General features: G+C 65.7%; 50 protein-coding genes (2 of these 50 running past the window's edge). 27 read left to right on the top strand and 23 right to left on the bottom strand.

Going from position 1 to position 52,053, the window contains the following annotated elements:
• A protein-coding gene (locus tag BSY18_RS16410; RefSeq protein ID WP_069051221.1) for a lipopolysaccharide biosynthesis protein crosses the window boundary here: on the top strand, nt 1-1,321 show its 3' portion. Its footprint begins 194 nt before the window's first position; only the last 1,321 of its 1,515 coding nucleotides appear in the window; the start codon falls outside the window, past its left edge; it ends in the stop codon at nt 1,319-1,321.
• Nucleotides 1,322-1,327: 6 nt separating this feature from the next.
• On the opposite strand, the gene BSY18_RS16405 is transcribed toward BSY18_RS16410, so the two are convergent.
• Nucleotides 1,328-1,804: a low molecular weight protein-tyrosine-phosphatase gene (locus BSY18_RS16405; protein WP_054136527.1), complete on the bottom strand. Its 477-nt coding sequence runs from the start codon at nt 1,802-1,804 to the stop codon at nt 1,328-1,330.
• A gap of 125 nt (nt 1,805-1,929) precedes the next feature.
• Between BSY18_RS16405 and BSY18_RS16400 the strand changes: the two genes are divergently transcribed.
• Entirely contained in the window at nt 1,930-3,561 is a 1,632-nt protein-coding gene (locus BSY18_RS16400) for a spinster family MFS transporter (protein WP_431521402.1), read from the top strand.
• 61 nt (nt 3,562-3,622) lie between these two features.
• Here BSY18_RS16400 and BSY18_RS16395 read toward each other — a convergent pair whose 3' ends face one another.
• The 8 genes from BSY18_RS16395 to BSY18_RS16360 all read right to left on the bottom strand — a co-directional run bounded on the left by BSY18_RS16395 (nt 3,623) and on the right by BSY18_RS16360 (nt 12,609).
• Complete coding sequence (locus BSY18_RS16395; RefSeq protein ID WP_069051983.1) at nt 3,623-5,701, bottom strand: catalase; 2,079 nt, start codon at nt 5,699-5,701, stop codon at nt 3,623-3,625.
• Between the two features lie 152 nt (nt 5,702-5,853).
• A complete protein-coding gene (locus BSY18_RS16390; protein WP_083231527.1) occupies nt 5,854-6,456 on the bottom strand; it encodes a VOC family protein in 603 nt (200 codons plus the stop codon).
• Entirely contained in the window at nt 6,453-7,640 is a 1,188-nt protein-coding gene (locus BSY18_RS16385) for a CaiB/BaiF CoA transferase family protein (protein WP_069051219.1), read from the bottom strand. The genes BSY18_RS16390 and BSY18_RS16385 overlap by 4 nt, the downstream gene beginning before the upstream one ends.
• A complete protein-coding gene (locus BSY18_RS16380; RefSeq protein WP_069051218.1) occupies nt 7,637-8,554 on the bottom strand; it encodes a hydroxymethylglutaryl-CoA lyase in 918 nt (305 codons plus the stop codon). Before BSY18_RS16380 ends, BSY18_RS16385 begins: the two co-directional genes overlap by 4 nt.
• Entirely contained in the window at nt 8,547-9,155 is a 609-nt protein-coding gene (gene leuD, locus BSY18_RS16375; protein ID WP_236823391.1) for a 3-isopropylmalate dehydratase small subunit, read from the bottom strand. Before leuD ends, BSY18_RS16380 begins: the two co-directional genes overlap by 8 nt.
• Entirely contained in the window at nt 9,148-10,524 is a 1,377-nt protein-coding gene (locus tag BSY18_RS16370) for a 3-isopropylmalate dehydratase large subunit (RefSeq protein ID WP_069051216.1), read from the bottom strand. Before BSY18_RS16370 ends, leuD begins: the two co-directional genes overlap by 8 nt.
• A gap of 201 nt (nt 10,525-10,725) precedes the next feature.
• The gene (locus tag BSY18_RS16365) at nt 10,726-11,223 is read right to left on the bottom strand and encodes a hypothetical protein (RefSeq protein ID WP_054136534.1); all 498 of its coding nucleotides are present in this window, start codon (nt 11,221-11,223) and stop codon (nt 10,726-10,728) included.
• A 12-nt stretch (nt 11,224-11,235) separates the two neighbouring features.
• Nucleotides 11,236-12,609 (bottom strand): alpha/beta fold hydrolase, encoded by a 1,374-nt coding sequence (locus tag BSY18_RS16360; RefSeq protein WP_069051215.1) that lies wholly within the window; start codon nt 12,607-12,609, stop codon nt 11,236-11,238.
• Between the two features lie 82 nt (nt 12,610-12,691).
• Here BSY18_RS16360 and BSY18_RS16355 point away from each other — a divergent pair, with 82 nt between their 5' ends.
• The 6 genes from BSY18_RS16355 to BSY18_RS16330 all read left to right on the top strand — a co-directional run bounded on the left by BSY18_RS16355 (nt 12,692) and on the right by BSY18_RS16330 (nt 17,731).
• Nucleotides 12,692-13,372 carry an isochorismatase family protein gene (locus tag BSY18_RS16355; protein ID WP_069051214.1) on the top strand — a complete coding sequence of 227 codons (681 nt, stop codon included), beginning with the start codon at nt 12,692-12,694 and terminating at the stop codon, nt 13,370-13,372.
• On the top strand, nt 13,372-14,265 hold the full coding sequence (locus BSY18_RS16350) for a polysaccharide deacetylase family protein (RefSeq protein WP_069051213.1): 894 nt from the start codon (nt 13,372-13,374) through the stop codon (nt 14,263-14,265). Before BSY18_RS16355 ends, BSY18_RS16350 begins: the two co-directional genes overlap by 1 nt.
• 193 nt (nt 14,266-14,458) lie before the next feature.
• Nucleotides 14,459-15,382 (top strand): polysaccharide deacetylase family protein, encoded by a 924-nt coding sequence (locus tag BSY18_RS16345; protein ID WP_069051212.1) that lies wholly within the window; start codon nt 14,459-14,461, stop codon nt 15,380-15,382.
• The gene (locus BSY18_RS16340) at nt 15,379-16,803 is read left to right on the top strand and encodes an aldehyde dehydrogenase family protein (RefSeq protein ID WP_069051211.1); all 1,425 of its coding nucleotides are present in this window, start codon (nt 15,379-15,381) and stop codon (nt 16,801-16,803) included. Before BSY18_RS16345 ends, BSY18_RS16340 begins: the two co-directional genes overlap by 4 nt.
• Nucleotides 16,800-17,270: a hypothetical protein gene (locus BSY18_RS16335; RefSeq protein WP_069051210.1), complete on the top strand. Its 471-nt coding sequence runs from the start codon at nt 16,800-16,802 to the stop codon at nt 17,268-17,270. The genes BSY18_RS16340 and BSY18_RS16335 overlap by 4 nt, the downstream gene beginning before the upstream one ends.
• Nucleotides 17,267-17,731 (top strand): DUF1330 domain-containing protein, encoded by a 465-nt coding sequence (locus tag BSY18_RS16330; RefSeq protein ID WP_069051209.1) that lies wholly within the window; start codon nt 17,267-17,269, stop codon nt 17,729-17,731. Before BSY18_RS16335 ends, BSY18_RS16330 begins: the two co-directional genes overlap by 4 nt.
• A 2-nt stretch (nt 17,732-17,733) precedes the next feature.
• On the opposite strand, the gene BSY18_RS16325 is transcribed toward BSY18_RS16330, so the two are convergent.
• The 9 genes from BSY18_RS16325 to BSY18_RS16285 form a co-directional block, all read right to left on the bottom strand.
• On the bottom strand, nt 17,734-18,228 hold the full coding sequence (locus tag BSY18_RS16325) for an RES family NAD+ phosphorylase (RefSeq protein WP_069051208.1): 495 nt from the start codon (nt 18,226-18,228) through the stop codon (nt 17,734-17,736).
• Nucleotides 18,229-18,232: 4 nt separating this feature from the next.
• On the bottom strand, nt 18,233-18,583 hold the full coding sequence (locus tag BSY18_RS16320) for an antitoxin Xre/MbcA/ParS toxin-binding domain-containing protein (RefSeq protein WP_054136542.1): 351 nt from the start codon (nt 18,581-18,583) through the stop codon (nt 18,233-18,235).
• Between the two features lie 65 nt (nt 18,584-18,648).
• The gene (locus BSY18_RS16315; RefSeq protein ID WP_069051207.1) at nt 18,649-19,374 is read right to left on the bottom strand and encodes a hypothetical protein; all 726 of its coding nucleotides are present in this window, start codon (nt 19,372-19,374) and stop codon (nt 18,649-18,651) included.
• Nucleotides 19,374-19,733: a hypothetical protein gene (locus BSY18_RS16310; protein ID WP_054136544.1), complete on the bottom strand. Its 360-nt coding sequence runs from the start codon at nt 19,731-19,733 to the stop codon at nt 19,374-19,376. Before BSY18_RS16310 ends, BSY18_RS16315 begins: the two co-directional genes overlap by 1 nt.
• A gap of 129 nt (nt 19,734-19,862) precedes the next feature.
• Entirely contained in the window at nt 19,863-21,074 is a 1,212-nt protein-coding gene (locus BSY18_RS16305) for a class I SAM-dependent methyltransferase (protein ID WP_069051206.1), read from the bottom strand.
• Entirely contained in the window at nt 21,071-22,210 is a 1,140-nt protein-coding gene (locus BSY18_RS16300; protein ID WP_083231526.1) for a nitrilase-related carbon-nitrogen hydrolase, read from the bottom strand. Before BSY18_RS16300 ends, BSY18_RS16305 begins: the two co-directional genes overlap by 4 nt.
• Nucleotides 22,211-22,216: 6 nt before the next feature.
• Nucleotides 22,217-23,779, bottom strand: a complete 1,563-nt coding sequence (locus tag BSY18_RS16295) for an FAD-binding oxidoreductase (RefSeq protein WP_069051205.1) — start codon at nt 23,777-23,779, stop codon at nt 22,217-22,219.
• Nucleotides 23,779-25,101 carry an MFS transporter gene (locus BSY18_RS16290; protein ID WP_069051204.1) on the bottom strand — a complete coding sequence of 441 codons (1,323 nt, stop codon included), beginning with the start codon at nt 25,099-25,101 and terminating at the stop codon, nt 23,779-23,781. The genes BSY18_RS16295 and BSY18_RS16290 overlap by 1 nt, the downstream gene beginning before the upstream one ends.
• Before the next feature lie 119 nt (nt 25,102-25,220).
• Entirely contained in the window at nt 25,221-27,746 is a 2,526-nt protein-coding gene (locus BSY18_RS16285) for a TonB-dependent receptor (protein ID WP_236823390.1), read from the bottom strand.
• A 123-nt stretch (nt 27,747-27,869) separates the two neighbouring features.
• Between BSY18_RS16285 and BSY18_RS16280 the strand changes: the two genes are divergently transcribed.
• Complete coding sequence (locus BSY18_RS16280; RefSeq protein WP_069051203.1) at nt 27,870-28,553, top strand: hypothetical protein; 684 nt, start codon at nt 27,870-27,872, stop codon at nt 28,551-28,553.
• Nucleotides 28,554-28,714: 161 nt separating this feature from the next.
• A complete protein-coding gene (locus BSY18_RS16275) occupies nt 28,715-31,183 on the top strand; it encodes a TonB-dependent receptor (RefSeq protein ID WP_083231524.1) in 2,469 nt (822 codons plus the stop codon).
• A gap of 130 nt (nt 31,184-31,313) precedes the next feature.
• Here the strand turns inward: BSY18_RS16275 and BSY18_RS16270 are convergent, their stop codons facing one another.
• Nucleotides 31,314-32,222 carry a DUF1838 family protein gene (locus BSY18_RS16270; RefSeq protein ID WP_069051201.1) on the bottom strand — a complete coding sequence of 303 codons (909 nt, stop codon included), beginning with the start codon at nt 32,220-32,222 and terminating at the stop codon, nt 31,314-31,316.
• A gap of 110 nt (nt 32,223-32,332) precedes the next feature.
• On the opposite strand from BSY18_RS16270, the gene BSY18_RS16265 reads away from it, so the two are divergent.
• The 5 genes from BSY18_RS16265 to BSY18_RS16245 all read left to right on the top strand — a co-directional run bounded on the left by BSY18_RS16265 (nt 32,333) and on the right by BSY18_RS16245 (nt 37,244).
• A complete protein-coding gene (locus BSY18_RS16265; RefSeq protein ID WP_069051200.1) occupies nt 32,333-33,175 on the top strand; it encodes an HpcH/HpaI aldolase/citrate lyase family protein in 843 nt (280 codons plus the stop codon).
• On the top strand, nt 33,168-33,677 hold the full coding sequence (locus BSY18_RS16260) for a MaoC family dehydratase (protein ID WP_069051199.1): 510 nt from the start codon (nt 33,168-33,170) through the stop codon (nt 33,675-33,677). The genes BSY18_RS16265 and BSY18_RS16260 overlap by 8 nt, the downstream gene beginning before the upstream one ends.
• 77 nt (nt 33,678-33,754) lie before the next feature.
• Nucleotides 33,755-34,933 (top strand): acyl-CoA dehydrogenase family protein, encoded by a 1,179-nt coding sequence (locus BSY18_RS16255; protein ID WP_054136553.1) that lies wholly within the window; start codon nt 33,755-33,757, stop codon nt 34,931-34,933.
• 16 nt (nt 34,934-34,949) lie between these two features.
• Entirely contained in the window at nt 34,950-36,152 is a 1,203-nt protein-coding gene (locus BSY18_RS16250) for a CaiB/BaiF CoA transferase family protein (RefSeq protein WP_069051198.1), read from the top strand.
• Nucleotides 36,153-36,155: 3 nt separating this feature from the next.
• Nucleotides 36,156-37,244 (top strand): CaiB/BaiF CoA transferase family protein, encoded by a 1,089-nt coding sequence (locus BSY18_RS16245; protein WP_069051197.1) that lies wholly within the window; start codon nt 36,156-36,158, stop codon nt 37,242-37,244.
• Nucleotides 37,245-37,252: 8 nt separating this feature from the next.
• On the opposite strand, the gene BSY18_RS16240 is transcribed toward BSY18_RS16245, so the two are convergent.
• Nucleotides 37,253-38,068, bottom strand: coding sequence for a GntR family transcriptional regulator (locus BSY18_RS16240; RefSeq protein WP_069051196.1), 816 nt, complete (start codon nt 38,066-38,068; stop codon nt 37,253-37,255).
• A 110-nt stretch (nt 38,069-38,178) separates the two neighbouring features.
• Here BSY18_RS16240 and BSY18_RS16235 point away from each other — a divergent pair, with 110 nt between their 5' ends.
• The 11 genes from BSY18_RS16235 (at nt 38,179) to BSY18_RS16185 (ending at nt 48,910) form a co-directional block, all read left to right on the top strand.
• On the top strand, nt 38,179-39,357 hold the full coding sequence (locus BSY18_RS16235; protein WP_171900261.1) for an MmgE/PrpD family protein: 1,179 nt from the start codon (nt 38,179-38,181) through the stop codon (nt 39,355-39,357).
• Entirely contained in the window at nt 39,354-40,730 is a 1,377-nt protein-coding gene (locus BSY18_RS16230; protein ID WP_083231521.1) for an MmgE/PrpD family protein, read from the top strand. Before BSY18_RS16235 ends, BSY18_RS16230 begins: the two co-directional genes overlap by 4 nt.
• Nucleotides 40,727-42,106 carry a phenylacetate--CoA ligase family protein gene (locus BSY18_RS16225; RefSeq protein WP_069051194.1) on the top strand — a complete coding sequence of 460 codons (1,380 nt, stop codon included), beginning with the start codon at nt 40,727-40,729 and terminating at the stop codon, nt 42,104-42,106. Before BSY18_RS16230 ends, BSY18_RS16225 begins: the two co-directional genes overlap by 4 nt.
• Nucleotides 42,107-42,227: 121 nt before the next feature.
• Nucleotides 42,228-43,397: an amidase gene (locus tag BSY18_RS16220; protein ID WP_069051193.1), complete on the top strand. Its 1,170-nt coding sequence runs from the start codon at nt 42,228-42,230 to the stop codon at nt 43,395-43,397.
• Complete coding sequence (locus tag BSY18_RS16215) at nt 43,394-43,699, top strand: REDY-like protein HapK (protein WP_069051192.1); 306 nt, start codon at nt 43,394-43,396, stop codon at nt 43,697-43,699. Before BSY18_RS16220 ends, BSY18_RS16215 begins: the two co-directional genes overlap by 4 nt.
• Complete coding sequence (locus BSY18_RS16210; RefSeq protein ID WP_069051191.1) at nt 43,699-44,496, top strand: SDR family NAD(P)-dependent oxidoreductase; 798 nt, start codon at nt 43,699-43,701, stop codon at nt 44,494-44,496. Before BSY18_RS16215 ends, BSY18_RS16210 begins: the two co-directional genes overlap by 1 nt.
• A gap of 191 nt (nt 44,497-44,687) precedes the next feature.
• Complete coding sequence (locus BSY18_RS16205) at nt 44,688-45,554, top strand: polysaccharide deacetylase family protein (protein WP_054135094.1); 867 nt, start codon at nt 44,688-44,690, stop codon at nt 45,552-45,554.
• Nucleotides 45,551-46,312, top strand: a complete 762-nt coding sequence (locus BSY18_RS16200) for an enoyl-CoA hydratase/isomerase family protein (RefSeq protein WP_069051190.1) — start codon at nt 45,551-45,553, stop codon at nt 46,310-46,312. Before BSY18_RS16205 ends, BSY18_RS16200 begins: the two co-directional genes overlap by 4 nt.
• A 13-nt stretch (nt 46,313-46,325) precedes the next feature.
• Nucleotides 46,326-47,204, top strand: a complete 879-nt coding sequence (locus BSY18_RS16195; RefSeq protein WP_171900260.1) for an alpha/beta fold hydrolase — start codon at nt 46,326-46,328, stop codon at nt 47,202-47,204.
• A 15-nt stretch (nt 47,205-47,219) separates the two neighbouring features.
• Entirely contained in the window at nt 47,220-48,128 is a 909-nt protein-coding gene (locus BSY18_RS16190; RefSeq protein ID WP_069051188.1) for a hypothetical protein, read from the top strand.
• Complete coding sequence (locus tag BSY18_RS16185) at nt 48,125-48,910, top strand: aspartate/glutamate racemase family protein (protein WP_069051187.1); 786 nt, start codon at nt 48,125-48,127, stop codon at nt 48,908-48,910. The genes BSY18_RS16190 and BSY18_RS16185 overlap by 4 nt, the downstream gene beginning before the upstream one ends.
• A 116-nt stretch (nt 48,911-49,026) precedes the next feature.
• Here BSY18_RS16185 and BSY18_RS16180 read toward each other — a convergent pair whose 3' ends face one another.
• Together BSY18_RS16180 and BSY18_RS16175 are read right to left on the bottom strand one after the other, a co-directional pair.
• Nucleotides 49,027-50,007, bottom strand: a complete 981-nt coding sequence (locus tag BSY18_RS16180; RefSeq protein WP_150126311.1) for a quinone oxidoreductase family protein — start codon at nt 50,005-50,007, stop codon at nt 49,027-49,029.
• A complete protein-coding gene (locus tag BSY18_RS16175) occupies nt 50,004-50,756 on the bottom strand; it encodes a hypothetical protein (RefSeq protein WP_069051186.1) in 753 nt (250 codons plus the stop codon). Before BSY18_RS16175 ends, BSY18_RS16180 begins: the two co-directional genes overlap by 4 nt.
• Before the next feature lie 109 nt (nt 50,757-50,865).
• On the opposite strand from BSY18_RS16175, the gene BSY18_RS16170 reads away from it, so the two are divergent.
• Nucleotides 50,866-51,624, top strand: a complete 759-nt coding sequence (locus BSY18_RS16170; RefSeq protein ID WP_150126310.1) for a hypothetical protein — start codon at nt 50,866-50,868, stop codon at nt 51,622-51,624.
• A gap of 22 nt (nt 51,625-51,646) precedes the next feature.
• Here BSY18_RS16170 and BSY18_RS16165 read toward each other — a convergent pair whose 3' ends face one another.
• Nucleotides 51,647-52,053: the 3' portion of a hypothetical protein gene (locus BSY18_RS16165; protein WP_069051184.1), read on the bottom strand. It continues 634 nt past the right edge of the window; only the last 407 of its 1,041 coding nucleotides appear in the window; its start codon lies beyond the right edge, outside the window; the stop codon is at nt 51,647-51,649.

Raw genomic sequence — 52,053 nt, 5'->3', positions numbered from 1 at the left:
CACCTTCCTCAACGGATACGGCTTTGCCAGCTCGCTGATCCAGCAGGAGCGAATCGATCGCTTCCGCGTGCGCCAGGCCTTCGGGCTGCTGCTGATTCTCAACTTCGGCATCGCCGCGATCCAGTTCACCGCCGCACCGGCCATTGCGGCCTATTACAACCAGCCGATGGTGACCGACCTGCTGCGCTGGCAGACCATCATGTATATCGCCACGCCCTTCATGGCCGTGCCCGAGGTGCTGATGAGCCGCGCGCTCGATTTTCGCAGGCTGGCGATCGTCAATCTGGTCTCGGCCTTTGTGTGCGCGACCACCTCCATCGTCTGTGCGCTGTCGGGATGGGGTGTGTGGACATTGGTCGCCGCGCCCGCATCGATGGTGTGGACCCGCGCGATCGGGCTGTGCATCGCGCAGCGGTTCATCGTCTGGCCAAGCTTCAACTTCAAGGGCACCGGCGCGATGATCGGCTTTGGCGGGGCAATGCTGACCAGCCACCTTTTGTGGAGCATCCAGACCCAGGCCGACGTGCTGATCGCCGGCCGTGCGCTCGATCCGCACGCGCTGGGGCTCTATGCCGAGGCGCTGTTCCTGGCGCAGATGTTCTCCGCCAAGGTGATTCCCCCGCTCAACGAGGTTGCCTTCCCCGCTTATGCCCGGCTGCAGGCGGAACCTGCGCGGCTGCAGGCGGCGTTCCTCAAGGCGATTGCGCTGATCATGCTGATCAGTTGCCCGGTCTATGCCGGGCTGGCGGTCACCGCGCCCGAGGCGGTCTACACATTGTTCGGCGCAAAATGGCTGGAGATGGTGCCGCTGGTCCAGCTGTTCGCGATCGCGATGCCGTTCATGACGCTGCACGTGCTGATGGCGCCCGCAGTCAATGCGCTGGGCCACCCGCGGATCACGGTGCGCTGCTCGGCCTTTGGCGCGGTGGTGATGCCGCTGATGTTCCTGATCGGCGTGCAGTTCGGCGTGAACGGGCTGGCGATGGGCTGGGTGATCGGCATGCCGCTCGTGCTCGCCTTTACATTGTGGCAGTCCTGCCCGGTGATCGGGGTGCGGGTGCGCGATGTGCTGATCGCGTGTGCGCCCGGGGTCGGCGCCGCGGCGGCGATGGCGGCCCTGGTGTGGACGATGCGGGTGGGCCTGGCAGGCGCGCTCGACAGCAATCTGGGCGAGGTGATGGCGCGGCTGGCGCTGCTCGCTGGGCTTGGTGCGCTCAGCTATGTGCTGCTGCTGCGGATGCTGGCCCCGCAGATGCTGCGCGATGCCATCGGCCTGCTGCGCCGCCAGCCCCCGCCGCTGGAAGAGCCGGTCGCCGCCTGACGCGGATCAGCCTGCCGCACCGAAATGCCGCAGCACCGCGTGAGCGATCGCCTGCGCGTCGGCCCAGGTCGCATCGAACCCGCGCGCATCGCCATAATAGGGGTCGGCCACCGCCTGCCCCGTCCGTCCCTCGACCAGATCGAGCGCCAGCCGCACATCGGCGCGGTGCGCGCGCGGAGCAATGGCGTGCAGCCCGGCCAGATTGTCGTGATCCATCGCCAGGATCAGGTCGAACCGGGTGAAATCATCCACCCGCACCTGCCGCGCGCGCAATCCGGCAATATCGACGCCATGCCGCGCGGCCACCGCGATCGCGCGCTTGTCGGGCGCATCGCCGGCGTGCCAGCCGCCGGTCCCTGCCGAATCGACCGTCCAGCCAAGTCCGCGCCGCGCGACCTCGTGGCGCAGCGCGCCGTCTGCCAGCGGCGACCGGCAGATGTTGCCCAGGCACACGAAAACGATCGCGGGCAGTCGTTCAGCCATGGCACGGTCTCTTTCCTCAAGGCGCAGCGGCGCTCCGTCGCACGCGCCCGATAGGCGCTTGCACGAACCCGTCGCTCTGCTAGCCAAGGTGCGGGACAAGAACAAGCAATGGGAGATGCGGCCACGTGACGGGAACAATCGGTACTCTGGACACCCCCAACCCGGATCATCCGGCAGCCCCGGCGGATGTGCCCCCGTCCGCCGCAACCCACGCATCGCCTTATGCCTGGTATGGCCTTGGCATCCTGTTTCTCGTCTATGTGCTCAACTTCATCGACCGGCAGATCATCACCATTCTGGCCCCCGACATCAAGGCGGACCTGGGCCTGGACGATGCCGATATCGGCTTCCTCTATGGCACCGCCTTTGCGGTGTTCTACGCCCTGTTCGGCATTCCGCTCGGGCGACTGGCGGACAGCTGGCACCGGGTGCGGTTGCTGACCCTGGGGCTGGCGGTGTGGTCGGCGATGACCGCGCTATCGGGCTTTGCCAAGAACGGCACGATGCTGGGTCTGGCGCGGATGGGCGTGGGCGTGGGCGAGGCGACCGCCAGCCCGTCTGCCTATTCGCTGATCTCGGACATGTTCCCCAAGCGCATGCGCGGCACCGCGCTCGCAATCTATTCGGCGGGGCTGTATTTCGGCGGCGGCATCTCGCTGATGATCGGCGGCTTCATCGTCGCAGGCTGGAACAACGCCTATCCCGGCGGCGGCCCGATGGGGCTGGTCGGATGGCAGGCGGCGTTCCTTGCGGTGGGCGTCCCCGGGCTGCTCCTCGCGGCCTGGGTCGCGACATTGCGCGAGCCGGTGCGCGGTCTGGTCGATGGCCTGCCTACCCCTCCGGCAGCAGATCCGTTCCGCGGCTTTCTGCAGGAGCTGTTCGCGGTGATCCCGCCGTTCACGCTGATTTCCGCAGCACAGCGCGGCGCTGCAGCGCTGGCCACCAACGTGGCGGCCATCGCCATCATCGCGCTCGCCGCCACCGGGCTGATCTGGCTGACCGGAGCGACGCTGCAATGGATCTGCATCGGCGTCGGCTATTATGCCGTCTTCTCCTGGGCGTCCTCGCTCAGGCGCCGCGATTCGGCCACCTTTGCGCTGATCTGGGGATCGCCCGCATTTCTCTACACCATCCTGGGCTATGGCTGCGTCGCCTTCCTGTCTTATGCCTCGACCGCATTCGGCCCCAGCTATGCGGCGCAGGTGCTCGGCGAATCGACCGCGCGGATCGGCTTCTGGCTCGGCGGTGGCGGCGCGGCGGGCGGCTTCCTGGGGGTGATCATGGGCGGACGGATGTCGGACTGGCTGCGCGCGCGGCATGAATCCGGCCGGATCATGGTCATCGCCTTCGGCCTGCTCACGCCGGTCATTCCGATCTATCTAGCCTTCACCACGGCTTCCGATCCTGCATCGGATATGGATTTCGTGCGCTTTGCCATCTTCGCATCGCTCGCCAACATGTTCGCAAGCTCGGCACTGGGGGCAGCGGCTGCAACCACGCAGGATCTGGTGATGCCGCGGATGCGCGGCACCGCGACCGCGACCTTCTTCCTCGCAACCACCCTGTTCGGGCTGGCGCTCGGGCCCTATCTTGCCGGGCAGATGTCGGTGGTCACCGGCAGCCTGTCGACGGGCGTGCTGTCGATCCTGGTGATCGTGCCTGCGGGGATCGCGCTGCTGCTTGCCGCCTATCGCAGCGTGCCGCTGGCCGAACGCACCGTGGTCGAACGCGCGCGCGCGGCTGGCGAGGATGTCTGATAAAAAATCCGGGCGATGCCGCTGGCACCGCCCGGATCGGGATAAGTCAGGTTAAGGTGAATCAGGCGAGCATGCGCACGCCAGGTTCGCGGTCGTAAAAGCGCGTTGCTGCGGCCTTGATGAAATCGTCGCCGGTGCCGGTGACGCCCGCATCGGGTTCGACGCCTGCCTTGTCGAGCAACGGCTTGGCCGCCTTGGAATGCCCGATCGCCTTGAGGTGGCCAAAGGCATCCATCGCGAACTGCACAGCAGCGCCTTCCTTGAGCAGCATCTTGGTGCCGTCGTCCGAGAGCACGATCGCCACCGCATCAAACAGCTGGCTGGGGCTTCCGGCGAGCTGGCCGTCGGCCTTGCGCAGCTTGCCGTCGGAAAGCTTCGCCCCGCCCACCTTGGGCGCGACGACGAACACGGTGGCTCCGGCGTTTTCGATGGCCTTGGTCAGCGTGTCGAGTTCGCCGGCATCGGTACCGTCGGCGATCAGCACGCCAACCTTGCGGCCCTTGAGCGTCGCTTTCATGTTCTTGTGGATCGACAGCTTGTCCGAAGGCTTCATGTCGACCGGCTTGCGCGCAGCTTCCGCCTTGGCAGGAAGCTCGATGTTCAGGCCATCGGCGACACGCTTGGCGAGATCTTCATCCACGTTGCGCAGATTGGCGACCATGCGCGCGGGCACCTGATCGAGATCGGCGACCTTCGACAGCTCGAACACGAACGACGAGGCGATATGCGCCTGTTCATTCTCGGTCTGTGAGCGATAGAACAGCCGTGCCTGGCTGTAATGATCGGCAAACAGCTCGGCGCGTATGCGCAGCTTGTCGCCCTGCTCGTCCGGCCCGCTGGCGAGATTGGTGGTGGCAAAGCCCTTGGCGGCGCTTTCGCGCGGCCCTGCTTCCTCGCCATGCTCGGCAAGCGAGTTGGGCTCGTAATTGGCGCGGCCCTTGGGGACCATCGTCTGCATCATGCCATCGCGTTGGAAATTGCCGAACGGGCAGCGCGGGGCGTTGACAGGGATCTGGTGGAAGTTGGTCGTGCCCAGACGCGACTTCTGCGTATCGAGATAGCTGAACAGACGGCCCTGCAGCAGCGGATCGTTCGAGAAATCGATTCCCGGAACGATGTTGGTCGGCAGGAAGGCAACCTGCTCCGTCTCGGCGAAGAAATTGTCGACGTTGCGGTTGAGCGTCATCGTGCCGATGATCCGCACCGGCACATCCTCTTCGGGGATGAGCTTGGTGGCATCGAGAACGTCAAAGGGCTGCGCATCGGCGAATTCCTGGTCGAACACCTGGATGCCGAGCTCCCATTCGGGAAAGTCGCCCCCATCGATGGCTTCGAACAGATCGCGGCGGTGATAGTCGTTGTCTGCCGCCTGCAGCTTCAGCGCCTCGTCCCAGATCGTCGACTGGATGCCGAGCTTGGGCTTCCAGTGGAACTTGACGAAGCTCGCCTTGCCAGCGGCATTGACCATCTTGAAGGTGTGGACGCCGAAGCCTTCGATCATGCGAAGCGAGCGCGGCAGGGTGCGGTCGGACATCGCCCACATCAGCATATGGGTCGATTCGGGCATCAGCGACGCCCAGTCCCAGAAGGTGTCGTGCGCGCTGCCCGCCTGCGGATAGCCGCGATCGGCCTCCATCTTCACTGCATGCACCAGATCGGGGAACTTGATCGCGTCCTGGATGAAGAACACCGGGATGTTGTTGCCGACGAGATCCCAGTTGCCCTCACGGGTGTAGAACTTGACCGCAAAGCCGCGGACGTCGCGCGGGGTATCGACCGATCCGGCGCCGCCCGCCACGGTGGAAAAGCGCACGAACACCTCGGTCTTCTCGCCCTTGGTGAAGACGGCCGCGCGGGTCAGGTCGGAAATGTCGTCGGTTGCCTCGAACACGCCGTGCGCGCCGGTGCCGCGTGCATGGACGATGCGCTCGGGGATACGCTCGTGGTCGAAATGGAAGATCTTTTCGCGCAGCACGAAATCCTCGAGCAGCGTGGGGCCGCGCGCGCCGGACTTCAGACTGTTCTGGTTGTCGGAGATCGGCATGCCATGGTTGGTGGTGAGCACGGGGGTGTCGCCGCTCGCCTGCTGATGGGTTTCGCCGCCCTGGCCGGTGGTCGTTTCGTGCGCGGATTTTGTCATGCGTAGCTCCTGCTGATCATCGATCAACGCACGGATTACAGGGCCATGGGGGCCTTTCAGGTCGCGCGCCAACCAGGCGCACTCGCGCCGTTGCGCCACCTACGCGCCGGTGCGGCAATGCGATGCATGGGGCAGAAGAGAATCTGGCTCGGTTATTTGAGGATCTGGTTCATCTCGATCAGCGTGCCATCGGGGTCGAAGAAGTTGCACCCGCGCACCCGGATCACCGGACCGCCATTGCGCCCCGGATATTCCTGCATCCTGGGCGGCGCGGTCATGGTGACGCCCGGGATTTTGGCAGCGGCGGCGCAGCGGCCATCGACATCATCGGTGTTCATCACGATCACCGTGCCGCCCGGCCCCATGCGTTTGGGATAAGGCCCCGGATCGGGCAGCGGCGGACTGACCCACTGCATCAGCCCGATCCAGCCGATGAACGGATCGTTCGAATTGAGCAGCACCAGCCGCGCCTTGGCCCCCGGCTCGCCTGCGGGCAGCGCAACGCCGCTGGTCTCGACGACGGTATCGTAATTGACCTGCAGGCCGACGACATCGCGGTACAGCCTCAGCGAGGTTTCCATGTCGCGCACGATCAGCGTGACACGGCGGATATCGGTGGGCAGCCGCTGCGCGGGCGCTTCGACTCCTGGAGACCTGGGGGGCGAGGCGGTCCCGGGCTTGTCCTGCGCGTGGGCGGTGCAGGCGCAGAGGGCCATCGGCACCATCACGATCCACAGATTGTTGTAGCCCATCATCCCTCTCCTTCCACCGCGCCGCTCGCCAGCAGCGCCTCGATCCTCGCCTCGTCATAACCCAGCCCCGCCAGCACGCTCTTCGTATCCGCGCCCGCCTCCGGTAGCGCCGCATGCGCATGGGGGCGCGCGCCGTTCATCTCGATCGGCAGCGTCGGCAGCATCGTGGTCGTCCCGTCGCTCAAGGTCACCGGCTCGAGCCCGCCGCTGGCGAGCAGGTGCGGATCGTCGAACATGTCCTCGGGCCGTCCGATCGGCGCGAACGGCAGGCCGGTGCCTTCGAGCCTGGCGATCAGATCGTCGCGCTTCCACGTCTGCACGAGCGCGCGGATTTGCGGCATGATCCGGTCGCGCGCCAGCACCCGCGCGGTGTTTTCGCGGATGCTCTCATCCGCCCACAGATCGTCGAGCCCGAACAGCGCGCAGAACTTCTCCCACAAGGCGTCGGTGACCACGCCGATGAAGATCGGCTTGTCGTCGGCGGTCTCGAACACGTCGTAGATAGCCCAGGCGCTGATCCGCGCGGGCATCGGCGCCGCAGGTTTGCCGGTCACCGCAAGCTGCGCCATGTGCTGGCCTATCAGGTAGATGGTGGTCTCGAACAGCGAGCTTTGCACCTTCTGCCCCCGTCCCGTGCGATGGCGCTCCTCGACCGCGGCGAGGATCGCGATCACCCCGAACATGCCGCCAGTGACATCGATGACGCTCGACCCCGCGCGCAAGGGGCGTCCGGGCGGTCCGGTCATATAGGCAAGGCCCCCCATCATCTGCGCGACCTCGTCGAGCGCGGTGCGCTCCTCATAGGGTCCGGGGAGAAAGCCCTTCTCGCTGCAAAAGATCAGCCGCGGATTGCTGGCAGCGAGCGCCTCATAGCCCAGCCCCAGCCGGTCCATTGCCCCGGGGCGGTAGTTTTCGATCAGGATATCGGCACCAGCGGCCAGATCGCGCGCCACCGCCAGCCCGTCGGGCGACTTGAGGTCGAGGCAGATGCTCGCCTTGTGGCGGTTGTACATCGGGAAATAGCCCGCGCCCGATCCGATCAGCTTGCGTGTACGGTCGCCACCGATCGGCTCGACCCGCACCACCTCGGCACCCAGCGAGGCGAGGATCGCGCCCACAGCCGGGCCCATCACCATATGCGTGAACTCGACGACCTTGAGGTTCTTGAGCGGTTGCGGACCGGTCATGCGGTTTGCCTTTCAAAACCCAGCGGCAGCCCCGCATCAGGGGTGAAGCCGTAGAGCGGTTCGCCCGGCAGTGCCTCGGCGAGGATGGCGCGCACCGCGAGCAGCGCGTCGAGATTGATGCCGGTATCCACCCCCATCGCCTCGAGCATGAACACCAGGTCTTCGGTGACGATATTGCCCGAAGCGCCGGGCGCGAAAGGACAGCCACCCAGCCCGCCGAGAGAGGAATCGAGCGTGGTGATTCCCTCGTCGAGCCCGGCAAGCGCATTGGCAAGCCCCAGCCCGCGCGTGTTATGCAGATGCAGCGTGGTCATCCGCTCCGCGCCGACCTCTGCCCTGACAGCGCGGACCAGCCGCCTGACCTGCGCCGGGTTGGCATAGCCGGTGGTGTCCGAGAGGCTGAACTCCTGCGCACCGGCCTCGGCCGCCGCGACCGCCAGCCGCACCACGGCGCCCTCGTCGACCGGGCCTTCCATCGTGCAGCCGAACGCGGTGGAAAGGCCGACCGCGAAATGCACGCCCCCTTCGCGCGCCAGCACGGCGATCGCAGCGATCTCCTCGAGCATCTGCGCATGGCTCTTGCGCACATTCTTGAGGCTGTGTGTCTCGGACATCGAGAACGGGATCGAGATCGCATGCGCGCCCGCTTCCACCGCCCGCGCCGCGCCCTTGGCGTTGGGGACCAGCGCCACGACGTTGAGCCCGGGAATGGTCCGCGCATATGCCACGATCTCGGCGCTGTCGGCCATCTGCGGCAAAAGGTTGGGCGGCACGAAGCTGCCCACCTCGATCTCGCGCACGCCTGCGGTGGCTTCAGCCGCAATCCAGCGTTTCTTCGCCTCGGTGGGCATCACGCGATCGATGCTCTGCAGCCCATCCCGCGGGCCGACCTCGCTGATGAGGATATCAGGCATGGTTCTGCTCCAGATAGACCCAGGGGCGCTGCGAACGGTCGCGCGCGTGGAACGCGGCGATCGCCGCGCGGTGTTTGAACGTGAGGTCGATGGCATCGAGCCCTTCGAGCAGCATTGCCTTGGCCTCTCCGTCGATCTCGAAGTGGAAGGTCGCATCCCCGGCGCTGACCGCCTGCGCGGCGAGATCGACATGCACCTGCTGCCCTGCAAGCGGCGCGATGACCTCGGTGGGCAGCACCACCGGGACGATCCCGTTGCGGATGCAGTTGCCGTGGAAGATCGGCGCAAAGCTGGGCGCGATGATGCAGCGGATGCCGTATTCGGCAAGCGCCCAGACGGCGTGCTCGCGGCTCGACCCGCAACCGAAGTTGCGTCCGCCCAGCAGCAGCGCGGCCATGCTGTATTCCGGCTGGTTGAGCACGAAATCGGGGTTGGGGTTTCGCTCCGCATCGAGATAGCGCCAGCCCGCGAACAGCCCGCCCGCCAGCCCCGTCTTGCCGGTGCTCTTCATCTCGCGCGAAGGAATGATCGCGTCGGTATCGACATTGTCGCGCAGCAAAGGCGCGGCAATCGAGGTCAGCGTGGTGAAGGGTTCAGCCATGGGCGAGCTCCCGCGCATCGGCGATGGCACCCGCGACAGCGCTGGCGGCGACGGTTTCGGGGCTGGCGATGTGGGTTTTCACGCACAGCCCCTGGCGGCTCTCGAAATTGCGGTTGGTCGAGGAGATCACGCGCGATCCTTCGGCAAAGCTCTCGCCACCGGCAAAGAAGCACATCGAACAGCCGCTCATCCGCCATTCGAAGCCTGCGTCCACAAACACCCGGTCGAGCCCCTCGGCCTCGGCGGCGCGGCGGACCGCGCTCGAACCGGGCACGCAGATCGCGCGGATGCCGGGGGCGACATGGCGGCCCTTGAGCAAGGCAGCGGCGCGGCGCAGATCCGACAGCCGGGCATTGGTGCAGCTGCCGATGAACGCGGCATCGATTGGTGTGCCGATCAGCGGCGCCCCGGCGGCGAGCGCCATATAATCGAGCATTGCTTGTCCGGCGTCGGCCGGCACATTGCCGCTGACCGCAACGCTCGCCTGCGGGCTGGTGCCCCAGCTGACCATTGGCGCGATCGACGCTGCGTCGAGCGTGATTTCCGCATCGAACGCGGCATCATCGGCGCTGCGCAGCGTCTGCCATTGCGCCAATGCCGCATCCCAATCCGCACCCTGCGGCGCATAACGGCGGCCCTTCAACCACGCGAAGGTGACGCTGTCGGGCGCGATCAGCCCGGCAAAGGCCGAGAACTCGGTCGCCATGTTGCACAATGTCATCCGCGCTTCCATGTCGAGCGCGGTGACCGCAGGCCCGGCAAATTCGACGACATGCCCCGCCCCGCCGCCTGCGCCATGCGCCGCGATCAGCGACAGCATCATGTCCTTGGCCGTGACCCCGGGCGCCGGCGCGCCAGTGAAGGTGACGCGCATCGCCCTGGGGCGGGTCAGCCGCAGGGTGCCGGTCGCCATCGCATGCTCGGCCTCGGACGATCCGATCCCCCAAGCCAGCGCCCCCAGCGCGCCCTGCGTGCAGGTGTGGCTGTCGGGCGCGATCAGCGTGAGGCCGGGGAGCACGATGCCGAGCTCTGGGCTGACCACGTGCATGATTCCCTGGTCGGGATCGCCCACATCGAACAGCCTGATTCCCGCTGCCCGCGCCGCCGCGCGCGTTTCGGTGATGAACGCCTGACCGCCAGGCATCAGCGTGCGGTCGGTGCGCCCGGGAAGCGTATCGACGATATGGTCCATCATCGCGAACACGCGGCCCGGATCGGCAACAGTCCGCCCGGCATCGCGCAAGGCGTTGAGCGCCGCTGCACCGGTGCGCTCGTGCAGCAGCACCCGGTCGATCGCGACGAGCGCCGCGCCGCCCGGCAGGCATGCCACGACGTGCGCGTCCCAGATGCGGTCGAACAGGGTGGTCACCGATTTCCCTCCCCCTTGATGGGGGAGGGTTGCGCAGACTTGGCGAGCACAGCGAGCCTAGTCGAAGCTGGGTGAGGGTGAATGCGCCGCGCCAGCGTTGCCGCGACGCCGCTCACCCTCATCCAACTGCGCCTAGTCGGCAAAGCCGACAAGGCTGCGTATCCTTCTCCCATCGAGGGAGAAGGTTTGGTCAGATGCCCCTCACGCACCCGCCGCCATCTCCGCTTCGACCGCGCGCCAGTCATGGCTGACGCGAGTTTCCTGGATCGCGGTGCGGGTCTCGAGCAGGCCGTTGCGGATCCAGTGCCAGGTGCGGCAACGCGAGTTGCCGTCGTCGGAGATCTGGATCATCTCGTACAGATAGAGCGAGGGGTCGCCCTGACGCTGCCAGTAGAGCATCACGGTGCGGTTGTATTCGTCGAGCCCGACCTCGGCGGCCCAGCCGACGATCAGATCATTGTCCCACCACACCCGCTTGTCGCGATAGTCTGCGGGGAATTCGCGGATTTCGGTGCGGCCGTCGGGCCAGGTGTAATGGTTGGTCTGGTGATAGGGGAAAGGCCCGTCATCGGGGAAACGGCAGAACAAGCGGCTCTGGTGCTCGTCGATCTTCTCGCCGGCGGCGTTGTAATAGGTATACACCCCGTCCCACACGCCTTCGTGGCGCGCCAGTATCGGCATGTCTTCGCGTATTCCCATGATCCTTGCTCCTTATCGGGTGTTGAGGGCTTCGCACAATGCACGCGCCGCTGTCGCGCGCAGCAGTGCGCGGTGTTCGCGTGCCAGATAGTCCGGGGTGATGTGCACAGGGTCGAACGCGATCGCCTGGGCGGCGCCGACGGCATGATGCGGCACGAAAAAGTGCCGCGCGCGCACGATCTGCCATGCGCGGATCAGGTGCGTGCCATAACGGTCGGGCGAAAGATCGGGAAACAGCAGCGCGGGATCCCCCTTCGGCGTGTCGGGAAGCCGGATATCGCCGATGCCGAAATGCCCGGCGACCGCATCGATCACCTTTTGCCAGGGCGCCCAGAGTGTCGGCGCCGCGCCCGCCCAGCCGTCGGACAGGCCATGGCCGGGCAGATCGATCGCCAGCGCGCCCGGCGGCACAGCGGCAAGCTCTTCCCCCGGCGCATGAAGACGCAGCACGCCCGCGCCAGGGTCGCCCCGCCAGTGGATCAGGCCGCAAAAATCGCCGGTGTCGATACCGACAAAGCCCGCATCGGCGGTTTGCGCGGGGGTCACCACTGCGGCCTGCAGCAACGCGCGCAGGAAATCGAGGCTGAGCGCCTGATGATCGGCTGGGGTGGCGCATTTCTGCGCACGCCAGAGCGCAGGCATATCGCCCAGCCGGTCGATATGCGTCTGCAGCGGATCGCCATCATAGGCGCTGATCAGCACCGGCGGCGTTGCCGCATCGGGCGGCGGAATGTCGCGGGCTGCGCGCAGCACCGCGCCATAGCCTGCGCGATAGGCATCGCCCGCATCGAGCATCTCGCGGACCGCCATATCGACTCGCGCGACATCGGCATGCGCGCCGGGAAGCCGTGCGGCATCGCGAACATCGAACCAGGGGAAGAACCAGCTCTGCTCGAGGATCCGGTTCCACAGCCACACCAGATGCTCGCCATAGGCCGATGGCTGGAACGGTGGCAGATAGGATTGCCCGAAGACCGCCATCTCCTGCGGAGTCCAGATGGCATAGCCGCCGATGGCAAGCCCGGTGAACCGCTCGGGATAGCGCTTGAGCGCGGTCACCAGGATGATCCCGCCCGAATGGAAGCCATAAGCCGGGCACGCCGGCAGCCCCAGCGCGTCCATCAGATCCACCAGCGCATCGGCAAAATCATTGATGTCGGCAATGTCCGGCAACGGGTCGGACTGGCCGAAACCCGGCGTATCGGGCGCGATGCAGGTGAAATGGTCGGCCCAGCGCTCCATCAACGGGGCATATTCGCCGCTGTTGCGCGGGCTCTGATGGATCATCAGCAAGGGCGGCCCACTGCCCGCCATGCGGTAATGCACGCGACGACGCTGGCCATCGGGCAGCGGCACATCGACATAGTGGCGGGTGATCCGAGTCATGCCCCAATTTGTCCGGACAAATTCATCTCGACAAGCCCTTTTTTGTTATTATGCTCTCGAATCGGAAATAAGTGGAGGAACCATGGAGATTGTCGGCACCCGGATGATCCGCGAGGACAAGACCGCAAGGCAGTTGTTCGAAGCGGTGATGGCCAATCCGGCGCGCAAAAAGTTCGGTTTTGGACAAAAGCTCGCGATCATCAATGTCGACGTGCAGCAGGCCTATACCCGGATCGACATGTTCAAGACCGCCTACGAGACCGACCCCCGCCAGATCGAACACATCAACACCATCTCGCGGCTGGCACGCGAGAAGGACATGCCGGTGATCTGGAGCCGCGTCGCCTACAAGGACGATGCCGCCGATGCAGGCGTCTGGGGCACACGCACCGACACCCCCGACAGCCTGCAGAACATCCGCTATGACAGCGAGCGCCACGCCTATGATCCGCGCTGCGAGTTCGGACCACACGACCTCCACTACACCAAGCGCATGCCCAGCGCGTTCTTCGAGACCCCGCTGGCGAGCTATCTCCAATTCCACCGCGTCGACACCGTCGTCGTCACCGGCGGCAGCACATCGGGCTGCGTCCGCGCGACTGCGGTCGATGCCTTGAGCCACGGCTATCGCACCATCGTGCCCATCGAAACCTGCGCCGACAAGCACGAGAGCTATCACTTCGCCAACCTTACCGACCTGCAGCTGAAATACGCCGATGTCGAGCCGGTGCAGACGGTGATCGACTGGCTGGAGGCGCGGTGATGGAGGCGGTGCACGGCGACCCGCAACTCTACGACTTTGCTCCCTGGCGCGGGCGCCCGAAGGTGCGCTGGCCCGGCGGCAAGAGCTGCGCCGTCTGGGTCGCGCCCAACCTTGAATATTACGAGATCGATCCGCCCGCCAATCCGCACCGCAAGAGCTGGACCAAGCCGCACCCCGATGTCGTCGGCTATGCGCACCGCGACCACGCCAACCGTGTCGGCCACTGGCGGATGGCCGAGGTGATGACCCGGCACGGCTTTCCCGGATCGGTCAGCCTGTCGGTGGCGCTATGCGATCATATTCCCGAAGTGGTCGAGGACGCCCGCCAGCGCGGGTGGGAGTTCTTCAGCCACGGCATCTACAACACCCGCTACAGCTATGGCATGGACGAGGCGCAGGAGCGCAGCATCATCGAGGACAGCATCGCGACGGTTCAGCGCGCCACCGGTCAACGGATTCGCGGCTGGCTGGCGCCTGCGCTCACCCACACACAGCGCACGCTCGATCTGATCGCCGAATATGGCCTCGATTACACCTGCGACCTCTATCACGACGATCAGCCGACCGATGTGAAGACTGCATCCGGGCGGCTGACGGCCATCCCCTACAGCCTCGAGGTCAACGACCATTATGGCTTCTTCATCTATAATATGAGCCCGCGCGATTATGCCGACACGCTGATCCGCCAGTTCGAGCGACTGGCGAAGGAAGGCGAGGCGCAAGACGGCCCCGGCGGCACGGTGATGTGCATCCCGCTGCACAGCTATCTGATCGGCCAGCCGCACCGCATCGGCCCGTTCGAGGAGGTGCTGCGGCATATTGCAGCGGACGGCCGCGCGTGGATCGCGACTGCGGGCGAGATCGTCGATGCCTGGCGGGAGCAGCAGGCATGAGGGCTATGCTGATGCAAACATTCTCTCCCTCGACGGGAGAGAATAGGCAGGCTTGGCGGCTTGCCCGCCTAGCCGAACTTAGAGAGGGTGGAGCGGTTGCACTCACCCTCTCCCGGCTGCGACTAATTCGCTTCGCTCATAAGTCTCCGCTGCCCTCTCCCGTCAAGGGAGAGGGGTTTGAAGGAGCTGTCGCATGACGCTCGACCCCAGCTATCTCGAATACCCCCACCGCCGCGTCGGGATGGACCATGATCTGTACCCCTACAGCAACCTGTTCACCCGCCCGCCTGTCGTCTGGCCCGAGGGCAAGATCGTCGCGATCTGGCCGGTGATCAGCCTCGAGTGGTTCCCGATGGTGCCCAGCGACACCCCGTTCCGCGCACCCGGGCATATGCAGACCGCATACCCCGACTATCGCCACTATACTGCGCGCGAATATGGCACGCGGATCGGGCTGTTCCGGCTGCTCGATGCCTTCGAGGCGGTGGGGGCGAAGGTTTCGGTCGCCTGCAACGCCGCGATCGCGACGCGCTACCCAGCGATCATCGAGGCGCTGCAGCAGGGCGGGCACGAGATCATCGCGCATTCGACCGACATGAACGGCACGATCGCCTCGGGCCTTTCCGAGGATGACGAACGCGCGCTGATCGCCGAGTCGCTGGACACGCTCGAACAGGCGAGCGGCACGCGCCCGCGTGGCTGGCTCTCTATCGCGCGATCTCAGTCGTTCGCCACGCCCCGGCTGCTGGCAGAGGCGGGTGTAGACTGCATGTGCGACTGGGTGAACGATGAGCTGCCCTATCGGATGACCACCGAGGCGGGCGGGATCGTCAATTTGCCGCTCAACCACGAACTGTCCGACCGCCAGATCATCAACGTCCAGCAGCAGTCGGTCGACAGCTATGCGCAGCAGATGCGCGATGCCTATGGCTGGCTGGCGACCGAAGCGGCGACGCACGGCGGGCGGATGCTGCCGCTGCACCTGACGCCTTACATCATGGGGCTTCCGTACCGCATCGATGCGTTCGAGGCATTGGTGCGCTGGCTCAGCGAGCAGCCGGGCGCGTGGTTTGCCACCGGAAGCCAACTGCTCGACCACTGGAGCGCGCAGGCATGAAGGTCATCAACCCGCGCACCGGCGAGGCGGATTACCAAATCGCGCCGCTGGATGCTGCCGCCGTGCAGGCCGAGGCAACACGGCTGCGCGCAGCACAACCGGCCTGGGCGGCGCTGGCCCCCGAAGAGCGATCGGCGATCCTGCATCTTTGGGCCGAGGCGGTGGTGGCGCACCGCCAACCTTTGCTCGAAGCGCTGACGCTCGACACCGGGCGGCGTCGGATTTCGGAGATCGAGGTCGATGGCCTTCCCGGCACGATCCGCCGATGGGCTGACCTCGCGCCCCACCTGATCGCGCAGCACAGCCGCGACAATCAGCCCAGCGCGCACCCCACCGTGCGCAACAGCACGCGGCTCGTCCCCTATCCGCTGTTCGGGGCGATCGCGCCGTGGAACTTCCCGATCGTGCTCTCGACCATCGATGCGATCCCCGCGCTCGCCGCCGGGTGCGCCGCGCTGGTGAAACCGTCCGAGGTCACCCCGCGCTTCATCGCGCCGCTGATGGAAACGGTCGCCAAGGTGCCCGAACTCGCCGCGGTGCTGAGCTTCGTCGAGGGCGATGCCGCCACCGGCCAGGCTTTGGTCGATGCGGTCGATTATGTCTGCTTCACCGGATCGGTCGCAACCGGCCGCAAGGTGGGGGAAGCTGCAGCGCGCGCCTTCATACCCGCCAATCTGGAACTGGGCGGCAAGGATCCGATGATCGTTCTCGCCAGCGCGGATCCGGTGCAGGCGGCCAACCTCGCCCTGCGCGCCAGCATCGTTGCGACCGGACAGGCGTGCCAGTCGATCGAGCGGATCTATGTCGCACGCACGATCTACCAGCCGTTCCTCGATGCACTGGTCGAGGCGGCACAGAAGGTGCGGCTCAATTATCCTGATATCGCGATGGGCGACATTGGCCCGTTCATCTTCGGTCCTCAGGGGGCGAAGGTGCAGGCGCAGATCGACGAGGCGGTGGCGATGGGGGCGAAGGTGCTCACCGGTGGCAGCGTCGAGACCCTGGGCGGCGGCCGGTATTTGAGGCCAACGGTCATCGCCGATGCGACATCGGACATGGGCGTCGTGCGCGACGAGACCTTCGGCCCGGTGCTGCCCGTGATCGCGTTCGATGACGTCGAGGATGCGATTCAACAGGCCAATGACAGCGTCTACGGCCTGTCCGCCGCTGTTATCGCTGCCACCGCCGAGGAGGCGGAAAGCGTCGCCGTGCGGCTGGAAGCGGGCGCGGTGTCGATCAACGACGGATCGATGACATCGATGGTCTGGGATGCGGAGAACAGCTCGTTCAAGCTTTCCGGCATGGGTCCTTCGCGCATGGGGGAGAGCGGGCTGCTGCGCTTCTTCCGGCTACAGGCGCTGATCCGCCAGACCGGCGCGCCGCTGCCGCTCGCCGCTTATGCAGAGGACGCCCCGCGATGAGAGATACGCTCGCCAAGGCCATGCCCGCCCTGTTCGCGCACGAAGGGCTGTGGGACGGGGTGTACCGCCATCTCGATGCCGATAGCCAGTTGATCGACCAGCACCGCATGCGCACCCGCTGCGAATTTCCCGCAAGTGGCGAGTTCGCTTATGTCCAGCACAACCACCTGATCTGGCCCGACGGCCGCGAGAACCGGCTGAGCTTCGGCGGCATCTTGCGCAATGGCCGATTGTGGTGGGACACCGACCGCTTCCATGGCCATGGCTGGGAAACGCTCGACAACGTGCTGATGCTGACGCTGCACCGCAAGGACGAACCCGGTATGCGCTTCACCGAGATGATCCAGATTTCCGATGATGGCGAATCGCGCGCGCGCACCTGGCAATGGTTTCGCGATGGCACGCCGTTCAGGCGGACCTTGTGTGACGAACGGCGCGTTTCGCGCGATCCGGAGGCTGTTCTATGATTACCCCCCTGATGATGATGGCTGCCGCCACCGATGGCACCTCGACCACCGCACCGCCGTGTGATTCTCCGGTGGTGATGGTGATCGCCGGGCCCACGCACGACCGCGAGCGCATGGCCGCTTATGGCAAGGCGATCGCCGACAGCAAATTGTACGAGAAACTGGGCGGCTATTACATCAACATCCCCCGTCCGCTCGCGACCTTCGAGGGCACGCCGCCTGCGGGCTACACCGTGCTGATGGTGCGTTTCCCCTGCCTTGCCAACGCGCAGGCGTTCTGGAACTCGAAGGAGTATCAGGACAAGATCAAGCCGCTGCGACTCGATCCATCGGCGGGGGATTACACCGTCACCGTCTATCCCGAAGCCCCGCTGCGCGCGGATCTGGTCGGCAAGGTCGGCGACAATGGTTATACCGCCGGTTTCGATCGATCAGGAATAGAACAGTCGAACGGCAAATAACGTCAGCGGTTGCGCAGACCCAGCCGGTCGTCGTCATCCACGAGCGTGAGCCGTCCATCCCAATCCCACAGAATGAGGTTGAGCGCGTCCACCGGGGCACCACGCGCATAGCTCGGGACGATGATCCCGGCATGGCCTTTCGCAACTGCGGCGTCTGCCAGATCCTGCGTCGGGACCGGCTTGCCCGCCAGCATCCGGTCACGCCAGGCGGGGTCGGAAAGATCTGCTGGTGTCATGCCGAACGGATTGAGGGCACTCTCGTCGCGGCCATCGAGCAGTGGCCCGATATCGGCTTGATAGGCGACCAGGGTTACGGGCTGAAGCGTGCCGACCTGATTGGCCTCGCGCAACGCGGTCTCCGGAGCAAGCGAGGTGTAGAGCGCGGGCCGACCGATCCGGTTGAAGCGTCCACCAAAGCGCGCGGCCCCCTCCCCCGATAGCGGCGCGCGCGACCAGACGGGATTGTGGGCGCGGTAGAGCAGCCCGGCAAAATGCATGGGATCAGGCGTGGATGCCGGCGTCGACGGCATCGATATAGGTCAGCACGTCGTCTGCCCGGTTGCCCTGCACCAGTTGCATCGCCGTCTGTCCCGAAAAGCCGGGGAGCGGCTCCGAGCGATACCAGGCATAGGCGAGCAGCGCCGAGCCGAACCGCGGCTCCACCTTGTTGAGCACCTCGACCATCTGGCGAATGCGGCGCTGGGTGCGATCAGAGGCGATCCGGTCCTTGCGCTGGATCGCATCCTTGCCCAGCCCGAGCGACCGCGCGAGCTCGTCGCTGGTGGTGCGCAAAGCCTCGACGATCTTGCGCGGGGCGAACGCGCCATGTTCGGCATAGTTCTGGATTGCCATACGACTACTCCACAAATCCTGACGCAATATAGCGTCAAAATCTGCGGCAATCAAGTCACGGCTGGTTACCGCTCCAGTTCGACCAGCTCGTACCGCGCCAGCATGCCACCGTCGATGGCACCATAGACGAATACCGAATCGGCATCCGCGGTGACCCACATGTCGTAGGTCGGGTGGGTGTTGCCGCCCATGCCCGGGCCAAGATCGTCGATATAGCGGTAGTGGCGGCAGGCGAAGGTGCCGGCTTCCACCGTCTTTTCCTCCTCGCCGACATATTCGAGGCCGATCAGCACCTCGGCGATCAGCGGCGGGGTGGCGCCGCGATGGTCGGGCGAGGGCAGGAAGCAGCGGACATTGCGCCGGTGCGGGCCCTTGCTCACATCCATCACCCGGGTCATGAAGCCATCGCCTGCGATCGGGTGCGTGCCGAAGCCATCGAAATGACCGCCCACCGCGACCCGCTGTGACACCCGCCCGATCGACGGCCCGAAGCTTTCGCACTCGATCACGCCAGCGGCGGCATCGTGGCGCATCCAGCCCGACCCCATGAACGCATCGCCCACAGTCAGGTGGACGTGCAGATGTTCAGGCACCATGTCGGGACCGATGCCATAGACGATATCGCGCAGCACCTTGGGATCGGGCTCCTCGATCTCACAGCGCGCGCGCATGATCGTGCGGCCATCGGAGTGGTGGGTGAAGCTGAACCATTCGCGTCCGCGCTCCTGGTCCATGATGTGCGGTTTCTTGCTGGTGTAGCGGATCTTGCCGCTGACGGTGCGGTGCTGCATCACAGGTCCTTCAGTTCGCGGCTCAGCTCTTCGACCGGCTTGTCGTCGGCCTGCATCGCCTCCATCATCTGCTGCGGCCCACGCATGACCCGCGCGATATATTCGCGGATCATAGCGGCGCGCTCATAACCGGCCTCACGATCGGGCCTGTAGCCTTCGATATCGGCGCGGCTGATCGTGCCCCTGGCGTCGAGCAGGCGCTCGATCGTGTCCATCCGCTCGCGCATCACCGACACCTCGCCGATCACCGCCATCAGCATCGAAAGCATCTTTTCCTTGTCGGGATCACCCAGAAAATCGGGGCGCTTGCCCTTGGCGCGCGCATTGGCGCGGGTCATCCAGTCAACGGGTTCGGTCATTCTAACCTCCGAAGGGTCCGGTCCCCTGCGAAGGCAGGGGCCCATCTCCCGAGCTTGCGTATCGATGCACCGGTGCGTCAGCGGCACCGGAAGGAGATGGGCCCCCGCCTCTACGGGGGACCGGGAAACTTATTCCGGCCGTCCGCCCTTCCACGCGCCGTAAGCGTGCCAGACCGCGGCGCGGCCGTGATCCTCTTCCTTCTCGTCGCCCGCCGAAGGGAAGATTTCGGTATCGACCACCGCGCGCACGCCGGTGACGAACAGGTCGCTTTCGGCAAAGCCCGACTGCTGCATGATCGTCTTGAGGTCGAGCGCATGCATCGCCGACCAGAACGGCTCGTTGTTGTTGAACGCATCCCAGTCGCGGATGAACTGCTCGTAGAGCGGCATTGCGTCCGAATATTGCGGCTGTTCCAGATGCAGCATCAGCCCGCCGGGTTTGAGCACGCGAAAGCCCTCGCGGATGATGCGCGGCAGCGCGGTGCCGCTGGTCTCGTGCAGGAACATCGTCGTCTGCACCCAGTCGAAGCTCTCGTCCGACCAGCGCGACAGATCCTCGGCATTGGCCTGGACGAAACGGATGTTGGTCGCGCCCAAGGACTGCGCGCGGGCATGCGCATACCGCAGCGAGGGCGCGGCGGTATCGATCGCGATGATCTCGCTTGTCGGAAAGGCGAGCGCCAGGGGCACGATGTTGTGCCCGACGGTGCAACCGATATCGAGGATGCGCTGCGGCTGCCAGCCGGGGCGTTGCTCGCGCGCCCATTTGACCAGAGCCTGGCCGCCGCCATCCGAAAGCGCGCCCAGACCGCCTGCGGTGGTCGCGAAGATGCCGCAGTCGTAATTCGCGCCGGCGGAAACATCGCCGGGGATTTCCTCGCCATGATAGCTGCCGGGCATGCAATGGATGTCGATCGCGCTCTGGTAGCGCGGGACGGCGACCGTGGGATCGAGCTCGAGCGTGTCGCGCCCCTCGTTATACTGGCGCGCCTTAGCGTTCAGCTCGTCAAGCTGGCGCAGGACCATTGCGCGGCCGTTCTGCTGGCGCATCTCCATGCTGTTGCGCTTGAGCGCCGACCAGAAGCGGTGGTGCGGATCGCGATTCATCGCATGGCGGATCTCGAACCGGTCCTTGGGCTCGCGGCCGTGCTCGGCGACAAAGCCGGGCAGCACGCGGGTGTCGTACGCCTGCTTGTTGCCGGGGCCCAGAGTGCCCGAAAGGTACTTGTTGAGGTTGGCGAGAAAGTCGAACCGCGCCGCCTCGTCGTGGCTGGGCTGCGGCGACACGCCGTGCAGCGCCACTGCGGTATAGGGCGGTGCGACATCGAATTGGTGCGTCATATCAGTCCCTCTTTGATCATCCGCTCGATCACCTGCTCCTGCACGCGCTTGAAATAGTCGCGGTCGGGCACTTTCACCGCACCGCCCTCGAGCATGCCATCGGCCGGATGACGCACGGTGCCATAGGCCGCCGCGAACAGCTCGAGCCGCTGGCGCGCGAGATAGTTGGTCATGCCCGGGGTGCGCCGCGCGGTGCGCAGCGCATTAAGATCGATATCGGCAAAGGCGGTGAAGGTCTCGCCGCTGTTCGATTCGGCGACCACCCGGCCCTTCCAGTCGACGATCTGGCTGTTGCCGTCGGCGCTCGCGAGCGGGAGGCCGGTGCCTTCGATGCCTGCGGTGTTGGCCGAGACGACATAAGCGAGGTTCTCGAACGCGCGCGCGCGCTTGGCGATCGCCTTGTTGGTATCGATCGGCGATCCGATCTCGGACGAGGAGTGCAGGAAGATCTCGGCGCCGCGCAGCGCGTGCGCGCGGGCGATCTCGGGATAGAGAATTTCTTCGGACGCGATCGCGGCCATGTTGCCGATCTCGGTGCGCGCCACCGGGAACACCCCGTCGATGCCATAGACGTCGAGATACTTCGCCCACACATCGTGCGGGGTCGGCGCAAACATCGAGTTCAATCGCCGGTAACGCAGCACGACATCGCCCGAAGGCGCAATCAGGAAGCTCGCCTGGAAATAGAGCCCCGGAAAATTGGGATCGACCTCATAGGCATTGCCCGCGAGGAACAGCTTGAGGTTCTGCGCGACCTTGCCCAGCGCCTCGTATTCCTCACCCTGCATCTCGAACGCGGCGAGCGCGGCGAAATCGGGGATCGAGATGCGGCCGGGATAGCTGGTAAAGAGATATTCGGGAAGCACCGCGAGCTTCACCGGATGCCCGCCATATTGCTCGATGAAGATGCGTGCGGATCGGATCTTGGTCTCGACCTCGCCGATCATGCCAAGGATCTGCGATCGCGCCGCACCGCGATCGGGCGCGCGCTCGACCGAGCGGGCGGCAAGCTGCATCGCGACCGCGGCATAAGGCGCATCAACCGTCATGGACGGTGCCTCCTTGGCCAGCGCAGGGTCGAACGGCAGCGCGCCTGCGATCATCGCGGCCAGAACCATGCGGCGTTCGAGTTCCATCGGCGTTCATTCCAGTCCCAGGCTCCCCGGGTTCATCAACCCCTTGGGGTCCACCGCCCGCTTCAGGGCGCTGAGAATATCCCATGCGGCAGGATCAAGCGAGGCCTTCAGCGGATAGGTGCGCGCGATCTGCAGATGCGTGGCCTCGAGCGAGCGGAAGATCGCGATGATCCCTGCACGCAGCTCCGCCACCAGCGCGCGCGCCTCGGGGCCTTCGGGAAAGCCCTTGAGCTTTTTGAGGTGATCGGGCTCGACCGCCGCGCGGTGCAGCGGGTTCATCGCATCGGGCCAGAAGAACACCGGCTCGATCAGGCAGGCCGAGCGGCTGACCGCGGCCAGCATCGCGCCCGCATTGACATCGAGCCGGGTCATGGCATCGGCGTTTTCGGCATACAGCGCCTCGATCCGCTCCCAGGCCTCGACCAGCCGCGAGTGCGGCAGGAAGCCGTGCACCGGAACCCAGCGCTCGCCATCGGGGCCGAGCATCGAATTGGGCGGCGGGAACGGGTTGGCGCGCAGGATCTTGGGGATCGAGTTCTCGATTGCCGTGCCGCCATAAGCGGCGACGATCTTCCCGATCTCGGTCATCTCGGCATCGACCGCTTGGCTGTGGCGCCCCTCGGCGATGGTGTGCAGCGAGAAGGGCACGTCCTTCAGGAACGAGCGCCCGGCGGTGACAACCTTGGCGCCTTCCTTGAGCGCTTTCCAGGCAGAGCCCTGCGACTTCATCATGTTGAGCAGCGACTTGGCGTCCTTGGCCAGACTGTCGCGCTTCATCCGCTGCGATTGCAGATAGGGATCGAAGGCGAAGCTTTCCGCAGCCAGCCCCTCGCGCGCGATCTCGCTCATGGATCCCAGCAGGCCTGCGTGATCGGGCAGCGAGAACGAGCCATAGGCAAAGGCGGTCGCCTCGCGCACCAGCCGCAGCGTCACCCGCGCCTTGACCCCGAACGCGCCGGTGTCGGCGGCAAACAGCCCGGTGATATCCGGACCGAAGGGGCGGAAGAAATCGCTGCCGGTGCTGACGATACGGCCATCGGCGAGCACGACGTCGAAGCTCAAGGCGCTGTCGACCACCGATCCGTTGCGTGCGCCCCAGAAGGTGCCGTTCTGGCTCATCCCCCCGCCGACCGCCGCGCGCAGACCCGAAAGCGTCCCCCAGCTCGGGCAGCGCAGGCCCATGGGTTTGAGCGTATCGTGCAGCTTGGCCCAGGTGCAGCCCGCCTCCACCGTCACGGTCATGTCGACAGGGTTGATGGCGATGATGGCATCAAGCGCGGAGGTATCGACCAGCACGAAATCGCCATCCGAATAGATATAGCCGCCGGTATAGCTCATCCCGCCGCCGCGCGGGACGATGGCAAGGCCCTGGCCCGTCGCCGCCGCCACGCCGCGCGCCAGCTGCTCGACCGTCGCTGGGCGCAGCACCGCAAGCGGCTGCCGCCCGGTGGAATAGACATCGTGCGCAAAGAAATCGCGCGTCGCCGCGTCGGTCAGCACTGCGTCTGCGCCGGCGGCAGCCACCAACGCATCGACCGCACCTGAGCCGGTTTCAACCATGGTTGCCATCACGCAGTCTCCGTCTCAGGGGTGGCTTTCGGCGCAATCCCCGCCGGGGCCTCGCTCAGCACCGGATAGCGACCCAGCAGCATCAGCAGCGCGCCGCCGATGATGTATCCGAAGATCGCGATAAACAGGATCTGGTCATAGCTGCCGGTCGAATCGCGCACCGAGGAATAGATGATCGGCGAGATCGCCGAGAACACGCCGAACGGCATGTAGAGCATGCCGTAGATCTTGCCGTAATGCGCCATGCCGAAATAGCGGCCGGTGAGGTACGCGATCAGATCGCTCTCGGCGCCTGCGGCAAAGCCCAGCAGGAAACCTGCCAGCGCCGCCAGCGTGAAGCCGGGCGCGGGGTCGAGCAGGATCCAGCTCGACAGCGCGGGCAGGCACAGCAGCGGAAACGCCACGAACCCCGCCCAGAAGCGGTCGAGCAGCAGCCCGGTGATGATCCGCCCGCTCAATATGCCCAGCCCCAGGATCCCCATCACCGAGGCCGCGCCCTGCGCCGGGATGCCCCGGTCGGCGAGCATCGCGGGCATGTTGATGAATGCGCCGCCGAAGGTCAGCGCGATGAACAGGATCGATGCCCAGATCAGCCAGAAGCGATAGTCGCGCAGCGCCTCGCCCAGCGTCACGCCAGTCAGGCCGCCGCTGGCCGACTTGATTCCCTGCGGCTGCTCCTCCGGCCGGGGCTCGCGGAACAGCCAGATGCACACCGGCAGCGCGACAAGCAAAGGCAGCATGCCCACTATGCCAAACATCGCGCGCCAGCCATGCGCCTCGATTGCCCAGACCGCGAGCTTGGGGACTGTGAGCGCTGCAAGGCTGGTGCCCAGCAGCAACAGCCCCAGCGCCAGCCCGCGGCTCTTGTAGAACCACATGTTGATCGCGCGGCTCCACGTCACCGGGGTCGACCCGATGCCGACCAGCCCGACCAGCAACCACAAAAGATAATAGGCCCACAAGACCGGCGGGGTCAGCGCCAGCGCGGCAAAGGTGACGCCGAAGCCGAACAGCGACCACAAGGCGATCCGCCGCACGCCATAGGTATCGGCCAGCCAGCCGAACACCGGCGCGAGCAGCGCTGCGACGACACCGAAGATGGTGATCGGGGTGAGGATCTGGGTGGTGGTCCAGCCGAATTCCTGGGCCAGCGGCGCGATGGTGAAGCCGATGACGTTGAACGGGATAGGCGAGGCGCCGCAGGCGACCCCGATGACGCCTGCAAACAGCACCTTCCAGCCCAGCGCGAATTCGCCGCGCGCAGCAGGAGCGCCGGAATGCGGGGCGCCGCCTGTCGCCAGATCGTCTGCCTTAGTTGCCAACGCCGTGCTCCCGTCCGTCGCTTTGCCCGAAGGCTATCATGGAATTCGAGCCTAGGCGAACGGCGAGCATCGCGTGCGGACACGCGATGCTCCATCCGCCAGACGGCCAAAACGAGGGCCTAGAAATTGTAGCGCGCACGCACCGTCCACATCATCGGCTGGTTGAGATAGCTGTAGTTCGACAGCGAGGACTGGATGAACTCCTCGTTGAAGCAGTTGGTGCACTCCACCGCGAGCTGCCAGCGATCCTCGGGCCCGTTGAGCGCGAGCCCCGCATTGATCAGCCAGGCCGCCGGGCTTTCCGATCCGGTGATGAACGCGCCATCGCCGAACGGGTTGGCAGGCGTGGTGCGGCCACCGCGGGTGACCGCCTGGTTGTAAATCGACAGGTTGGCGATCGCGACTTCCTGGCGCGAACGATAGCTGGCGTTGACCGAGGGGACCAAGGTCAGCCCGCTGTCGCCCAGCGGCGCCTTGTAGCTGCCGCCCAGCGCCAGCGACCAGTCGGGCGTGCGCACCGGGGTTGCGATGGTGCCGTTGGCGGTGACGATCCCGGCGGCGCAGGCAGGCGCGTTGTTGACCGGGGTTCCGGCCGGCGCAGAGTTGGCGCTGGCGGGAATCTGCCCTGCCGCCAGCTGCGCCCGGCACGCCGCAAGCTGCGCCTGGACGTTCTGGATGCCGAACGCATCGTTTCCGGCGGGGGCGTTGGGAACGCGGTAATTATCGTCCTGATAGCCGACATTTGCATAGAGCGTCAGCCCGGTGACCGGGGCTACGGTCAGCTCGGCCTCGATGCCCTTGTTGCGGTAATCGGCAAAGTTGCGGGTGAGGAAGGTGATCGCCCCGGTGGCCGGATTGAGCAGACCGGCGAGAATCTGCAGGTCGCTGACATCCATCCAGAACGCGGTGACGTTGGCGCGCACCTTGTTGTCGAAGAACTCGCTCTTGAAGCCGGCTTCATAGCTCCAAACCCGTTCCTCGTCGAAGGGCAGGAACTGGCTGGGCGCGGTGGCACGCGCGTTCCAGCCGCCCGACTTGAAGCCCTTGGTCGCCGAGGCGAACAGCAGGATGTCATCGCTGGGCTTGTAGTTGAGCGCAAAGCGCGGTGTCCAGATCTTGACGTTCTGGCTGCGCGGGATGGCCACGCCATTGGCCGCGCGCAGATTGACATTGGCCATGCACGTCGCCTCGACCGTGCCGTCGTTGCACGAGGCGCGGTTGTCGGCGATCGAGACGTTCTTGGTCTCGTCGGTATAGCGGACGCCTGCGGTCAGCTTGAGCTGATCGGTGATGTTGAAATCGGCCTGGACGTATCCGGCATAGGCCTTGGTGGTGTTGCGGATGATGCGATCGCCCAGCAGCAGCGAGACCGCAGGCGAGATCGAGAACACGTCCCCCAGATCGGTGCGGTTGCGCTCGTCGATGTAGAAAAAGCCCGCGACATAATCGACCAGGCCGTTCCCGAAGCTGCCGTCGAGTTTGATTTCCTGGGTGAACTGCTGGTGCTGGCCATCGTTGAGGATGGTGAAGCCGCCGCGCGCATAACGCTGGATGGTGGGAAACGGCACGCTCGCCGAGGGGCCGCCGCGGCCATCGAAGAAGTCGAGCGCGAACTGCTGGGTCAGGCTGACATAGCCGGTGATCAGGCTGAGCGTGGTGTTGTCGGCGATGTCGAACGCGAGGTTCGAGGTGATGAGGTCGGTCACCGCCTGCTGCCCCAGGCCATAGCCCGACTTGCGTCCCGAAATCGCCAGCGGCGCATAGGGGGTTGCCGATGCGGGAGTCTCGCGCAGCCCGGTGGTGGCGAAACGGCCGCTGCAATCGGCGGGGTTGGCCGGGTTGCAGGTGAAGTTGAGGATGTTCTCGCCCTCCGACACCATATGCGCATAGCTGGCGCGCCAGCGGGCCCAGGGGGCAAGCTCGCCGCGGATGCCCAGCCTGACGCCCCAGCCATCGTCATCGTTCAACCGATCGCCGGTGGAGACGTTTTTCACATAGCCATCGTCATCCTGCCAGTATCCCGACAGCTTGACCGCGAAGCTGTCCGCCAGCGGCAGATCGATCGATCCGCGCACCAGCTTGCGGTCGAACCGGCCATAGCCGACCTCGCCATAGCCGCCGATGGTGTCGCCGGGTTCTGCCATGATGACGTTAATCGCGCCGCCGGTGGTGTTGCGGCCGAACAGCGTGCCCTGCGGCCCGCGCAGCACCTCGACCCGCGCGACATCGAACAGCGCAAGGTTGTTGGCGTTCTGGCGCGAGAGGTAGATGTCGTCGACATAGGTGCCAACCGGCGGATCGAAGGTCGCGATCGTCTCGGTCGAGCCAAGGCCGCGCAGGAAGTAGGCGTTGGCCGAACCGATGCCGGTGTTGTTCTGCGCAACCAGGTTGGGAACATACTGGCCCAACTGCAGCGTGTTGGACACGCCCTGGTCGCGCAGCTGGTCGGCGGTGAACGCGCTGATCGCGATCGGCACGTCCTGCACGCTTTCCTGTCGGCGCTGGGCAGTGACGATGATCTCGCTCAACCCCTGCTGGGTTTCCGATTCGCTCGTCCCTGCCTGATCGGCGTTCTGGGCATAGGCCGGGGATGCAAGTGCGACCGCGATCGCTGAGGCAGCAGTTGCCAAACGTAGATTGATCATCGTGAAACTCCCTGAAAGCCGGTTGGTATCGATCCGCCTGACATTCATTTTTTTCTTGCAAATTGTCCGGACAAATCTGCAATGTCAATCGGCTTTATGGAAGATTCTGGCGGGAGACGCTCATTGGCATGGTCTGAAATTGCGTACCCATCGCTGGTCTATGTGCATCTGTTGCTGTTCGTGTTGTGGCTGGGGGCGGATGTCGGGGTGTTTCTGCTGGGCCAGCATTTCCGCAAACGGCACGATTATTCGCTCGACCAGAGGCTGGCGCTGCTCAAGCTGCTGGTGCTGGTCGACATGACCCCGCGCAGCGCCTGGGCGTTGATGGTGCCGGTATCGCTTTCCGTCCTGAAGATGGGCGGATGGTGGGATCTGCCGTTTGCGCTGCTGGCGGCGGCCTGGGTGATCGGCGGGGTGTGGCTGTGGCTGGTGTGGGATGCACACGCCCACGACCAGACCCCGCGCGCGGGGCGCGACCGGCGCTACGAGAACGCCCTGAAATACGCGCTCACCGCCTTCTATCTGTGGCTTGGCGCCCAGTCGCTGCTCACCGGCGCGCCGCTGGCGCCGGGCTGGCTCGCGTGGAAGGCGCTGTTGTTCGGGGCGATCTTCGTCGCCGCGATCGGCATCGATGTGTCGTTCAAGCCGGTCGGTCCGCAGCTGATGCGGCTGCTTTCCGAAGGGTCGAGCGACGCCACCGAAGTCCCGCTGCGCCGGACGATGGACCGCACCCGGATCTGGGTCATGGCGATCTACATCCTGCTCGTCGTCACCTCGTGGCTGGGGGCGGTCAAGCCCGGCCTCTAGCACGCCGCCCCGGGTGCCGCCCGAGCGCCCGGCGGTGTCGTATTCAAGCAACACAGACCCGCCAATTCGCCTGGCGAACAAAATTTGTCTGGACAACTTGGCGATCTTGAGGTGTTCTGCACCGCCTAAGGGAGACAAAAAACCACTTTAGGGGGATTCACATGACACACAGGTTCAAGGCGTCCTTGCTCGCAGTTTCCGCGCTCACCAGCGTGCCCGCCATGGCCCAGCAGGAAGCCGACCCTGCCAGAGGGGCCAGTGACGATGTGATCATCGTGACCGCGCGCAAGACCGAAGAGACGCTGCAGGAGGCGCCAACCACGGTTTCGGTGGTCACCGCTGCGGCGATCGACCGGCTCGGCCTCGACAACCTCACCGATATTGCCAAGACCGTCCCCGGCCTCGTGTTCGACGACACTTTCGGCCGCGATGCCAACCGCCCGGTAATCCGCGGCCAGGCCAACATTCTGGGCCAGTCGGGCGTCGCCTTCTTCATCGACGGCATCTATTATTCGGGCTCGCTCGCCGATTACGACGTCGACACGGTCGAACGCTTCGAAGTGGTCAAGGGCCCGCAATCGGCCCTGTATGGCCGCAACACCTATTCGGGCGCGATCAACCTCATCTCCAAGGTGCCGGGCGATACCTGGACCGGCCGGGTGCAGGCCGACATCGCCGAGGACGACCGTTATGAGGTGACCGCCAATGTCCGCGGACCGCTGGCGCCAGGCCTGGGCATCGCGCTCGGCGGCCGGGTGCTCGACAATGCCGGCGCCTTCCGCAACGCCTTTGACGGCACCAAGATCGGCAAGCAGCAGAGCTATTCGGGATTCGGGCTGTTGCAGTTCAATAATGGCGGCCCCTTCCGCGCCTCGCTGCGCGCCAACTACAACGTCCTCGACGATGGCCAGCCCGCGATCTTCGCGCAGCCGGCCAACGCCAACAACTGCTTCCCCGACAACAGCGCTTTGTATCGCGGCCAGAGCCGCTATTTCTGCGGCACCATCCAGCCGCAGCAGGTCAACACCGATTACCGCCGCCAGTTCGTCGATCCGGAAAATGTCGGGCTTGAGTCCAAGACGCTCAATGCAGCGTTCCGGATGGATTTCGACTTTACCGACGAGCTGACGCTGACCAGCCTCACCGGCTATAACCGCCGCACCGCCAACACCAAGACCGACGGCGATTATTCGCCCAACAGCTTCAACATGGTGATTTTCGCTTATGGCGCGACCGGTCCTGCGCCTGCCCCCATCGTTCCGCCGCGCACCACCCGGTTCACCGCCTTTGCAACATCGGTGCAGGATTTCACCTTCTCCAACCGCCAGGTGACCGACGACTGGTCGCAGGAACTGCGCCTCGCCTATGAGGGCGAGCGGATCCAGCTGATGCTGGGCGGCTATTATTTCGATCAGAGCGATGTATCGCGCGACACCCGCATAGTGCCGCCGGGGTCGCTGGCGCGGGCGCAGGCCAATTCGGCTGCGGCGACCGCATCCTTGTGCGCGCAGCTGCCAACCTGCGGCATCTTCACGCCGATCAACGTGACCGCCGCCAACCTGCCCGAATCGCGGAACATCAACCAGTTCGATATCGAGAACAAGGCGATCTTCGGCTCGGCCACCTTCGACATCACCGATACCCTCTCGTTCTCGGCAGAGGGCCGCTATGCCGAGGAGCAGATCCGCCAGACCACCTTCACCTTCAACAACGGCCAGGCGCTGCCCGCCCCGCGCGTGGTGCAGGCGACGTTCAAGGAATTCACCCCGCGCTTCACGCTGAGCTGGCAGGCCTCGCGCGACAACCTGTTCTATGCCGTCTATGCCGAGGGCCAGAAGCCCGGCGGCTTCAACAGCAATCAGGCGATCCTGGCGGGCTTTCCGACCTTCGATCCGGAAGACAACAAGACCTATGAAATCGGTACCAAGAACACCTTTTTCGACGGCAAGCTGACCGCGAACCTGGCGCTCTACCACACCGAGGTGAAGGGCTATCAGATCACCCAGAACGTCTCTGTGCCACCCAACCAGGTCTCGCTGACCCGCAACGGCGGCAATGCGCGGGTCAACGGCGCCGAGCTCGAGCTGCTGATCCGGCCGGTGCGCAATTTCACCGTCACCGCCAACTACAGCTATGTGAACGCCAAGTTCACCGCCGGAACCGACGAGAATCTGGGCCTGATCAACGATCTGATCGACGACCGGCTGGCCAACTGCTCGACCGGGGACCAGTTCCCCAACATTGCAGGCTGCCAGTCGCTATTCGGATCGATCCGCGGCAAGCGCGTTCCGCGCGCGCCTGCGCACACCATGTTCGTCGATGTCGATTACCGCAGGCCGGTCAGCAGCGAGTGGGACTTCTTCGTCGGCAGCAACGTCAACATGGTCTCGACCAGCTTCGACCAGGTGCTGAACTTTGCCGAAACCGGCGGATCGGTGGTGGTCGATGCCCGGCTGGGCTTCCAGAGCGACCGCTTCCGCGTGATGGCCTATGCCCGCAACCTGTTCGACGAGGATTCGGTGGCGCAGATCATCCGCTATGCCGATGCCAATGCCGACCTGCGCCGCAACTTCATCGCAGGGCTTCGCCCGCCGCGGCGCATCGGCATCATCCTGACCGCCAGCTTCTGATCTTCCGCAACGCCTGCGCCCTCCCGTTCAACCGGGAGGGCCACAATTAACCCCCGGAACCGCAAGGCTCCGGGGGTCTTTTTTGGTCAGTCAAGCCGCTCCCCCGGACGGGGAGGGGCTTTGACTTGCCTCAGTGCGATGCCGCAGGCTTGGTGCCGTCCTTCGCCCGCTTGGCGTCGATCTTCTTCTTGAACACCGTCCATGTCGTCTCATTGGGGCGGGCATCATCGACCGGCGGGGCGGCGGTGTATTCGGGATAATAGGTCGCGATTTCCTGCTTCATCACCTCAGGCAGCTCGTCGAAGCTCTTGAGCTTCACCCCCATTGCATTGAACACCATCTGGCCCTGGCGGCCTTCCATCATCATCCAGGGCATCCAGTCGGAAATGCGCACCCAGGCGACCGTGGGGTTGACCGAGGCGACCTTGGTGTCGAGCGTCGATGCGGGCATCGAGAAATCGAAGATCTCCATCGCGTGGTACTTGTTGCCGACATAGTCCTGATAGTCGCCCGCCAGCGGGTTGACGTAATAGAGTGGCGCCTCGAAGCCCATCAGCAGCATGTCGCCCATGCGGGTGAGCGCGATCGAATAGGGCTTGCCGTCGGCGCCGATCGGGAAGCTGGGGCGCGAGTTCACCGGATCGTTGGCGATGTGCATCACCTCGACGGTCTTGCCGGTATAGGGGTTCTGCCATTGGCGCAGCACCTCGCCGGTCTTGGGGTCGAGATACAAGGTGATCTCGCGGCTGACCATGCGATAGCCGGTGCCGCGCTGGGCATCGGTCACCGTCACGCACTGGCGGATGTTCATCCCTTCCATGTTGAACAGGTGCTTGTCGGGCTCGCCATCGCGGCGGCTGAAAATCTTGCCGGCCCAGCGATATACCGCGGGCACGTTGTCCTTTACGCCGCACTGGGTGCGCTTCATGATCTCCAGCGCGTCTTCGGGTTTGGCAGGGTCGAGCGTGCGGGCTTCAGCCGGGGCGCTCAAGGGAATTGCCGCCAGCAGGGCAGCCAGAGTGTGTGTGCCGATACGCATAATGTCCAAGTCCCTCCATGTTTATTGCCATTTGTTCTTGACTTTAGATTTGTCCGGACAAATTGTGAAGGGGTAAATCGCATTCTGGCAAAGGGGTTCCGGGAAAAATCATGTTCGCTGCCAACAGTATCCTGTTCGTGCCTGGCTCGCGACCCGAGCGCATTGCCAAGGCGCTGGGCAGCGCCGCCGATTGCGTGTGCATCGACCTTGAAGATGCGGTTGCGCCTGCAGACAAGGACAGCGCGCGCGACTCGGTTCTCGCAGCATTGCCGCAACTCGACCGCCACCGCGTCGCGGTGCGGATCAACGGCACGATGACGCGCGCGGGCCTCAAGGACATCATCGCGCTCGCCGAATCGGGCCACGCCCCCGCTCTGCTGCTGGTGCCGATGGTCGAGCATGAAAGCGAGATCGTGCAGCTTGCGCGCGTGCTCGACAATCCTGCCACGCAGCTGGTGCCGCTGGTCGAGACCGTGGCCGGCCTGCGCCGCGCGCACCGGATCGCGGCGCAGCCGGGGGTAGCCGCGATGATGTTCGGCGGCGGCGACTTTTCCGCGCAGCTGGGGGTCGAGCTGGCCTATGATCCGCTGCTCGTCGCGCGCGGCCAGTTCATCATGGCTTGCTCCGATGCCGGCGTGCCCGCGATCGACGTTCCCTTCATCCGCCTCGACGATGCGGCAGGGCTCGCCGAAGAATGCCGCAAGGTGCGCAGCCTCGGCTTTGCCGCCAAGGCCGCGATCCACCCGGCGCAGGTCGATGCGATCAACACCGCGTTCGGCGCGGATGCCGCAGCCCTTGCCGAGGCGCGCGAGGCGATCGCGGCCTATGAGGCCGCCGGCGGCATGGCAATTCGCCACAACGGAAAGATGCTGGAGGCCCCCATCGTGGCGCGGATGCGCGCGATGGTGGCCCGTGAAGCCCAAAAGAACGAAAAGGAGACAATCGATGCGTGATGGAGCCATGGAAGTAGCACCGGGCCGCTTTCGCGAGACCTTCGGCCGCGCGTACGAGGATTTCGTGGTCGGGCATATCTATGAGCACCGACCCGGGCGCACCATCACCGATGCCGACAATGTGTGGTTCACGCTGCTGACGATGAACACCCATCCGGCGCATTTCGATTACGAATATGCCAAGAAGACCGAGTTCGGCAAACCTCTGGTCTGCTCGCCGCTCACCGTCGCATTGATGGTGGGGATGAGCGTTTCGGATGTCAGCCAGAAGGCGGTGGCGAACCTGGGCTGGGACAATATCCGCCTGACGAACCCTTTGTTTCCCGGCGACACGCTCTACGCCGAGAGCGAAGTACTCGACAAGCGCGAGTCCTCCTCGCGCCCGGAACAGGGGATCGTCACGGTCAAGACCGTCGGCAGGAACCAGCATGGCGATGTGGTATGCACTTTCAGCCGCACCATGCTGATCTGGAAGCGCGGATTCGGCCCTTCGGACGATTGACGCGCAGGGCACAGGGATGATGATCCTCGCGGCCATATGGTTGGCGGCGAGCAGGGGTAGCGGACGGAGTATTGAACATGGCAAGCCTGCCAAAAGAAGAGATGCGCACGATCGACGCGGATGAGGAGGCGGCCTTTCTCGACGCCATCGACCGCTGGATCGAACGCGAAGTCAAGCCCGTGGTCATGCACCACGACCACAACGACATCTGGCCCGAGGAGCTGGTCGCGCAGATGGTCGAAATGGGGCTGTTCGGCGCCACCATCGGCCAGGAATATGGCGGCCTGGGCCTGCCTGCGACGACCTATGCCAAGATCGTCGCGCGGATCTCGTCGTACTGGATGGCCATCACCGGCATCTTCAACTCGCACCTGATCATGGCGTGCGCGGTCGAGCGTTTCGGCACCCCGGTGCAGAAGGCCAAATGGCTGCCCAAGTTCGCCAGCGGCGAGATTCGCGGTGGGCTTGCGCTGACCGAGCCCAATGCCGGCACCGACCTGCAGGCGATCCGCACGACGGCGGTCCGCGATGGCGATCACTATGTCATCAACGGCACCAAGACCTGGATTTCGAATGCCATCAAGGGCAGCTGCTTTGCGCTGCTGGTCAAGACCGACGCCAAGGCGGACCCGCGCTACAAGGGGATGAGCCTGTTCATCGCCCCCAAGCAGGAAGGCTTCACCGTCGGCAAGAAGTTCGACAAGCTGGGCTACAAGGCGATCGACAGCGCCGAGCTGATCTTCGACAACTATCGTCTGCCTGCCGAGAACCTGATCGGCGGGGTCGAGGGCCAGGGCTTCTTCCAGGCCACTGGCGGTCTCGAGCTGGGCCGCATCAACGTCGCCGCGCGCGGTGTCGGGCTCGCCGACGGGTCGCTGCGCCTTGCCACAGAATATGCGCAATTGCGCCAGACCATGGGCAAGCCGATCGCCGACCATCAGGCGATCCAGCTCAAGATCGGCGAGATGGTGACGCGCGCCCGCGCCGCCCGGCTGCTGACGCTCGATGCTGCCGAAGCCTATGACCGCGGTGAACGCTGCGACATGGAAGCCGGCATGGCGAAATACTTCGCCTCCGAAGCCGCGGTCCGCAATTCGGAAGAGGCAATGCGCATCCATGGCGGCTATGCCTATTCCAAGGAATACGAGATCGAACGCTATTACCGCGATGCGCTGCTGATGTGCATCGGCGAGGGCACCAACGAGATGCAGCGGATGATCATTTCCAAGCAATGGGTGAAGCGGAACCCGGTTTGAGCGAGGAGCAACTGGCATGAGGCTGCCGCTGACCGGCTATCGCATCTTGTCCGCCGAGCAATATGGCGCCGGACCCTATGGCACGATGTTCCTGGCGCAGATGGGCGCGGAGGTCATCAAGATCGAGCCGCCCAACAAGCCGGGACAGCCGGGCGGCGACACCGCGCGCGCGGTGGGGCCGCATTTTCTGCGCGAGAACGAAAGCCTTTATTTTCAGACCTTCAACCTCAACAAGAAGTCGCTGACGCTCGATCTGCAGAGCGAGCGCGGGCGGGCGATCCTGCGCGATCTTGCCGCGACATCGCACGCGATGGTCAACAATCTGCGCGGCGACCTGCCAGCAAGGCTGGGGCTCGATTACGCCGCGCTGGGGCCCATCAACCCTTCGATCGTGTGCGCGCATCTGTCTGCTTATGGCCGCGACAACCCGCGCGCCAAATGGCCGGGCTATGACTACCTCATGCAGGCCGAGGCCGGGTTCCTGTCCCTGACCGGCGAGCCCGATGGCCCGCCAGTGCGCTTTGGCCTGTCGATCGTCGATTTCATGACCGGGACGCAGATGACGGTCGGCCTGCTCGCCGCGATGCTCGATGCGCAGCGTTCAGGCACAGGCTGCGACATCGATGTCGACCTGCTCTCCACCGCCGCGCACCAGATGAGCTATCCCGCCGTGTGGTACATGAACGAGGCCGATGTCACACCGCGCGCCCCGCGGTCTGCGCACCCGTCGGTCACGCCGAGCCAGATGTTCCGCTCCGCCGATGGCTGGATGTTCGTGATGGCGCAGTTGCCCAAATTCTGGACGATCCTGGTCGATACAATCGGCCGCAGCGATCTGAAGGATGATCCGCGCTTCCGCAAGCCCTCCGACCGGCTGGCCAATCGCGATGTGTTGACGGAGGTGCTCGATGCGGTGTTCGGCACGCAGCCGACCCAGCATTGGGTCGACCTGCTCTCGGGCAAGGTGCCGGTGGCGCCGGTGCATGATCTTGCCAGCGCGATGGACAATCCGTTCCTGCAGGAGACCGGCATGATGCAGCAGGTCGAGCACCCCGACCGCCCCGAACTGCGCGTGCTCGCCAGCCCGATCCGGGTCGATGGCCAGCGGCTGCCCGCGCGCGCCGGGCCGCTGCTGGGCGCGGACAATGACGACGTGCTCGCCAGCATCGGCCTGTCGGCGGACGACATCGCCGCGCTCAAACGCGACGGCATCGTCTGACCCATGGGCAAGCTTTCCGGCATCACCGTGATCGACCTGTCGCAGTTCCTGCCGGGGCCGATGCTGACGGTGATGATGGCCGATCAGGGCGCGGACGTGATCAAGATCGAGCCTATGGCGGGCGACCCCGCGCGCCAGATGGCGCCGTTCGAGCAGGACCAGTCGGTGTGGTTTCGCAACCTCAACCGCGGCAAGCGCAGCGAGGTCATCGACCTAAAGAGCGACGCGGGCCGCGCCAGGCTGACAGAACTCATCAAGACCGCCGATGTCTTCGTCGAGGGCTTCCGCCCCGGGGTGATGCAGCGGCTGGGGTTCGATTATCCCGCGGTCAGCGCGATCAACCCGGCTATCGTCTATTGCTCGGTCTCCGCTTTCGGCCAGGCTGGGCCGCTCGCGCATCATCCCGCGCACGATCTGGCGGTGCAGGCGCTGTCGGGCTTTCTTGCGGTCAATGACGGAGCCGATGGCACTCCCGTCGTCCCCGGCGTCCCGTCCGCCGACATGGCCGCTGGCCTCACCGGGCTGTCGGCGGTGCTGATGGCGCTGATCGGGCGGCAGCGCACCGGCAGGGGCGACTATGTCGACATCGCGATGTTCGACAGCCTGCTGCCGTGGTGCGCGCATATCGCTGGCAGCGCGATCGCAGGCGGACCTTCGCCGCGCTCGGCCACCCAGCGCTCGCTGGGCGGCGCAGGCTTCTATCAGGTTTATGCCACACACGATGGCCGCCACATTGCGCTGGGCGGGCGCGAGATGAAATTCGTGCAGGTGCTGCTCACCGCGCTGGACAGGCAAGACCTGATCCCGCTGGGCGAGGCCGATGCCGGACCTGCGCAGGCGCCGCTGATCGCCTTTCTGCGTGCAACCTTTGCCAGCCGCAGCCGCGACGAATGGGTCGCATGGTTCGAGGACAAGGACGTCGCCTTCTCCCCCGTGCTCGATTTTGCCGAGGCGCTGGCCAGCGATCATGTGACCACCCGCGGCCTGCTGGTCGAAGCGGGCGGCGCGCACCAGATCGCGCCCGCGATCCGCTTTGCGGGCGAGCCCGACTGGCAACCGGAGGAAGCGCCGGGGCTCGGGACCACGCAATGAGCGCAGCGTTACCCCTCGACGTCGATGTGCATCGAATAGGCGAAGCGGTCGCCGGGATGGTGGCTGACCGACATTTCGAACATCCGCCCGTCCTGGTCGTGATAGCAGCGCAGGATGCGCAGGCATGCGCTGCGCCGCGGAATATCGAGCGCGGCGGCGACTTCGGCGCTGGCGGGCACGGCCTGGATATCCTGCGTCACCCGCGACATCGACAGACCCGCCGCGTTGCTGATGAACTGGAACAGCGTGTTGCTGCCCGGGTTGATGGTCTGGTCGGCGGCATCGGGCGCGGGCAGGATTTCCTCGACCGCACGCTTGAGGTCAGCGATGACATAGGCCTCGGTCAGCGCGATCGGCTGGCCATCGGCAATCTGGCGGCGCACCCCGCGGAAGCGGAACCACTTGTCGCTGACCGGCATCGCGATCTGCACCGCGATCGCCTTGGGCAAGGATTGCAGCCCGAGATGGTCATAGGCGATGCGGGTATCGCGCGCATATTGCAGGATTTCGCCCACGTTCGACAGCGGCTGGTGCAGCGCGCCGCCGCGCGCGGCCGCCGGTTGCACCACGGTGCCCGAACCCCGCCTGCGCGCGATCAGGCCCTCGTTCTGCAGCCGCCGCAGCGCCTCGCGCACGGTGAAGCGGCTGACGCCATATTCGGCACACAGCGCGCTTTCGGTGGGAAAGCCGCTGCTGCCTGCGAGCTTGCCCGACAGGATCAGCGCGCGAAGTTCATCGGCAAGCTGCTGATAGCGGGGCTTGTCGCCCCCTTTCTCAGGCACCTTTTCCATCAGGGTGTCGGGCGCCTCAACGGGGCTGTTCAACGCGTGCTCCTGCTCCAGTGGCGGGCTCGGGAATTGGGCACATGACCGCCGCGAGCCTCACCCAGCGGCTTAGCGCACATTTGGCCCGTTCGCCAAATGAAAGCGACCGCATGCGCGCCCGGTTGCACCTGCTCGACTGGCTGGCGTGCGTCGCAGGAGCGCGGGCCACGCCGGTCGCCGCTGTGGCACGGACCGCCGAGCCCGACATCCTCACCCGCGCCGCCTTGCTCGGCAATGTGCTCGAGATGGACGATGTCCACCGCGCAGCCCTGCTCCACCCCGGCCCTGTGATCTGGCCCTCTGCGCTGTCTGCCGCGCGGCAGGAAAAGTGCGGCATGGACGGCCTGCTCGATGGCGCAGTGCGCGGCTACGAAGCGATGATCGCGGTGGGTGCGACCTTCGATGCGCACCATTATGCACATTTCCACCCGACATCGACCGCGGGCGGTTTTGGCGGCGCGGCAGCGGCAGCCTCGATCTTCGCGCTCGACACCGAAGCGACGGGATGGGCGCTGGGCAATGCGGCATCGGTGACCGGGGGCCTGTGGCGGATGCGCCACGAGGACGTGATGACCAAGGCGATGCATGCCGCGCGCGCTGCGCTCGAAGGCCTCTGGCTGGCGCGGCTGGCCCGCGCGGGCCTGACCGGGCCGGTGCAGGCGCTGGAGGGCGAACAGGGGCTGTATGCCGCGATGGTCGAGCATCCCAAGGCGATGGACCTGGGGCCGGACTGGCTGATCCACGCGGTCAGCTTCAAGCCCTGGGCGGCGTGCCGCCATGCGCATGCGGCGATCGATTGCGCGATCGAACTGCAGGCGGCGGGCAAGCTGAACCTTCCGGTCGCCGTCGAGACCTATGCCGATGCGATCCGCTTTTGCGACCGGCCGCACCCGGTGACCGAGCTCGACGCCAAATTCTCGATCCAGCACGCCGTGGCCGTCATCGCCGATGGCCGCAAGGCGGGTCCCGAGGACTTCACCGCGCAGGCTATCGTGGCCCTGGCCGACAAGCGCGCACAGGTGAGCGTGCGCGAGGCCGAAGAGTTCACGCGCGTCTACCCCGCACAATTCGGCGCGCGGGTGATCAGCGGCACTGCCCAGATGACACTCGCGGACACGCGCGGCGACCCCGAGCGCCCGGCGAGCCCCGAGATGCTCGGCGCGAAGCTGCGCTCGCTGGTGCAATGGGGCGGGCTGAAGCCGGTCGAGGCGGATCGGGCGCACGAAATCGCGCTGCACGGCACCAGTATCGGCCCGCTGCTCGCCTTGCTCGAGGACTGGCTGGCATGAGTGCAACCTGCGACCTGCTGGCGTTCGTCCGTGCCGATCATGCGCTGCCGGAGCATGTGCGCGCCGCCGCGCTGCACCTGCTGGGCGATACGCTGGCGGTGGGCGCCGCCGGATCCACCGCTCCGGGGGCCGAGGGCGTGCTGCAGGCCGCTCGGGGCTGGGGTGTGGGCGACGACGCGCGGCTGATCGGATCGGACGAGCGCCTGCCCGCAGCATCCGCCGCCTTCGTCAACGGCTTTGCCATCCACTGCCTCGAATGGGATGCAGTGCACGAGCCTGCCGTGGTGCATGCGCTGTCAGTGGTGACCGCCGCGCTGGGTGCGAGCATCAACCGGATGGGCGGGTGCGATCCCGACGACGCGCTGACCGCACTCGCAGTCGGCGTCGATGTTGCGTCGGGGCTGGGGCTGGCGGCGACCAGTCCCTTGAGCTTCTTCCGCCCCGCCACCGCAGGCTGCATCGGCGCGGCGCTGGCGGTGGCACGGATCGAGAAGGTGGAGCGCCTCGAGGACGTGCTGGGCCTCGCCTATTCCTCACTCGCCGGAACGATGCAGGCGCATGTTGAAGGCTCGATCGCGCTGCCGCTGCAGATCGCCAACGCCGCGCGCGCCGCAATCGCCGCGGTCGATCTGGTCAAGGCCGGGCTGACCGGCCCACACGATGCGATCGAAGGTCCGTTCGGCTATTTCCGGCTGTTCGATTCGGGCGACCTTGCCACATACACGCGCAATCTCGGCCGGATATGGCGGATCGCCGAGATCAGCGTGAAGCCCTATCCTTCGGGCCGCGCCAGCCATGCCGTGCTGGGCACGCTTAGCGATCTGGCGCTCGACCCTGCTGCCGTGGAGTCGATCGAGGCCTATGTCCCGCCGCTGATCGCGCGGCTGGTGGGGCGTCCTGTCATCGCCGACATGACGCCAGCCTATGCGCGGCTGTGCCTGCCGATGCTCGCCGCGCTGCTGATCACCGATGGCCGCATCGACCCGCGCCGGTTCGTGCCCGAAACGCTGGCGGACCCCGCGCTGCAGGCGCTCGCGTGCAAGCTCACCATCACCGTCGACGGCAATCCCGATCCCAATGCGCTGTTCCCGCAAGCTCTGGTGGTGCGCCTCGCCGATGGCAGCACCATCGAGCGCGCGATCCCGCACACTTTGGGCAGTCCCGATGCGCCTTTGTCCGCGGCAGGCACCGCCGCCAAGCGTGCGCTCGCCCGCGAGCTGGCAGGCGATGTCCCCGATGCGCGGCTGTTCGACGATCCGCTTGTCTACTTCACAAACCCCACCTGTTTGTCCCGAGCGCAGTCGAGGGACGTGGCGCCAAGTCCCTCGACTGCGCTCGGGACAAACGGAAAAGGAGCAACAGTCCTCCCATGACATTCCCCAGCTATTTCGAAGCCTTTGACGCGAAACAGATGCTTGCCGATTACCCGGTCGGGGATGCGTTCACGCAGCGCTATACCGGCATGAGCCGCGACGAGCTTTTCGCCATCCAGGACCGCCAGTTCCGCCGCCTGATGCAGCGCGGCTGGCAGATCCCGTTCTACCAGCGGCTGTGGGGCAATGCGGGGATCGAGCCGGGGGATATCCAGGGGCTGGCCGACATCACCAAACTGCCGGTGTACGACAAATCGGACCTGATGGCCTCGATCGCCGACCACCCGCCGTTCGGCGATTTCGCCGGGATCGACAGCAGAGATCCAGGCCGCGCGCCTGCCATCTTCCACACCACATCGGGCACCACCGGACGCCCGCAGGCCTTGCTGTTCGGCCCCAAGGGGCGCGAGATCACCAATCTGCTGGTGGGCCGCATGTACCGCTGGCAGGGCCTCCAACCCTCCGACGTCATCCAGTCGGTCTATGGCCATGGCATGATCAATGGCGGGCATTACATCCGCGAGGCCGTCACCCATTTCACCAACTCGCTGTTCCTCTCGGCAGGCACCGGTATCGAGACGCGCTCGCTCAATCAGGTGGGTCTGATGGCCGATTTCGGGGTTACCGTGCTGGTCGGCTTTGTCGATTACATCCGCAAGCTCGCCGAAACTGCTGCTGCCGAAAAGCTGATGGAGCAGATCAACATCCGCATGATCTGCGGGCATCTGGGCACCGAGGACCGCGCCTCGGTCGAGGCGGCCTGGGGCGGGGCCAAGGCGTTCGACTGGTATGGCGTGGGCGATACAGGGTCGATCGCGGGCGAGGGGCCCGAGCGCGACGGGCTGTATGTGTGGGAGGACGCGCAGTATCTCGAATTGCTCGATATCGATACCGGCCATCCGGTCGCCCCCGGCGAGACCGGCGACATGGTGGTCACCTGCCTGTTCAAGGACGATGTCGCCCCCTGCATCCGCTTCAACACGCATGACATCACGCACGAGCTCACCGGCGCCAATGCCACCGGCATGGCGTTCAAGCGCATCGCGGGCTTCAAGGGCCGCAGCGACAACATGGTCAAGCTGCGCGGCATCAACGTCTTCCCGCACGCGATCGGCGCGCTGATCGAGAACCGCGCCGACCTCACCGGCGAGTTCGTATGCCGCCTGGTGCGCGATCCTTCAACGCAGCGCGACGATATGACGGTGACCCTCGAAAGCCGCGGCGGCACTGACTCCAGCGCGCTCGCCGAACTGCTGCGCCGCGGGCTCGGGGTCGAGGTCAGCGTCGACCTGGTCGCGCCCGGAGGCACCGCCCCGCTGACGCAGATCGAGGTGCGGCAAAAGCCGATCCGGCTGATCGACGAGCGGGGGGTATGAGCGCGGCCAACCTTGCTCCCCTCCCTGGACAGGGAGGGGCTGGGGGTGGGTGGATGCGAGCACCACTGTCGGCTCCATCTCGCCTACCCACCCCTAACCCCTCCCTGAAAGGGAGGGGAAGGTGACCCTCGACCCCTACAACGCCTTTGTCGAACACGCCCCCGACGCTCCCACATCGTCCGGCTCCCTCACCGGCATCACCATCGGCGTGAAGGCCAACATCGCCGTCGAGGACCTGCACTGGACCGCAGGCATGGCGCTGTTCCGTGACCGGATCGCACCACAAGACGCCGAAGTCGTGGCCCGCCTGCGCGCTGCCGGGGCGTCGATCACCGGCATCCTCAACATGGAGGAAGCAGCGCTCGGCGCCAAGACCGACAACCCATGGTTCGGCACCACCCACAACCCGCACCGGATGGGCCATACCCCCGGAGGCTCCTCGGGCGGCAGCGGCGCGGCGGTCGCGGCGGGGCTGTGCGATGCAGCGCTGGGAACCGACACCATGGGATCGATCCGCATCCCGGCGGCCTATTGCGGCGTCTATGGCTTCAAGCCCGCGCCGGGCAGCGTCAGCCAGACCGGGCTGGAACTCGCCGAGCCCGGCTTCGATGCAATCGGCCCGCTGGCGCGCTCGCTCGATCTGCTCGAAAAGGTCGCGCGCGTCATCTCCGAGTTCGGCGAAGCGCCTGCCGCGCCCGGATGTGCGACTCTGGCCGATCTTGGCGCCGTCGAATGCGAGCCGGCGGTGCTGCAGGGTTTCGGGGCGGCAAGGTCCATGTGCGGCGAGATCGCGCACGTCACCCTGCCCCACCCGCTCTCGCGGGCGCGCTATGCCGGGTTCATCCGGACCGTGCGCTTCATGGCCACGCACTTCGCCGACGCCGACCCGGCGCTGCTCTCCGATCACCTCCGGCGGCTGATCGCCTATGGCCCGCGCCGGGCGGAGGCGGACTGGGCCGAGGACCAGCGCGTACTGGCCGAAACCAAGGACGCGGTGCGCGCGATCGTCGCCGACCATGGCGCCTTGCTGCTGCCCACCGCGCCGCAGACCGCGTTTGCGCATTCCGCCACAGCCCCAGCCAACCAGGCCGATTTCACCTGCCTCGCCAATGTCGCAGGCCTGCCCGCGCTCGCTCTGCCCGCAGGGTTCAGCGCCGATGGCCTGCCCGTCGGCGTGCAACTGATCGGCGCGACGGGGAGCGAGGTTGCCCTGTTCGCCCGCGCGCGCGCGCTCGATGCCGCGCTCGCCGCCTATCGCCCGCCCACTCTAGCCAAGGAGCCCGTCCCATGAAGATCATCGTGCTGTTCAATCTCAAGCCCGGCGTATCGGTCAGCGACTATGAAGACTGGGCGCGCACCCGCGACATCCCCGGCGTCAAAGCGCTGTCGTCGGTCAGCAGCTTTACCGTGCACCGCGCGACCGGGCTGTTCGGATCGGACGCCGCCTCGCCCTACGCCTATATCGAGATCATCGACATTGCGGCGATGGACCCGTTCATCGCCGACATCAGCACGCCCGAATTCCAGGCGATGGCCGCGCCCTTCCAGGATTATGCCGACAACCCGCAGTTCATCCTCACCGAGGATCTGTGATGCGCCGGTTCGAGGGGAAGACGATCGTCGTCACCGGCTCGGGCAAGCACAAGGGGCTGGGCCAGGCGATCCTGCAGCGTTTTGCCGATGAAGGCGCGAACTGCGTGCTTTCGGACCTCGTCATCGATGCCGAGGCGCAAGAGGTCGCCGGCGAACTGCGCGGGCGCGGGGCCAAGGTTGCGGCGATCGCGTGCAACGTCGCCAAAGCGGACGAATGCCGCGCGCTGGTCGATGGCGCGATCGCCGCGTTCGGGTCGCTCGATGTCTTCGTCAACAATGCTGGGATCGGCTTCATGATGAAGCCTTTGCTCGATGTGGATCCGGCGGACTGGGACCAGGTGCTCGCCGTCAACCTGTCGGGCGCGTTCTACTGCACCCAGGCTGCGGCCAGGGCGATGATCGCAGGTGCGCGCGGCGGGCAGATCATCAACATCGCCAGCCAGGCCGCCAAGACCGGCTTTCCGCACCTGCCCGCCTATGTCAGCTCGAAGCACGGCATGGTCGGGCTGACGCGCGCGAGCGCGGTGGAGCTGGGCGCGCACGGCATCACCGTCAACGCAGTCTGCCCCAACCATGTCACCACCGGGCTTGGCGCGCAGCAGAACGAGTATTTCTCGAAGCTCTTGGGCTTTGCCAGCGTCGAGGCGTATCTTGCCAACATGAAGGCCAAGAACCCGATGGGCCGCCCGGGCCTGGCTAGCGACACCGCGTCCGCCTGCGCTTGGCTGGCGAGCGACGATGCGGTGTACGTCACCGGCGAGGCGCTCAACGTCTCGGGCGGCGAGGAGATGCACTGACGCAAACCTCCTCTCCCCTTGCGGGAGAGGATACGAAGCCTTGCGAGCTTGCTCGCCAGGCGCAGTTGGAGAGGGGGGCGCAAGATCGCCACCGCAGCCTCACCCTCTCCCAGCTTCGACTAGGACCTTGCCAGGTCCAAGTCTGCGCAACCCTCTCCGTCAAGGGAGAGGCATTTTGGAGACGAAGTGAAATGATCGAAGAACGGATCGACTGGCCAAACGGCGCCAAGCTCGCGCTGAGCGTCGTGGTCAATGTCGAGGAAGGCAGCGAGATGACCATCGCGCGCGGCGACCGGGGGATGGAGCCGGTCGACGAGCTGGGTGTCCACGTCAAATCCGCCATCCGCAACTATGGCAACGAGAGCAACTATCTCTACGGCATCAAGGCCGGCGCGCCGCGCGTGGTCAAGCTCTTGAAGCGCTATGACATCATGGCGAGCTGGACGGTGGCGGCGATGGCGCTGGAAAATCATCCCGAGATCGCTGCGGCCATCGTCGAGCTGGGCCACGAGCCGGTCAGCCATGGCTGGCGCTGGGTGCACCAGTTCAAGATGGACGAAGCGGCCGAGCGCGAGTTCATCGCGAAGGCCGTCGACTCGATCGAGAAGACCACGGGCACCCGTCCCTATGGCTGGCTGTCGCGCTATCTGCACACCGACAACACCCGCCGCCTGCTCAGCGAGGCCGGGTTCGAATATCATATGGACGACTATTCGGGCGACATTCCCTATTGGGACCGCGACACCGTGCCCGGCAAGCCGATGGTGATCATGCCCTATCAGCTCGACACCAACGACATGAAGATGTGGACCGATCCGGCGATGACGCCGAACCAGTGGCTCGACTACGCGGTGCGCTGCTTCGACCAGCTCTATGCGGAAGGCGAGGAGGGCAATCCCAAGATGATGTCGCTGGGGCTGCACCTGCGGATCATCGGCAGGCCCGGGCGCATCTGGGCGCTGGAGGAGTTCTTCCGCCATGTGCGCAGCAAGAACGACGTGTGGGTGACGACAAGGCGCGCGATCGCGCAGCATTTCGCCTGGACGGTGAAGCCATGACCCTCTCCCTTACCCTCGATAACCGCATCGCGCACCTGATCGTCGACCGGCCCGACAAGCGCAACGCGTTCACGCAAAGCATGTGGGAACAGCTGCCCGGGCTCATCGACCAGGCGATGATCAACCCGGACGTGCGCGTGATGATCCTGCGCGCGAGCCAGCCGGGTGCGTTCAGCGCGGGGGCGGATATCGCCGAATTCGGTGCGGGCGCGCAGGACCGGCACTGGCGCACCAAAAACCAGGCCGCGATCCGCCGCGCGATGGAGACGCTGGCGCGCGCACCCAAGCCGGTGATCGCGCAAATCGAGGGCGACTGCATCGGCGGCGGCTGCGGGCTCTCGCTGGCCTGCGATTTCCGCATTGCGGCACCGTCAGCGCGGTTCGGGATCACGCCTGCCAAACTGGGCCTCGTCTATTCACTGCATGATACCAAGCTGCTGGTCGATCTGGTGGGCCCAGCGGCGGCCAAGCGTATGCTGTTCACCGCGCAGCTGATCGATGCGGACCAGGCGCTGCGGATCGGGCTGATCGACGAACTGGCCGACGATGCCGCCGCCGCCGCACAAGCGCTTGCGCTTCAAATCGCCCAGGTTTCGTCGCATAGTGTGCGCGCCAGCAAGGCGATGATCAGCCGCATCCTCCACGGCCAGGCCGAGGACGATGCCGAAACGCTGGCGCAGTTTTCCGATGCCTTTGGCGGGCCCGATTTCGCCGAGGGTGTCGCGGCGTTCCTCGCCAAGCGCAAGGCGGAGTTCTGACAGGATGGACGGCGTGGCATCACCTGCAACCGTGCGCCGCCGCTATGTCGACGGCCCTTTCGGCCAGATCCACGTGCGCGAGGCAGGACAGCCCGATCCGGCCCGTCCGAGCATTGCCTGCTTCCATATGAGCCCGATGACCGGGCGCACCTTCGAGCGTTTCATGGGGCTGTTGTCCGCGATCAGCGGGCGGCATGTGATGGCGTTCGACACGCCGGGCTTCGGCATGTCCGATGCCCCGCCGCGCCCGCCCGCCATCGCCGATTACGCCGATGCGCTGATCGCGGGAATCGAGGCGATCGTGGCAAACCGCGCGGTCGACCTGATGGGCTATCACACCGGATCGATGATTGCCTGCCAGCTGGCCGCCGAGCGCCCCCGGCAGATCCGACGGCTGGTGCTGGTCTCCGCGCCGGTGTTCACGGCAGAGGACCTCGCCCAGATGCGCGCCGAATACCGCCATCGCGCGCCAGAGGCCGACGGCAGCCACATCCTGCACCGCTGGCAGCGCTTTCACCACCACTTCTCGGCCGGCGGGCTGCCGCTCGACGCGATCAACGATGCCTTTCCCGATGGGCTGATGGGCCGCAACATCGAGCATTGGGGGCATGATGCCGCGTTCGGCTTTGCTCCGGGGATGCGGCTGGCGGGCGTCGATCAGCCGGTGCTGCTGCTCAACCCCGAGGATGACCTGCGCGCACACACCCTGCCCGCACCCGCGTTGCTGCACCATGCTCGCATGGTGATGCTCGATGGCTGGGGCCATGGCTTTCTCGATCTGCATGCGAACGAGGCCGCCGCTTTGGTCGAGAGTTTTCTGGCCGCACAGGCCGACCCCTTTGCCGCACTGACCTTGCCCGCCTGCACAAGAAAGCCTGTCCTGTCCGCATAACCGAAAGGCCCACCGATGTCGCATCACCTCAAGCACGGAACGATCATGGGGGGCGTTGTCGTCACGCCCGATCTGGACGCGGCATTGGCCGATTATCAGGGGCGGCTGGGGCTCGATCTGGTCGAGACGGGCCCGCTTGCTGCCGATCTTGCCGCGAGCTGGGGGTGCCCACAGAGCGCAGGCGCGCCTTATGCGATGCTGCGCCCCCAAAGCGGCGCGCACTGCTTTATCCGGCTGGTCGAGCAGGCAGACCATCCCGATTTCAAACCCACCCGCACCTATGGCTGGGCTGCTTATGAGCTGACGGTCAAGGACGTGTTCGGCTGGCCAGATCGGCTCGAAGGCAGCGGGTTTCGCGTCATCGGCCCGCCCAAGGAGATCGCGGGCCTGCCCTATTTCATCCCGATGCAGGTTCTGGGGCGCGGCGACGAGATGATCTATCTGAACGAGGTGGCGATGGATACGCCCTCGTCCGACCTGCCCAGGGCAATGAGCCTGACCGACCATATCTTCATCGTGATCCTCGCGGCGCAGGACCGGATGGCCTCGGTCGACTGGTACCGGCACGCACTCAGGCTCGACGAGGGTGACAGCTACACGCTCGAATATTCGATGATCAACGCCGCATTCGCCAAGCCGGCGGGAACGCAGACGGTCATCACCATGGTCCAGAACGAGCGGCTGCCGATCCTGGAGATCGACGATTATCCGCCGGATGCGACCATCCGCCCCGCGCATGCCGGCATGCTGCCGCCGGGCAATACGCTGGTGACGCTGGCGGTCGAGAGCTTCGACGATCTCGACGTGGAATTCCTGACCGAGCCGGTGCTGCGGCATGGCGACCTGTACATGGGCAACATGGCCGCCACGGTGCGCGGGCCCTCGGGCGAACTGATCGAGCTGATCGAGACCGGGCTGTTGTGAGGCGGATCGGTCTGATCGGGGCGGCGGTCGATCCGCTGGCGCGGACAGGCCCGGCCCCCGAGCTGGCGGCGCTTTTTCCCGGGATCGAACTCATCGCCTTCCCCTCGCGCGTCCCTGCCTTCCCCTACACCCCGCTCGAACAGGCGATGCAGGCGCTTGGGCATGCCGAGGCCGCGCTGCAGGCGGCCGAAGATGGCTGCGGCGCGGTGGTGATCGACAGCGTCGGCGATTACGGCCTGACCGCGACGCGCGCGATGCTTCCGGTCCCGGCGATCGGGTCGGGCGAGGCGGGGCTGGCCGAGGCCGCAATGGGCGGCCGCCGGTTCGGCATCGTCACGGTCTGGCCCGAATCGATGAACTTCATTCTGGCAGAGCGGCTGCTCGCCATCGGCTGCTCAGGTCTCTGTGTCGGGATCGTCAATGTCGGCGAGGACAGCGACACCGAGGTGCTCGCCGGGCCCGAGGGCTATCTGACGCAGATCCGCGAAGGCCGCGAGGACGTTGTGCAAAAGGTGCTCGCGGGCGTCGCCGAGCTTGCCGCGCGCGGCGCCGAGGCGGTGATGCTGGGCTGCACCTGCATGTCGGGGATGGCCGATGGAATAGCGGACGCGGTCGATATCCCTATCATCAACCCGCTGGCCGCAGGCGTCAGGGCAGCGATCACGGCACCGCCGCTATCCGTGACACCGCATCTGCGCGAAGGCCGCGCCGACCTTCTACGAGCGATGGTAGCCGCGGTGGCGGACGAACCCGCCGAAGACTGCCCGGTCTGCATCGGCTGACGCGGTCCCCTGCGGACGCAGGGGCCCGTCTCCTGCCCCAGCTAGATAGCACAGCGGATGGGAGATGGGCTCCCGCCTTCGCGGGAGATGGGATAGGGCTTCGTTGCGTTACCCCGTCAAGGAACCAGCAAGGTCGATCCGCTCGTCGCGCGCGACTCCAGATCACGGTGTGCCTGCGCCGCCTGTTCGAGCGGATAGGTCTGGCCGATGGTGACCTTGACCTTGCCCGATCCGATCATCTCCCACAGCCGCGCCGCGCCGGCTGCGCGTTCGGCGGGGTCGGTGTAGTAATCGAACAATGTGGGCCGGGTGTTGTAGAGCGAGCCTTTGGTCGCGAGCACGCCCAGGCTGATCCCGGTCACCGGCGCGCTGGCATTGCCATAGGAGACGATCAGCCCGCGCTTGCCGGTACTGTCGAGCGAGGCTTCCCAGGTGTCGAGCCCGACGCCATCGAACACCACGCGCACGCCCGCCCCGCCGGTCAGTTCGCGAACGCGCTTGGCGGTGTCCTCGCGGGTATAGAACACGATATGGTCGGCGCCCGCCTGCTGCGCGAGCGCGGCCTTGGCCTCGCTGCTTACCGTACCGATCACGGTCGCGCCCACGGCCTTGAGCCATTGTACCAGGAGAAGCCCCACCCCGCCGGCGGCGGCATGGACCAGCACCGCCTGGCCCGGCTGGACCCTGGCGCAGCGCTCGACCAGAAACTCGGTGGTGCAGCCCTTGAGCAGGGCCGCAGCCGCGATCTCGTCGGAAATGTTGTCGGGCAGCTTGAACAGGCTCGACGCCGCGACATTGCGCACATCGGCATAAGCACCGCGCGCCGGGCCGAAGGTCGCGACGCGGTCGCCTACCGCCAGGCCTTCGACGCCTTCGCCCACCGCTTCGATGATGCCTGCCGCTTCCAGCCCCAGACCGCTGGGCAGCTCCACCGGGTAGATCCCGCCGCGATGATAGGTGTCGATATAATTGAGGCCGACAGCGGTCTGGCGCAGCGTCACCTCACCTGCACCGGGTGCGGGGACATCGACCGTGTGCCACTCGATCACTTCGGGCCCACCGGTCCGCGCGAACATCGCTGTGCGTGCCTGCATCATTCTGCTCCATCCAATGTGCAACTGGCCTGCATCCAGCGCTGGTTGATTCCGACCCGGACCGCACCGGGGTCGGCCCAGCCATAGGCGACCGCCCGGTGCGTGTCATCGGGGGTAAAGACATAGAGCACGAGGCTCGGGCGGTTGCGGGTCGGCTGCGGCCAGACCACATTGCGGATACGAATGATGGCCTCCGGTGCCCCGCTATTGCCACCGCCAAGCCGCAAGCGCCCGCCCTGATCGTGGGTTGTCATGTTGCTCTTGAACAGCCAGTCCTCGTTGCCATCGGGCTTGGGTGCGGTTCGCTTGACGCTCATCCAGCAGGTGAACTGCCGCGCCCGCTTTAGGCTGGTTTGCTGCCCATCGGCGAGGCGCAGGGTGAGGCCCTGCGAGTCGAGGCGCACGGGTATGGCGCGGCCTGAACAGCCGTTCGCGGCGGGCAGAAAGGAGGTGGCGCCATCCGCACCGCGCTCGGCAGCCAACGCGCAACTGCCGATCGTCCAGCCGGTGTCGGTCGCCACGATGGTTTCGCTGGCGAGCGCGGTGCCGAAGCGGTCGATGGTATGCCAGGCACGTGCGCCACCCTTGGTTTCGATCCGCACGCCGGTCCAGGGCGGCGGCGTGTATCCGGCCTCGCCATCGAAATACACCTGTTCCTCGTTGGTGAAAGTACCGGGTGTACCGGCAACCGACGGCTGCGCCAGGGCAGGCGCGGCGATCAGGACGAGGGGAAATAGCAGGGTCCGCTTCATCGGGGCATTAGGCCGCAAGGGTCGTCACGCGTCAACATATTTGTCCGGACAAATTGCGTTCGCCTATATTGCTGATACTCTGGTGCCGCTCAATGTTGGAGGGATAGGCATGATAAGGCTTCTGGCAATGGCGCTGCTCGCCTGGTGCGGCTGCACAGGCCCTGCGCTCGCCCGGTCGGACGACAGCGCCCGCGTGATTCTGGAACAGGCAGTCGCCGCGGCCGGTGGCGAGGCCTGGCTCAACCCATCCACGCTATATCTGGCCGGGCACGCGGTTTTCTATGCCCCGGACAGCGCCGAGCCGCGCAGCACGGCGGACGACTACCGCATGTGGCGCGCGATGAACCCTGATCGCACCACGGCGCACGGGGCCGACGGCAAGGTGCGGATCACGGCGAAATCGGGCGGCAAGCTGCTGTTCGAGGTCGGCTATGACGGCGCCACGACCTGGACCGAAAAGGGCGTGATGCCCAAGGACCAGGCCGGTGCCTATTGGGCGAGCAATTTCGGCTTCGGCATTATCCGCGAGGCGCTGGGCACCGGCTTCAAGCTGGAACGCGCGCCCGACCGCGATATAGCCGGTCACAAGGTCGCGCTGATCCGCGTGATCTCACCAGACGGCGGCACGACGCTGTTCGGTATTGACCAGCAAAGCCATTACATCCGCTACATGGGCTTCGTCACGCCGCGCGGCTTTCACGAGCGCCATTATGACGATTTCATCCGCCTGCCCTCCGGCTGGGTGCAGGCGCGCGAGGTGAACCTGTTCTACAACGGGCAGAAGGCGAACACGGTGTTCTGGCGCGAGGTGAGAGTGGGCGAGCCTATCGATGACACGCTGTTTGCCTCTCCGGCGAAGGACCGATAGGCCGAGTGCGACGTTCCGGCCTTCAAGCCTTCTCCGCCAGTCGGTTCGATCGCAGCCGGTCGGCGAAGACGAAGATGCAGACCATGAAATAGCCTATCGCCGCAGCAAGCCCCTCATAGCTTTTGGCGAGACTGATTTCCGCCAGCACGATCGCCAGTACGGGAACAAGAGTCAAAACAAGGTTGATCAGAAATGCGGCTAAGCCTCGATGAATCAGCAGCAGACGTGTAATGCCGAGCCATTGCGAACCGCGCAGCAGTTCGAAGGCCGCTAGCAGGAAGAGTGCCTGGACGATTTCTGGCGGGATCGCGAGCGAAACCAGCACCATCGCGACACCTGCAAACCACAGGGCGTATGTGAATAGGTCGAGCTTCTGGCCGAAGCGGATAACCATCGCGCCCCAGGCTGCCCCGCCGACACCGTTGACGA

Source organism: Blastomonas sp. RAC04 (genome assembly GCF_001713435.1).
Classification (GTDB): domain Bacteria; phylum Pseudomonadota; class Alphaproteobacteria; order Sphingomonadales; family Sphingomonadaceae; genus Blastomonas; species Blastomonas fulva.
This window is presented reverse-complemented; position numbering and strand designations above follow the sequence as displayed.

Coding starts and splice junctions, on each gene's coding strand:
- BSY18_RS16405 (WP_054136527.1), bottom strand. CDS start 1,804: ATGGCTGAACGACTGCCCGCGATCGTTTTCGTGTGCCTGGGCAACATC.
- BSY18_RS16395 (WP_069051983.1), bottom strand. CDS start 5,701: ATGACAAAATCCGCGCACGAAACGACCACCGGCCAGGGCGGCGAAACC.
- BSY18_RS16390 (WP_083231527.1), bottom strand. CDS start 6,456: ATGATGGGCTACAACAATCTGTGGATCGTGATGGTGCCGATGGCCCTC.
- BSY18_RS16385 (WP_069051219.1), bottom strand. CDS start 7,640: ATGACCGGTCCGCAACCGCTCAAGAACCTCAAGGTCGTCGAGTTCACG.
- BSY18_RS16380 (WP_069051218.1), bottom strand. CDS start 8,554: ATGCCTGATATCCTCATCAGCGAGGTCGGCCCGCGGGATGGGCTGCAG.
- leuD (WP_236823391.1), bottom strand. CDS start 9,155: ATGGCTGAACCCTTCACCACGCTGACCTCGATTGCCGCGCCTTTGCTG.
- BSY18_RS16365 (WP_054136534.1), bottom strand. CDS start 11,223: ATGGGAATACGCGAAGACATGCCGATACTGGCGCGCCACGAAGGCGTG.
- BSY18_RS16360 (WP_069051215.1), bottom strand. CDS start 12,609: ATGACTCGGATCACCCGCCACTATGTCGATGTGCCGCTGCCCGATGGC.
- BSY18_RS16355 (WP_069051214.1), top strand. CDS start 12,692: ATGGAGATTGTCGGCACCCGGATGATCCGCGAGGACAAGACCGCAAGG.
- BSY18_RS16350 (WP_069051213.1), top strand. CDS start 13,372: ATGGAGGCGGTGCACGGCGACCCGCAACTCTACGACTTTGCTCCCTGG.
- BSY18_RS16345 (WP_069051212.1), top strand. CDS start 14,459: ATGACGCTCGACCCCAGCTATCTCGAATACCCCCACCGCCGCGTCGGG.
- BSY18_RS16340 (WP_069051211.1), top strand. CDS start 15,379: ATGAAGGTCATCAACCCGCGCACCGGCGAGGCGGATTACCAAATCGCG.
- BSY18_RS16335 (WP_069051210.1), top strand. CDS start 16,800: ATGAGAGATACGCTCGCCAAGGCCATGCCCGCCCTGTTCGCGCACGAA.
- BSY18_RS16330 (WP_069051209.1), top strand. CDS start 17,267: ATGATTACCCCCCTGATGATGATGGCTGCCGCCACCGATGGCACCTCG.
- BSY18_RS16325 (WP_069051208.1), bottom strand. CDS start 18,228: ATGCATTTTGCCGGGCTGCTCTACCGCGCCCACAATCCCGTCTGGTCG.
- BSY18_RS16320 (WP_054136542.1), bottom strand. CDS start 18,583: ATGGCAATCCAGAACTATGCCGAACATGGCGCGTTCGCCCCGCGCAAG.
- BSY18_RS16315 (WP_069051207.1), bottom strand. CDS start 19,374: ATGCAGCACCGCACCGTCAGCGGCAAGATCCGCTACACCAGCAAGAAA.
- BSY18_RS16310 (WP_054136544.1), bottom strand. CDS start 19,733: ATGACCGAACCCGTTGACTGGATGACCCGCGCCAATGCGCGCGCCAAG.
- BSY18_RS16305 (WP_069051206.1), bottom strand. CDS start 21,074: ATGACGCACCAATTCGATGTCGCACCGCCCTATACCGCAGTGGCGCTG.
- BSY18_RS16300 (WP_083231526.1), bottom strand. CDS start 22,210: ATGGAACTCGAACGCCGCATGGTTCTGGCCGCGATGATCGCAGGCGCG.
- BSY18_RS16295 (WP_069051205.1), bottom strand. CDS start 23,779: ATGGCAACCATGGTTGAAACCGGCTCAGGTGCGGTCGATGCGTTGGTG.
- BSY18_RS16285 (WP_236823390.1), bottom strand. CDS start 27,746: ATGATCAATCTACGTTTGGCAACTGCTGCCTCAGCGATCGCGGTCGCA.
- BSY18_RS16275 (WP_083231524.1), top strand. CDS start 28,715: ATGACACACAGGTTCAAGGCGTCCTTGCTCGCAGTTTCCGCGCTCACC.
- BSY18_RS16270 (WP_069051201.1), bottom strand. CDS start 32,222: ATGCGTATCGGCACACACACTCTGGCTGCCCTGCTGGCGGCAATTCCC.
- BSY18_RS16265 (WP_069051200.1), top strand. CDS start 32,333: ATGTTCGCTGCCAACAGTATCCTGTTCGTGCCTGGCTCGCGACCCGAG.
- BSY18_RS16260 (WP_069051199.1), top strand. CDS start 33,168: ATGCGTGATGGAGCCATGGAAGTAGCACCGGGCCGCTTTCGCGAGACC.
- BSY18_RS16255 (WP_054136553.1), top strand. CDS start 33,755: ATGGCAAGCCTGCCAAAAGAAGAGATGCGCACGATCGACGCGGATGAG.
- BSY18_RS16250 (WP_069051198.1), top strand. CDS start 34,950: ATGAGGCTGCCGCTGACCGGCTATCGCATCTTGTCCGCCGAGCAATAT.
- BSY18_RS16245 (WP_069051197.1), top strand. CDS start 36,156: ATGGGCAAGCTTTCCGGCATCACCGTGATCGACCTGTCGCAGTTCCTG.
- BSY18_RS16235 (WP_171900261.1), top strand. CDS start 38,179: ATGCGCGCCCGGTTGCACCTGCTCGACTGGCTGGCGTGCGTCGCAGGA.
- BSY18_RS16230 (WP_083231521.1), top strand. CDS start 39,354: ATGAGTGCAACCTGCGACCTGCTGGCGTTCGTCCGTGCCGATCATGCG.
- BSY18_RS16225 (WP_069051194.1), top strand. CDS start 40,727: ATGACATTCCCCAGCTATTTCGAAGCCTTTGACGCGAAACAGATGCTT.
- BSY18_RS16215 (WP_069051192.1), top strand. CDS start 43,394: ATGAAGATCATCGTGCTGTTCAATCTCAAGCCCGGCGTATCGGTCAGC.
- BSY18_RS16210 (WP_069051191.1), top strand. CDS start 43,699: ATGCGCCGGTTCGAGGGGAAGACGATCGTCGTCACCGGCTCGGGCAAG.
- BSY18_RS16205 (WP_054135094.1), top strand. CDS start 44,688: ATGATCGAAGAACGGATCGACTGGCCAAACGGCGCCAAGCTCGCGCTG.
- BSY18_RS16200 (WP_069051190.1), top strand. CDS start 45,551: ATGACCCTCTCCCTTACCCTCGATAACCGCATCGCGCACCTGATCGTC.
- BSY18_RS16190 (WP_069051188.1), top strand. CDS start 47,220: ATGTCGCATCACCTCAAGCACGGAACGATCATGGGGGGCGTTGTCGTC.
- BSY18_RS16180 (WP_150126311.1), bottom strand. CDS start 50,007: ATGATGCAGGCACGCACAGCGATGTTCGCGCGGACCGGTGGGCCCGAA.
- BSY18_RS16175 (WP_069051186.1), bottom strand. CDS start 50,756: ATGAAGCGGACCCTGCTATTTCCCCTCGTCCTGATCGCCGCGCCTGCC.
- BSY18_RS16170 (WP_150126310.1), top strand. CDS start 50,866: ATGATAAGGCTTCTGGCAATGGCGCTGCTCGCCTGGTGCGGCTGCACA.